This is a genomic window from Streptomyces sp. NPDC033221, from assembly GCF_055577005.1.
In genome coordinates, this window is sequence record NZ_JBVIQN010000049.1 from 1 (window position 1) to 50,601 (window position 50,601).

Sequence of the window (50,601 nt, forward strand, 5' to 3'; positions counted from 1 at the left end):
GCGGCTTCCTGTGGCCCCAAGCCCTCTCCGCCCGCCTCTTCGGCTTCCACGACTGGGCCCTGACCCTGCCGCAGTGCGCCGAGGGCACCGTCACCATCCTCGTGCTCTACCGGGTCGTACGACGCTGGCAAGGCCCCGCCACCGGACTCCTGGCCGCCACCCTGCTCACCCTCACCCCCGTCACCGCCTCCCTGTTCGGCCACGCCATCCCCGACGCCGCCCTGATCATGTGCCTGATCCTCGCCGCCGACCAAGGCCAACGCGCCCTGCACAGCGCACGACCGGCACCCCTCCTGCTCGCCGCCCTCTGGATCGGCCTGGCCTTCCAGGCCAAAATGATGCAGGCCTGGCTCCTGGCCCCCGCCCTCGCCACCGCCTACCTCATCACCGCACCCATCACCCTCCGCCGACGCCTCGGCCACCTGCTCACCGCCGCAGCCCTCATGACCGCCGTGTCCCTGTCCTGGGTCCTCATGATGACCTTGACCCCCAAGGACACCCGCCCCTACGCCGACGGCTCCACCAACAACAGCGCCCTCTCCATGGTCTTCGACCACAACGGCTTCAGCCGGCTCGGGAAGTCGGACGACGCCCCGTCACCGACGAGCGCAGCGGCCGGCCAGGCCCCCGGCACGAAGACCAGTGGTACCGGCACCGTGGGGACCAGCGGCACCCACGGCGCGACGGCCGGCGGCGCCCCCGGGTCCACCTCCGGCTCGGACGCCCGGAACAAGCTGATCAGCGCCCGCCTGGCGCCGCAGATCGGCTGGCTCTACCCGCTCGCGCTCATCGGCCTCACCTTCGGTCTCCGCCGCTGCCGCAAGCGCCCCCGTACGGACCGGACGCGGGCCGGGTACGTGCTGTGGGGCACGTGGCTGCTGACCACGGCGGCGGCGCTGAGCGTCATACCCGTACCGCACACGGCATACGTGGCGGCTCTTGCCCCCGCCCTCGCGGCCCTCTCCGCAGCCGGACTCGTCGCCCTGTGGCGTGCCCGTTGCCGGGACGGCAGCACCCGTCCCGGTCGTGCCGCCCTTCCCGCCACCATCGCCGTCGAAGCCGCCTGGGCCACGTTCCTCGCGCTCCGGCACCCGGACTTCGCGCCGTGGCTCCCGCCCCTCATCGTCGCGGCGGCCCTGCTCGGCATCGCGGGACTCACCTTCCGAGGAAGGACACGCCGCCACCGGCTCCCCGTCATCGGTCTCGCCGCCGGCTGCCTCGCCATGTTCGCCGCCCCGGCCACCTGGTCGCTGTCCGTGCTGGACACGCGGTACGCGGGCACGTCGTTCGACGCCCACGCGGGACCGGAAGGCCCGGACTCCCTGAGCCAGGTGTTCCTGTCCGACGGCTCCCCGCAGCCCTCCCCCGCCGGCAGTCAACAGGGGCTTTCCGCCGTGGAACGCCGCCTTCTCGACTACGTAAGGGAGCACAGCGGCCCGGCGCAGTACGTCCTCTCCTCGGGACCCGGCTGGGCCCGGTCCCGGGGCATCCTCGCGACGGGCCTGCCCGTACTGCCCCTGGGCGGCGCCTCGGGACGCGTCCCATCCGTCACGCTCACCGAGTACCAGCGGCTCGTCGCCTCGGGCGAGCTGCGCTTCGCCCTGCTCGGCACACCGGCCCGGAGCACCGGCGCTTCCGCCTCCGAGAACGAGAAGATCGACGCCTGGGTACGCGCCCACTGCACGGAGGTCGACCCACGCGCGTACGGCGGCGAATCACCGTCCGCCACTCCGTCCGACGGGGGATCGGCTGCCGTCGGAGCCCTCTACGACTGTTCCCCACCGACGAGTTGAAAGCGGGCACACCGCTCCGAGCCGACGCCGCCACCGGCCCCCGATACGGCATCCCCTTGTACCCTGGCCTCCTGTCCGACGCCGGTACGGAGTCCCCCGCGAGGGGTCCAGCCAGGGGGCGATGTGAAGCACCTCGGACCGATCACCGGGCAGGAGCGGCTGCGCGACCGGGCCGCTCACGCCCTGCGTGCCGCGCTGATCGCCGGTGAACTGCGTCCCGGTACGGTGCATTCCGCGCCCGCGCTCGCCGCCGGGTTCGGGATCTCGGCGACCCCGGTGCGGGAGGCGATGCTCGATCTGGCGCGGGAGGGGCTGGTCGAGCCGGTGCGCAACAAGGGGTTCCGGGTCACCGAGGTGAGCGAGCGCGATCTCGACCAGTTCGCGGAAATCCGCGCCCTGATCGAGGTGCCGACCGTGGGGCGGGTGGTGCGGGTGGCTTCCCGCGACCGGCTGGCCGCGTTGCGGCCGCTCGCCGAGGAGATCGTCTCCGCCGCGCGTGCGCACGACCTCATCGGCTATCTGGAGGCGGATCGCCGCTTCCATCTGGGCCTGCTGGCGCTCTCGGGCAATGCGCGTCTCGTGGAGACCGTCGGTGACCTGCGCAAACGGTCCCGCCTGTATGGGCTGACCGGCCTCGACGAGCGCGGCGAGCTGCTGCCTTCGGCGCAGGAGCACCTGGAGCTGCTGGACCTCGCGCTGGCGGGCGACGCCACGGGGGCGGAGGCGTGCATGGCGCGGCATCTGGGGCACGTCAGGTCGCTCTGGGCGCGGTCCGGGGAGGGATCCGCCGCGCGGCGGACCGTACGGGGCGAGCGGGGTGCGGCGGCGGCCCGTACGGTCTCGGGGCGCTGACGGCGGCGGCGATGCGGGTGCGCTGAGCAGCCGTGGGACCGAAAGGCGTAGCCGACGGGTTGTCAGTGCAATGTCACATTACTAGGTTACGGGGCGCGCCGCGGCCCGATGTGGCGTCAACTCACGTACGTACGGGGGTGGTTGACCGGCCGCGCGCTGGTACGTGTCCTGCACGCCTCTACACAGGAGCAGCCGGTGTTTCCATTACGCACTGTGCGCAAGGGCCTGCTCAGCGCCGTCCTGTCGGTGGGCCTCGTACTCCCCGCGGCTCAGGCCGCCCAAGGCGCGGCGCCCGCCCGGCCGTCGGCCGCCCCGGCGGCGGCCCCCACCGACGAGGCGGACCGCACCGACCGGGCCGACAGATTCGCCGACGCCCCCAAGCCGACGGCGCGGGACCTGCCACCCGGCAACGGCCGCGTCCCCCGGGGCCGCACCCCCGGTGACCTGGTGCGGAGCCCGTCCAGCAGCGATCACCGTCCGAGCGCCGCGCCTTCCTGCACCCTCGACGCGCTGACCCACCTCACCCCGGAAGCCCTCGCGGACTTCCTCACCGACCCGGCTGTCACCACCGAGGGCTGCCTGCGCGGCCTGATCTGGACGTGGAACGCGCGGCTCGCGCCCGTGATGTCGCGGGCGCATGTGCAGGCCGTGGCCCGCAGGGCCGGCGCGCTCGCGCCGGGGCACGACGGGACCGACACCACCCACCTGTACGAGCTGTTCACGTACCTGCACGCCGTCGTCTACCACGACTTCTCGCACGACGAGATCGATGTGACGGACGCGCCCACGGTCGAGGCGATGCGGGCGGCGGTCGCCGCGTACGGGACCGCCGCCCGCACCTTCGATCCCACCCGGCACAACGCGGAGACGCTGCGGGAAGCGCTTACGACAGCGAGCGCGCCAGGGCTTCGACAGCATCAACTCCCGCTGGTCAAACGGGTACTGGCCACCATGAACGCCGGTACGCCGACCGCCACCGACCCGATGTGGGGCGGGGCCGCCCTCGCCGCGCTCACCGTCAACTACCTCGGCGTTTACCCCGGCAACAACGACACCGCCTTCCGGGCGGCGGTGACCGCCGACGCCGCGTACCGCGCCGCCTTCCGCGCCTTCGCGGGCCACACCCACCTGAAAGGCACGGCGAACGCCTGGGCGGTGCGCGACGCCCTGGGCGAGTACGGGCGCTTCGGCCAGATCGACGCCCTCAAGCCCGCCGTCGTCACCGACCTCGGGGCGCTGCTGGACGCCACCGAGACCAACTTCGGCCGCCGTAGCGCCCCGTGGGCCGGTGTGGCGGGCTGGCTGAACCACTTCGGAGTCTGCGCGCGCTACAACGTCTGCCTCCAGCAGATCGAGAAGGAGATCTTCCCGCACACGTACACCTACGACCGTGGCGCCATCGAGGTCCGTACCGCGCTCGACCGGACCACCGTCGACCGGCTCTATTACGCCGGCAAGAAGGTCAAGGCGCAGTTCTTCCGGGTGCTCGGCACCGACCGGCCGCTGGCCGATGACACCAACGCCACGCTGCACATCCACCTGTACGCGTCCCGCGCCGAGTACGAGATCATGCATCCGCTGCTGACCGGTATGGGCACCGACAACGGCGGTGTCTACATCGAGAACGGGGCGACCTTCTACACCTACCAGCGACGGGTGCCGCAGGACTCCTCACTCACCCTCGAAGAGCTGTTCCGGCACGAGTACACCCACTATCTCAACGGCCGCTGGGCCGTGCCGGGCAGCTTCGGCGAGGGGCCCTGGTACACCGGCGACCTGACCACCGCCATGGACGAGGGCACCGCCGAGTTCTTCGCGGGCGGTACCCGCGACGACGGGGTCAGGGTGCGCAAGTCGCTGGTCAAGGGTGTCATCGCGGACACGGCCGGCGGCGGCCCGCGGATGAGCGTCGACCGGCTGCTGCACGCCACGTACTCCGGCGACGGCTTCCGCTTCTACAACTACGCCGGTACCTTCTTCGAGTTCCTGTGGCAGCAGCGCCCGTCGCTGCTCCGGGAGATGTACGGTTACCAGCGCGCCGACGACCCGAAGGGATTCGACGCCTGGCGGAGCAGGCTGGGCGCGGACGCCGCGCTGCAGCGGGCGTACGACGCGTTCCTCGACGCCCAGATCGCCGGGGTCGACGACCTGTACGTGCCCAGCACCACCTTCCACCCCGTCGCCTCGCTCCGCTTCGCCGAGGCGTCCGAGGTCCGGACCGCCTTCACCGCCGCCACCTATGTCACCCCCGCCTGCTCGGGCACCGGTGAGACGGGCGGCCGGTCACGCTTCACCTGCACCGGCCGGATCACCGCCAACCTCTCCGATGCCCGCAACCCCGACCGGGTGTTCGCCGACATGTCCGAGACGGTCGATTACTTCCTGCTGGACCGCGCCCGGCCCGCGGCCGACAACCTGGCCGACATGGACTGCTCCTTCGGCACCGTGGACGTCTGGTCCGACGGCCGGGCCGGGAGCGCGTCCTTCACCTGCGAGGGTCCGCTGCGCAGCTGACCGGCGGGGCGGGGTGCGGCGCAGGGGACCGCGCCCCGCCTCCCGGCCGTACCGAGCGGCGTTTTCGAACGGCCGATCACAGATTTCACACAGCCGTAATCTCCTTCCCTCCCGGCAGGCGTGCCACCGAGGTTGCCGCCGGAGGTCCACCACCACGGTCGGGCAATTCGGACACCCGAGGCCCGGCCGCGCGTGGTGACGTGCGCCCTCGCCGCGCCGGAGCGGCAGAATCCGGATGTGCACACCGCGCCCGGGCGGCGTGCGCGTCGGTAGGGACCTCAGGGAGGAAGTTCGGTGTCGGAACGTCAGGTGACGGGTGAGGTCGACGAGGCCGGTGCGCCAGTGGTGGCGCAGGAGCGCCGATTGCGCCGGGACCTGGGGTTCTGGGGGCTCACGGCGATCGGCTTCTCGAACATCGTGGGGTCGGGCTGGCTGTTCGCCGCCCTGTACGCGGCCCAGACCGCGGGCCCCGCGTCACTGCTGTCCTGGATCGGCGCGGGTCTGCTGTGCGGCCTGGTCGCCCTGGTCATGATCGAGCTGGGCGCGTCGCGGCCCGAGGGCGGCGGTACGGTCCGCTGGCCGCTGTTCGCCAGCGGCCGGCTGGTCGGCACCCTGGTGGGCTGGTCGGTACTGCTCTCGGTGGGCGGCACCGCGGCCGAGATCAGCGCGATCATGCAGTACGCCGCGCACTACGTACCCGGTCTCTACAGCGGCCACACCCTGACCCTGGCCGGCGTGGGCGTCGCCGCCGCGCTCAGCGTGGTGCTGACGGCGCTGAACTGGTACGCGGTGCGGCTGTTCGCGCGGCTGAACAACCTGATCTCGGTGTTCAAGATCGCGGTGCCGGTGATCACCGTGATCGCGCTCATCGCCTCCGGCTGGCACGAGGGCCGCCTGACGGACCACGGCGGGTTCGCCCCGTACGGATACGCGGCCTGCCTGACCGCGCTGGCCGGCGGCGGCATCGTCTACTCCGTCAACGGCTTCCAGGCGCCGCTGGACTTCTCCGGTGAGGCCCGCAACCCCCGCAAGACCATCCCCGCCGCCGTCCTCACCGGCATCGCCCTGGCCGTGGCGATGTATCTGGCCCTCCAGGTGGCGTTCCTCTTCACGGTCCCCGAGAACGTGCTCGGCGGCGGCTGGAAGGGCGTGTCCTTCGAGTCCCCGTTCGGGCAGCTGGCGCTGATCCTCAACCTGCACTGGCTGTCCAGCCTGCTGTACGCGGACGCGGTGGTCTCCCCCGGCGGGTCGGCGTACGTGGGTGTGGCGATCAATGCCCGGCACACCTACGCGCTCGCCAAGAACCGCACGATCCCCCGGTTCTTCATGAAGGTCAACGAGCGGTTCGGCGTGCCGCGCCGGGCGCTGGCGATCAACCTCGCGGTGATCGTGATCTTCCTGCTGCCGTTCGGCGGCTGGCAGGACATCGTCAGCGTCATGGGCAACATGTACCTGCTGATCTACGGGGCCTCCGCGGTGGCCGCCGCGGTCTTCCTCGCCGACCCGGGGAGCAGCACGACCGGCTGGGTGCCGGGCCTGCGCTGGATCGCGCCGGTCAGCTTCGTGGTGGCGAGCGAGTTCGTGTACTGGTCGGGCTGGCACACCCTGCGCCTCGCCCTGCCGCTGGTCCTCGCCGGACTGCTCGTCTTCCTGGCCATGCGGCGTTCCGGTGACGGCACCGCGGACGCCGTCGGCGACCGGGACGGCGCAGGCCGGCGTCTGCCGCTGCTCACCGAACTGCGTACCGGTGCCTGGCTGGTGACGTACCTGGCGGTACTGACGCTGCTGTCGTGGCTGGGCACCTTCGGGGGCTCCGACCGGGTGCCGGCCCCGTACGACTCGCTGGTCGTGGCGGCCTTCGCGCTCGCGGTGTTCTTCTGGGCCGTACGGTCCGGCGTCCGGCATCTGACGGAATCCCGCACCGCGGCCCTGTGAGTGGTGACGGACCGGCCGCGCCGGCGGCCGGTCCGCCCGGGCCGTTTCCGCGGATGAGGTGGCCTGGGGTCCGTACCGGGGGAAGTATTGCGTATGGACGTTCCCCTGTACCTCGAACCGCGGTTGGAGTCCCGGCTGGCGTCCCTGCTGCGCGCGAGGACGTTTCTCCATACGCTCACCGGCGGGCTCGGATCGCCGCTGAACGTGGTGTTACCGGACCGCATCACCGAGAATCTGGCCGCCTTCCGGGCCGTCTACCGCCGGCACCACCTCAGCGGCGGCATCTTCTTCGCCCACAAGGCGAACCGCTCCAGCGCCCTGGTACGGCGGCTCGCCGCCACGGAAGCGGCCGTGGACGTCGCCTCCCTCGGGGAACTCCAGCACGCCCTGGCGTCCGGGTTCGTACCGGACCGCGTCATGGCGACCGGCCCGAAGAACCCGGAGTTCCTGTGGCTGGCGGCCCGTACGGGCACCACCGTGAACATCGACAGCCCGGGGGAGCTGGACGAACTCGCCGCGCTGGTACGGGATTACGGCCTCCCCCGCGTCCGCGTCCTGCTGCGCCTCTCCGGCTTCTGCACCCCGGGCGTCAAGCTGCTGACCCGGCAGAGCCGCTTCGGTACGGCGGAGGGGGAGCTGGACGGGCTGCTCAAGTCGGTGGAACGGCACAGCGACACGGTGGAGCTGACGGGGGTCGGCTACCACCTCGACACGACCAGCCCGGCCGAGAAGGCGGTGGCGCTCGAAGGGTGCGTCAAGGCGCTGGACACGTGCCGGGCGCGGGGCTTCGCGCCGCGCGCCGTCGACATCGGCGGCGGGTTCGGCACCGACTACCTCGCCGACGGCGCGCAGTGGCAGCGGTACACCACCGAGCTGACCAACGCCGCGCTGGGCACCCGCCCGCCCATGACCTGGCGCCGGCACACCTACGGCCTGCGCAACGAGAACGGCACCCTGCGCGGCGCACTGGCGCTGTACCCGGCCCACCGCCCGACCGCCGGGGCCCAGTACCTGGACGCGCTGCTGTCGCTCCCCGCCCCTTCCCTGGGCCGTCCGCTGGCCACCCTGCTGCTGGAGAACCTGTACGAGCTGCACACCGAGCCAGGGCGCGCGCTGGTGGACCAGTGCGGGGTCACCCTGGCGCGGGTGCTGGAGGTACGCCGTACGGAAGCCTCGGACCGCACGGGTACTGCCGCTGGTGAGCCCGCGGCGTCCGGCGGCCGTACGGGCTCCGGCCATCTCCTGATGCGCCTGGACGCGAACGCCGACGACATCGGCCTGGAGGAGCACGGCGTCCTCGTCGACCCCGTCCTCGTCCCGCGCGACGCGCCCGGGGACCCTCCGGACGCCGGACCGGTGGCGTGCTACCTCGCGGGCAACCTCTGCCTGGAGGCCGACATGATCACCCGGCGCGCGGTCCACCTGCCGCGCACACCGCGCCCCGGGGACCTGCTGGCGTTCGCCAACACGGCCGGCTACTGCATGGACTTCAGCGCCGACGAGGCCCAGCAGCAGCCCGTCGCCCGCAAGGTCGCCGTATGGCAGGACGGACCGGCGGACGGCACCGCCCCGGAGGACGCCTCCTGGCACTGGTGTCTGGACGAACAGTACTGGCCGCATGTGAACCGCCGGACGAAAGGATCTGCATGAGGTTCGAGCGCATCACCGACGCCATCGGCAACACCCCGCTCGTACGCATCGATCCGTCCGTGCACGGCCTGCGCACCATCGATCTGTACGCCAAGCTGGAGATGCTCAACCCGTTCGGCTCGATCAAGGACCGGGCGGCCTGGAACATGGTGCGGCCGGGGCTGTCCGCCGCAGCCGACGAGGACCGCACCGTCGTCGAGCTGTCCAGCGGCAACACGGCCAAGGCGCTGGCCGTGCTCGCCGGGATGCACGGGGTGCCCTTCAAGAGCGTCACGAACCGGATGCGCATACCGGAGGTCAAGGACCTCCTCCTGCTGCTGGGCGCGGAGGTGGAGGAACTGCCGGGGCAGACCGAGTGTCTCGACCCGACCAACACCGACGACCCGCTGACCCACTTCCACCAGACGCTCACCGAGTCCGGCAGCGCCTACCTGTACACCGACCAGTACTACAACGACCGCAACACCCAGGCCCACGTGGAGGGCACCGGCCCGGAGATCGTCAAGGACCTGGACGGCCGGGCGCCGGACTGGTTCATCGCCTGTGTGGGGACGGCCGGCTCGTCCACCGGGGTGGCCCGGGTGCTGCGGGAGCACGACCCCGGGGTGGACGTGGTCGGGCTGGTCTCGCACAAGGCGGACTTCGTGCCCGGCATCCGCACCATCGACGAGGTGCAGGAGGTCGGCCTGTTCGACCCGGGGACGTACGACACGATCGCCTCCGTCACCGCCGACGAGGCGATCGACGGGATGCTGACGCTGGCCCGGCGGTGCGGCATCCTGGCCGGTCCGACCAGCGGCGCCGCGTACTTCGGTGCCGTGCGGCATCTGCGTGAGCTGGACACCGGCCCGGCGGCGGACCCTGACCCGGACCACCCGGCCGGGCGCCGGACCGCCGTGTTCATCGTGTGCGACCGCATCGAGAGCTATCTCGGTTACGTACGGCAGCGGCGGCCCGAACTGCTCGGCCGGCCACCGCAGCCGAACTCCGTCGCCACGCTCTCCGAAGCCGAGGTGCGCCGGGCGCCGGACATCGACGCCGAGGGCGCCGTACGGTGGATCGAGCGGGACCGGCCGCTGGTCGTGGACCTGCGCAGCCCGTTCGCCTACACCGCGCTGCACATCGCCGGTTCGGTCAACATCGTCGACGAGCTGTTCGGTGAGCTGGTGCGCGGCGGGCTGCCGTTCAGCAAGAGCCGCCCGGTGCTGCTGGCCTGCCCGGTCGGCGAACAATCCGCCAAGTACGCCGCGCTGCTCGCGCGTATGGGCCATCCCGACGTGCGCAGCCTGCGCGGCGGGATCATCGCCTGGCGCGACGCGGGCGCCCCGCTGGTACGGGAGTGACGGCCGATGACCACGACGAACGCTCCCGTCACCGCGGCGCTGGACGAGCTGCGTGCGTGGCACACCGGCGTACGCGCCCAGTTCCCGATCATCGTGGGCGCGCCGCGGCTCGCCTATCTGGACAACGCCGCGACGACGCAGAAGCCGCAGGCCGTCCTGGACGCCGTGCAGCACTACCTCACCACCGGCAACGCCAACGCCGGGCGCGGCACCTACACCTGGGCCAACCGGACCACGGCGCTGGTCGAGGAGACCCGGCAGCGGATCAAGGAGTTCCTGGGCGACCCCGATCCGGAGCGCTCCGGGGTGCACTTCGTGAGCGGGGCGACCGCGGGGCTGCGCGCCGTCGCGCTCGACTGGCTGGCCGGCCGGCTGGCCGACGGCGACGAGATCGTGGTCCCGCTCGCCGACCACCAGGCGAACATCGTCCCCTGGCTGGAGGTACGGGACCTGCTCGCCCGGCAGGGCCTGCGCATACGGGTGCGCCCGATGCCGTACCAGGCGGGGTCCGGTGACTACGACCCGGCGGCGCTGGCCTCCCTGGCCGGGCCGCGGACCCGCTTCGTGGCGGTCACGCACGTCCATCACGTCTACGGCGGCGACATGAATGTGCACCGCATCCGGCAGGCGGTCGGCCCGGACGTACCGATCTGTCTGGACGCGGCGCAGAGCGTGGGCCACATCCCCGTGTCACTGGCGGACCTGGACGTGGACTTCGCCGTCTTCTCCGGGCACAAGGCCCTGGCCCTGCCCGGCTCGGGTGCCGTGTGGGCCCGTAACGCCCGGGGCCCGGCCTTCGTGCCCGGCGGGTGGGACGGCAGCCCCAACACCACGGGCATCCGGAGCCTGCGGGCCGCGTTCGACTGGCTGGACGCCACCGGCACCGGCCGCGTCGAGCGGTGGACCACCGCGCTGGCCGCCCGGCTGACGGAGGGCCTGCGCCACCTGCCCGCGTACGAGGTGCTGGGCTGCCGGCGCAGCCTGGCGGCCGACGCGGACATCCAGCGGCGTCAGGGCATCGTGACCTTCCGGCATCGCGCCATCGACTCCGGCGACCTCGGTTTCGCGCTGTTCGACCACGGTTTCATGGTCCGCTCCGACAGTCTCTGCCAGGGCAGCGGGGGCGAGCGGCAGCACTCGGTCCGGGTGAGCCTGCACGCGTACAACTCCCCTGAGGAGATCGACCGGCTGCTGGACGTGCTGGGAGCGTGTGCCTGACCCCTGGGGAGTGACCCCCTTTGGAGTGACGGAACGCCATTGGAAACCGTTTTCACCTGTAGGTTGAGGACCACCGGCGACAGGCTCTGGAAGACGGCTGAGGTGGCACGACCGGATGGGACTGAGTGTGGCTACGGCCGCCCTGTGGGTGCGGCGGTGGGAACGGCAGCAGCAGCGGTACGCGATCGACCGTGAGGAGCGCTTCACGGTCGTCGCGGACGCCGTCGAGAAGGTGACCGCCCACCAGGATCGGTCGCTGGTCCTGGACCTCGGGTGCGGGCCCGGGTCACTGGCCGCACGGCTGGCCGGGCGGCTGCCCGGCGCGGACGTCGTGGCCGTGGACAAGGACCCCGTCCTGCTGGCGCTGGGCGAGGCCCACCACGGCGGCACCGTGCGGTTCGTCGAGGCGCCGGTCGGCGCGGCCGGCTGGACCGGCGCCCTGGGCCTGGACCGCCCGCTGGACGCCGCGGTCTCGTCGACGGCGCTGCACTGCCTGGCGCCGGACGCGCTGCGCCGGGCGTACGAGGATCTCGCGGGCCTCATCCGCCCCGGCGGCGTGCTCGTCAACAGCGACCGGTTCCGCAGCCCGCGGGGGGACCGGGCGGCGGAGGTGGCCGCGCAGGTCGGGCTGCGGCGGGCCGAACGGCAGCGGCCGCCCGGCCGCGAGGACTGGGCGTCCTGGTGGGCCGCTGCCGCCGCCGACCCGGAACTGGCCGACCCGTTCACCGCCCGCCGCGCCCGGCACACACCGCACAGCGTGCACAACGGCCTGCCCCTGTGCCACCACATACGGCTGCTGCGCCGGGCCGGGTTCCGGCACGCCGCGCCGGTCTGGCAGTTCGGCGAGGACGCGGTGCTGGTGGCGGTGCGGTAGGTCCGGCGGACTCCGGTGTGCAGGGCGGCGGGCGGGCTCAGGGGTTGGCGCCGATGATGTGGAAGAGGGTGCCCTCCGGGTCGCGCAGTTCGGCCACCGGGCCCTGCGAGGTGCGTTCGGCCTTGGACTCCACCTGGCCACCGAGCTTCTTCGCGGTCTCGACGGCCTCCTCGACGCTCGGCACCTGGAAGTGGACGTTCCAGCGCGGCCGCACCTGCGGGTCGGCCGCCGCCTCGATCGCGCCGCCGTACAGGCCCACCGCGTCCCGTTCCTCGACGCTCAGGACCACCCGCTCGCCCTCCCAGCGCACGTCGAAGGGGCTGCCGTCCTCCTCGCTGTACCAGCCGAAGAGGTCGCCGTAGAAGCGCGCGGCGTCGAACGCGTCGCGGGTGCGCAGCTCCACCCAGACCGGCGCACCGGTGCCGACCGGCTGCCGGTTCGTCTGCGGGGTGTTCTCCCGGCACTCCCAGAGGCCGAAGTTCGCCCCGGCCGGGTCGGCGGCCAGCGCCAGCCGGCCCGCGTCGAAGTCCAGCGGGCCGATGGCGACCGTACCGCCGCGTTCCCGGACGCCGTTCGCCGCGTCGTCGGCGTTGCGCGTCCCGAAGTACGTCGTCCAGGCGTTGGGCAGTTCGGTGTGGCGGGCGGCCGCGCTCAGGCCCGCCACCGCCGTGCCCCCGGCCATCGCCCGTACGTACGGGCCCCACCGGTCCGGCCCGGCCTCGAACCGCCAGCCAAGCAGCGGTCCGTAGAAACGTGTCGCGACGTCGAGGTCCCCCGTCAGGAGGGTGGCCCACGACGGCACCCCGGGAACGAACGTCATCTGGCAGTCGCCCATGTAAAGCCGGCCCTTCTCCACCATTGTTGTCCAGAACTGCTACTGCGGTCCTACCAGGAAAGGCAGGACCGCATGTCATTCCATCGGCTCATGCCGCAACCGAACTGGCGGGCGCCTCGGGGCCGGTCCCGTCGGCCTGCTCGCGAATGCGTGCGCAGGTCCGCTTGATGAGACGGCACACATGCATCTGGGACAGCCCCAGTTCCTCGCCGATACGGCTCTGTGTCATATCGCAGAAGAACCGCATGTACAGGATGCGGCGCTCACGCTCCGGAAGGCCGCGCAGTCCGTCCCGCACCGTTTCCCGGGCGAGGACCAGCTCATACTGCGACTCGGTGAAACCGATACTGTCCCGGAGGGCGAAATCGTCGTCCGCGCCCGGCCGCTCGGCGTCCAGCGAAAGCGTTTTGTAGCTTTCGATGGCCTCCAGTCCGAGGATGACGTCGTCGGCGGAGAGCCGGGTGCGTTCGGCGATCTCCGCGACGGTCGGGAAGCGGCTGTCGGAGGCCGCGGCCAGTTCACGTACGGCGAGCCGGACGGTGTTGCGGAGTTCCTGGACACGGCGGGGCACGTGCACGCCCCAGGTGCAGTCCCGGAAATGCCGCTTGACCTCGCCGACAATGGTGGGGATGGCGTAACTCTCGAATGCGCTGCCACGCTCGGGCCGGTACCCGCCGATGGCCTTCACCAAGCCCAGAGCGGCCACCTGTTTCAGATCGTCCATGCTTTCGCCGCGGTCCCGGAAACGCAGTGCGAGACGTACCGCCATCGGCAGCCAGGCGCGTGTCAGTTCATCACGCAGCCGCCTCTTCTCCGGCCCCTCGGGCAGTTCTGCCAGGCGCGTGAATACGGCGTTCGTCTCGGCCGCGTCTGGTGTGTCCGGAAAGGCTCGTCGGCGGCGTGACGGAGCCGTGGCGGCTGTGCTCACGGGATCCACTCTCCCAACGGACGCGGGGTCTGGGCGTCGTCACCGAGACGGCGGTAGCACACCGGGCGGGACAGCCTCCGGCTGCCCGCATACCGGGTCCGACCAGGTACGCGGTATACGCCCAACGTCTGCACCCCGAGCATAGGACGATCAGCACCGGCCCGCCTGCGGAGCGCTCGCGCGTAGCTGCATTCCGTCATCCGACCGGCGCGGCATACATGTTTGGTATTCCGGTGCGCCGGATACCCGGTCCGGCGGAGCGCCGTCGGGACAGCCGCGGGCCACGGTGCGCGCAATCGTCCCGGAGGCGCCCCCACGCGTGTGGACAGGGCAGACAAGGAGCGACATTCCGATGGCCGATCCGAAGCAAGAACAGCGTGACCGCTTCCGCGCCGAAGACCCGGCCTCCGGGCCGATGACGACCGACCAGGGCGTGACGGTCGACCATACCGACGATTCCCTCCAGGCCGGTGAACGCGGGCCCACGCTGATGGAGGACTTCCACTTCCGGGAGAAGATCACCCGCTTCGACCACGAGCGGATCCCGGAGCGGGTGGTGCATGCGCGCGGGGCGGGTGCGTACGGCTATTTCCAGCCGTACCGGTCGTGCGCGGAATTCACCCGGGCGGCCTTTCTCCAGGACCCGTCCGTGAAGACGCCGGTGTTCGTCCGGTTCTCCACCGTGCAGGGCCCGCGCGGCTCCGCCGACACCGTGCGTGACGTACGCGGATTCGCGACGAAGTTCTACACCTCGGAGGGCAATTACGACCTGGTGGGGAACAATTTCCCGGTCTTCTTCATCCAGGACGGCATCAAGTTCCCGGACTTCGTGCACGCGGTGAAACCGGAGCCGCACAACGACATCCCGACGGGTGCCTCCGCGCACGACACGCTGTGGGACTTCGTCTCCCTGCAGCCCGAGACCCTGCACACGATCATGTGGCTGATGTCCGACCGGGCCATCCCGCGCAGCTACCGGATGATGCAGGGCTTCGGCGTGCACACCTTCCGGTTCGTCAACGCGCAGGGTCAAGGCACCTTCGTGAAATTCCACTGGAAGCCGAAGCTGGGGGTGCACTCCCTGGTATGGGACGAGGCCCAGGAGGCCCAGGGCCGGGACCCCGACTTCAACCGCCGGGACCTGTGGGACACCATCGAGGCCGGCGCCTACCCCGAGTGGGAGCTGGGCGTGCAGCTCGTACCGGAATCGGACGAGCACGCGTTCGACTTCGATCTGCTGGACGCCACCAAGATCATCCCGGAGGAGCAGGTCCCGGTACAGCCCATCGGCCGGATGGTGCTCGACCGCAACCCCGACAACTTCTTCGCCGAGACCGAGCAGGTCGCCTTCCACACCGCGAACGTCGTACCGGGCATCGACTTCACCAACGACCCGCTGCTCCAGGCCCGCAACTTCTCCTACCTGGACACCCAGCTGATCCGGCTCGGCGGGCCGAACTTCGCGCAGATCCCGGTCAACCGGCCGGTCACCCCGGTCCGCAACCACCAGCGCGACGGTTACCACCAGAACGAGATCCACCGGGGCGCCAACTACCACCCGAACTCGCTCGGCGGCGGCTGCCCCGCGCTGGCCGACCCCGACGACCCGGCCTTCCGGCACTACACCGAGCGGGTGGACGGCCGCAAGATCCGCCGCCGCAGCCCCAGCTTCGCGGACCACTACACCCAGACCGCGATGTTCTGGCACAGCATGGCCGACTGGGAGCAGCAGCACATCATCGACGCGTTCCGCTTCGAGCTGGGCAAGGTGGGCGCCAAGGAGGTCCGCGCCCGTACGGTCGAACAGCTCTCGTACGTGGACCACGCGCTGGCCGTCGCGGTCGCGGAGGGCATCGGCGTACCCGCGCCGCAGGAGCGCCCGGACACGCCGCGGCCCACCCCCTCCCCCGCGCTGAGCTTCGAGAACAACCGCGGCGACGGCTCGATCAGCACCCGGCAGATCGCCGTGCTGGTCTCCGACGGCGTGGACGCCGCCCAGACGATCGCGGTCCGTGACGCGCTGACCGAACAGGGCGCGATCGTAGAGCTGATCGCCCCGCAGGACGGCACCGTCCAGGACAAGGACGGCAGCACACTCGCCGTGGACCGGGCGCTGCCGACCGTCGCCTCGGTGCTCTACGACGCGGTGCTGCTGCCCCCGGGCGGCCTGGACTCCGGCAACGCGGCGGCCGACGACGCGGCCCTGCGGTTCGTCCGCAGCGCGTACCGCCACGGCAAGCCGATCGGCGCCCTCGGCGCGAGCGTCGACAAGCTGACCGGCCTGCTGCCGGGTGAGCTGCGGACGGCCGCCGACGGGGACTCGACGGTCTCCGAGGTGGGCATCGTCACCGACCGCCTGTCGGGCGGCGCGACGGCGCGGGGCTTCACGGGCGCGTTCGCCGACGCGGTCGCCGCGCACCGGCACTGGAACCGGCCGGCGCTGCCCGGCTGAGCCCGGCCCCCGACCGAAGGGCCCGCGACCCAAGGGATCGCAACAGAAGGCGGACGGCCGCCGACCGGCCGTCCGCCTTCACGCTGTCCTTCTCCCGCCGTCTTCCGCTGCCTGTCTACCGCTGTCTGCCCCGCGGGGTCAGCGGGCCGAGCGTGAGGCACCACCGAACAGCCGGGCCAGCGCCCTGAACGGCAGGGTGACGACTGCCGCGAGCGTGCTGCCCACGGCCCTCAGCACGTCCGCGATCGCTCGGAACATCCCACGCACCTCCTGGTCTCGGTGGCGCGGCGGAACCGGGACCGGCCGGACGCCCGTCCCCGGTCCGCCGCGAACGGCCGCCGCACCGGGTATCCCCCGTACGGCACGGGAAACCCGTACGGCCGAACGGGCCGCCGCCGCTCCGGGCATGATCACCGCACGGCAGGGAACCCGGTGGGGCGTGCGGCGCCCGGGACACGCCGGGTGCCCGGTGACCACACCGCTCCCGCGGGCCCCGGGCAGCGGGACCGGACGACCGGCCCGCCGGCCGTGCGGCCCGCCGAACGACCCGCCCGCCGGGCCGCACGGCCGGCGGGCCCACAGGAAGGACCGCTCCATGGGAAACGACCGCAAGCACACCGACTCCGCCGCCGACGAACTGTTCAAGGAGTTCGAGGACGCGGAGCTGGACGTCACGGACGACGGGGACGAGGACGAGCGGGTCGGCAAGGAGGGCGACACGTTCTCCACCAACCTGGAGGAGCAGCAGAACGCGGCGGGTCACCCGAGAGGCGAACCGGCCGACGAACGCCGCTGAGACGTAGCAGCCGCCTCGGCCCGGGCACGGTGCGCCGCCGTGACCCGGGCCCGCTGCTCGGCGTCGGCGGCAAGGTCCGCGGCCGTCAGGGCCATGGCCAGGGCGGCGTCCAGCACCGCGCGGTCGGCGTGCGCGCCGATGGTCTCCTCGGCGAACTCGGACGTGTGGGGCCGCGCGCGGCAGGACAGGCCGATGGTGGGGTGGATGGCGGGCAGGAACCGGCTGATGTTGCCCATGTCGGTGGAGGCCCCGATGGAGTCGGCGGGCTCGGGGGTGCGGCCCAGCGCCCGTACGTGCCGGGCGTAGGTGTCGCCGAGCCACGCGTCCTGACGCAGGTCGGCGTAGGCGGGAGACGGTTCGGTCAGCGTCAGTTCGCAGCCGGTGGCCAGCGCGCCCGCCTCGAAGCAGGCCCGGACCCGGGGCCACAGGGCTTCTACTTCCTCCAGGGTGTCGGCGCGCAGCTGCCAGCTCATCCGGGACCGCGCCGGGATGATGTTGGTGCGGTCGCCGCCGTGCGTGACGATGCCGTGCATCCGTACGCCGTCGGGAAGCTGCTGGCGCAGCAGGGCCAGCGCGGTCTGCGCGACCACGCACGCGTCGGCGGCGTTCAGGCCGTCGTGCGGGGCGACGGCCGCGTGCGCGGCGCGGCCCCGGTACTCCGCCTCCACACCGCGGGAGGCACGGGAAGTTCCGCCGAAGTCGTCCACCGGACCCGGATGCACCATCATCGAGCACGACACATCGTCGAAGGCACCCGCGTCCAGCATCAAGACCTTGCCCCCGCCCCCCTCCTCGGCGGGCGTGCCCAGCGCCTTCACCCGCAGCCCGAGACCATCGGCGGCCGCCGCCAGCGCGATGGCGGCACCCGCCCCGGCGGCGGCGATCAGGTTGTGCCCGCAGGCGTGGCCGAGGTCCGGCAGCGCGTCGTACTCCAGGCACAGCCCCACGGTCAGTCCGGCGTCGGCCGGTCCCGCGGTGGCCGTGAAGGCGGTCGGCAGCCCGGCCGTACCGCGTTCCACCGCGAAGCCCGCGTCCGCCAGCAGACGCGTCAAGGCGTCGGCCGCGTGGTGCTCGGCGAAGGCCGTCTCCGGATGGGCGTGCAGGTCGCGGGCGAGCAACAGCAGCGGCTCGCGCACGGCGTCGAGCCGGGTGCGGATCGCGGCGTCGGGGGTGGGGGCGGTACGGGCCAAGGTGACCTCCTCGTCGGTATGCGTCCCGCCGAGGCGGGTGCAGCCGGAGCGCGCCTGAAGGTGGTGCGGTTGCGACAGTTCCCGGTCTGGACCGTAACGCGTCCTCCGCCCGTCCCGGGCGCCCGCCGTCGGTCCGCCCGGCGCGGCACCACGCCCGGCCGCTGAGGCGCCGCGCACCTCGTGGGACGGACGCGCCGTACCGCCCGGTGTGCGCCGGAATTCCGCGACCGGGCGCGGAACGTGCGCCCTGTCCGCCCGGTACGCCCTCTCCTAGCCTGCGAGCGTGGGCCACAGGAGGAAGAGCGAAAGGAAGGTCGAGTTGACGTGACGGTCTTCAACAAGGCCGGAAGCAAGCCGGTCAAGGCGCCTTCGGCCGATTCTCACGGCTCCGCCTGACCAGCTCGGCCCTGTCTGCCGGGGCGGCCCTGGACCCGACGGCCGGCCCCGGCGGAAGGAGCGTGCTGTGCAGCCGGGGCTCGTGGCACTCGGAGGCCTACTCATCGTCGGCCGGTTCCGCGCTTTTCGCACAGGCACCTCCTTTTGCACAGACATCGACCGGCCGGACGCGGCTGGTTCGAACCGACTGCCGGTCCCTCCCCCCTCATGAGAATGACCGGCGCCCGGGCAGTTCGACGACTGCCCCGGCACCGGTCCCGGTGTGGCGGTGGCGTTACTCGTGCTGGGTCGGTGTGCTCCAGCGGAGGATGGCGCCGAGGCCGCCGGTCGGGGCTTCGGCGGGGTCGCGGACGACGACGGCCTCGGCTCCGTTGGCGGCGGCCGAGCGGAGCAGGGCGTCGTCCGCGCGGGCGGCGGACGGGTTGGTTTCGCCCAGGTACTGCAACTCGGAGTTGCGTACGGCCAGTTGGTCGGCGCCGGGGCCGACCCAGACCTCACGGGCGGCGTCGGCGCCGCCGGGGGTGATGATCAGGGTGTCGATGCGGTGTTCGCGCGCCGCCTCGACGAGGGCCGGTACGCCGGTCGCGGCGTACGCGGGGTCGGTGCCGCCCACCCCGGCGCCCGCCCGGAAGCGGTCGAGGACGTCGGCCACGTGGTCGCGTTCGTGGGCGGCGCGTACGTGGGCGATGTCGCGGTCCAGGGCGGTGCTGTCGGAGCCGGCCGCCCGGCCGCCGTGGTCGGTCTCGTAGGTCACCGCGCGCAGTTGCTCGGGAAGCTTGTCGTGGACCGAGCGGCGTTCGCGCGCGTCGCCCGCCAGGAGCATGACCTTGGCGCGGCAGCTTTCGAAGACCCGTTGTGCGGCCTCGGCGATCTCGCCGGCGTTCTGTTCCCAGGTGTTCTCGACCGCGGTCTGGAAGTGCCGTTCGGACCAGTCCGCCGTCGAGGTGCGGTGGATCGGCCAGTCCAGGCCGTCGACCTTTCCGGCCTCCTCGCTGCCCCGGTCGTCGTGGAGCGCGAAGTCGGCTCCGGTGCGGTCCACGTACACCACGAGGCACCCGGTGTCGTCCGCCGCGGCCTCGGCCCACGGGGTGATCCTGGGCAGCGGCGACCAGGCCGCGAACGACCTGGCGGGGCGGCCGGCGAGCGGCGCGTCCAGGACGATTTCGCCGTCCGTGGCGAAGACGGCCCGTCCGGACAGGGGCGCGTGGTCCCCGTCGGCGCGGACACTGGTCAGGGCCTCGCGTACGGCGTCGCACGTGGCCCGGTCCGCCCCTTGCTCCACGAGCTGTCGGGCCGCCGCGTCCGCCGACAGTTCGCGCTGCTTGGCCGCGTCCTCGGTGGTGTGCGGCACCTCGGCGTACACGGATGCCCAGGGGCCCGGCCGGTCGATGATCGGTTGAAGGAGCGAAAGGTGCATGGCGCTGCCTCCTCAGGATTGCGCGGCTCACCGACTGACAGTCGTGACAGCCTTGGCGGTGATGTCTTGGATGGCTTGACGGTGTGCCGGGTGCCCGGTTTTTGACGGTTACAACGTGTGCGGACGGTTCGGATGTGGCGCTCGCGGGCGGTGGTGCTCGTGTGCCGTGCACCGTTCCCCGGCCGTGCGCCGCCGTCCGGCGTGTCCGCACGCGTGCCCGTTCACCGCGCCGCCATGCCCTCCGTCACCGGACCGGTTGCCGCTTCACCTTTCCTCGCGGGTCCCCTCTCCACTTTCGGCCCTCGGACCAAAGGACGCACCCGGAGCGCGCCCTCCGGCCTGTGGTTCAGCGGCTCCGCGCGACGCGCTCGCGCTCCCCCACCGCCCGGCCGCCGTCGAGCGCCAGCTCGCGCCCGCGGAACCGGCCGCGGTGGTGACGGTCGTGGGAAACCATGATCACCGCGCCGCGATAGCAGGACAGCGCCTCCTCCAGCTCCTCGGCCAGGGCGAGGGAGACATGGTTGGTCGGCTCGTCCAGGACGAGCAGGTCGGCGGGGCGCGTCACCAGGCGTGCCAGCTCCAGCCGTCGCCGCTGGCCGACGGAGAGGGCCGCCACCGGCACCGCCAGGTCCTCTTCCCGGAACAGGCCGAGGGCCAGCAGCTCCGGCGCGTGCTCCTCGGGCGGGCCGGGGAGGCCGGCGGCGAAGGCGGCGAGCAGGGACCGCCGGAGTGGTGCGGCGGACAGTTCCTGCGCCAGGTATCCGGTACGGGCCGGCCGGCACACGGTGCCCGTGTCGGGGCGCAGGTCACCGGCCAGGACGCGGAGCAGGGTCGTCTTGCCCGCGCCGTTGGGGCCGGTCACCAGGAGGCGGTCGCCCGGCATGACGGTCAGCTTCGCGATGCGCAGCCGGTCGCCGACAGTGATGTCGGTCAGGGTGGCGAGGGGGTGGTGGGGGAAGAGAGGGGCGGGGTGGGTGGTGGGTGTGGCGGCGGCAGCCGTGTCGGGGGCGTACGCCGCTCCGCCCGGGCCGTCCGCGTACGTGCTCAGCTCGGCGGTGAACCGGAGCGGTACGGGAGGCGGCGGCACCGGATGGCGCCGGAGTCGGGACAGGCGCTGTCCGGCCGCTCTGACCTGGCCGGAGAGCTTCGTCTCGTGCGAGCGGCGGTGCTTGCCGAAGCCTTCGTGGGGGTCCTTGCCGGTGCCGGCGAGCCGCCGGCCGGCCGATTCCGCCAGTTCGGCGGTCCGGGCGACCTCCGCCCGCCACTCCTCGTGGTCCTGCGCCCAGCGGCGGCGGGCCGCGGCCTTCGCCGTACGGTAGCCCTGCCAGCCGTCGCCGTAGCGGGTGACGGCCCGCAGATCGCGGTCGACTTCGAGGATCGTGGTGGTGACCGCTTCGAGCAGCATGCGGTCGTGGGTGACGACGACCACCGTGCCGCGGTGTGCCTTGAGGTGCGCCTCCAGCCAGGTGGTGGCCTGGTGGTCGAGGTGGTTGGTCGGCTCGTCCAGCAGGAGCAGTTCGGGCGCGGCGGCCAGTACGCAAGCCAGCGACAGCCGCGACTGCTCGCCGCCGGAGAGCGAGCCGAGCACCCGGTCGCGGGTGAGGTGCCCCAGGCCGAGGCCGTGCAGGGCCGCGTCGACGCGGGCGTCCGCCTGGTAGCCGCCGCGCTCCTCGTACGTGGTCAACAGGTCGCCGTACGCGTCGAGTTCGTCCGGCGTGGCGTCGGCCAGGGCGGCTTCGGCGGCCCGCAGGCGGGCTTCGAGGGCGCGCAGTTCGGCGAGGGCCGCGTCGACGGCGTCCTGGACGGTGCCGCGCGGGTCGAGGCCGGAGGTCTGGCCGAGGTGGCCGGCGCCGCCGGGGAAGGACACGGTGATCTCACCCGTGTCCGGCTTCTCGGCCCCGGCCAGCAGCCGGAGCAGGGTGGATTTACCGGAGCCGTTCTCTCCGATGACGCCGGCTCTCTCGCCGGGGCGGACGGTCAGCGACACCTGCTCCAGCACGGCGCGGTCGCCATAGGTCCGGGAGACGTCTTTCATGGTCAGTTGGGCGCGAGGGCGCATGGGAAGTCCCTGGGTACGTCATGGCCGCGCCGTGCGTCCTGCGCACGGAGGCCGGATTCCGATGGAGGCCGGGAGGCAGCGGCACAGCGAGGGAGTGCGGCTGCGCGAGGAAGGTGACCGCGGAACCGGCGCGGCGGCCCGGTGGCAGGTGGTCCTGCGCGGGCGGCGGCGCTGCCGGTCGTACGGCGGGCCGGCGAAGAGTCAGCCTGCCGCGGTCACGCCCGGTCTCAGATGAAGTAGTACCAGGAAGCCATGTCTTCCACTGTAGCCGAGGGGCGCGGCACGGGAACGGGAATTCCAGGCGCCGCGACCCGCCCGCGCCGGACCGTACGGGCGGATCCTCCGTGCCTGCCGCGCCTTCCGTGAATGCGGCACGTCCCGGCGCCGGTCCCAGCATTTGAGACGCCGGAGCGTTACGTTGCGAGGACGCGGACGCCTGACGGACACTCCGACCGGGAACGCGTACGACCGTTTCCCGTACCCCTGAGAGAGTTCGGAATACCCACCGTGAGTCTGCTGCGCAAAAAGCCTTTGGAGCGAGCCGTCAAGGAGGCTCGCGGAGAGGGCGAACAACAACTTCGCCGGGACCTTTCCGCGTTCGATCTGACCATCCTCGGGGTCGGTGTCATTCTCGGTACCGGAATCTTCGTGCTGACCGGCACGGTGGCCCGCAACATGGCCGGGCCCGCCGTGGCGCTCTCCTTCGTCGTCGCCGCCGCGGTCTGTGCGTGCGCCGCGCTGTGTTACGCCGAATTCGCCTCGTCGGTACCGGTCGCGGGCTCCGCGTACTCGTATTCGTACACCTCGCTGGGCGAACTGCCGGCCTGGATCATCGGCTGGGCGCTGAGCCTGGAACTGACCCTGGCCACCGCGGTGGTGGCGGTCGGCTGGTCCGGCTACCTGCAGTCGATGCTGAACGGTGTGGGGCTGCACCTGCCCGCCGCCCTCAGCGGCGGCGACGACGCCGTGGTGAACCTGCCCGCGGCGCTGCTCGTGCTCGTCCTGGGCGCGGTGCTCGTCGTCGGCGGGAAGCTGTCCAAAAGCGTCACCAATGTGCTGGTCGGCATCAAGCTGGCCATTGTGCTGCTGGTGATCGTCGCCGGGCTGTTCTTCATCGACACCGCGAATTACCAGCCCTTCGTGCCCGAGGCCCAGCACACCGCCAAGGTGTCCGGACTGCAGGCGCCGCTGCTGCAGCTTTTGACCGGCATCACCCCGACGGCATTCGGCGTCGCGGGAATTCTCAGCGCCGCCGCCATGGTCTTCTTCGCCTACATCGGCTTCGACATGGTGGCGACCTCCGCCGAGGAGACCCGCCGGCCGCAGCGCGATCTGCCCATCGGCATCATCGCCTCGCTGATCATTGTCACCGTGCTGTACGTGGCGGTGTGCCTGGTGGTCACCGGAATGCAGCACTATTCGCAGCTGTCGGTCAAGGCTCCGCTGGCCGATGCCTTCACCGCAAAGGGTCATCCTTTCTTCGCGACGGTCATCAGTCTCGGCGCGGTGGTCGGTCTCGCCGCGGTGAGCCTGATCTGTTTCCGGTCGCAGAGCCGCGTGATTTTCGCGATGGCCCGTGACGGGCTGCTGCCGAAGGCGCTGTGCAAGGTGGACCCGCGGCACGGCACCCCGAAGATGAATCTGATGGTGCTCGCCGTGATCATGGCGGCGCTGGCGGCCTTCCTGAAGTTCGATCTGCTCGCCGAGATGGTCAACATCGGCACGCTGTTCGCCTTCGCCGCGGTCTCGGCCAGTGTGCTGATCATGCGCCGTACGGCCCCCGACCTGCCCCGCGCCTTCCGTACCCCGTGGGTGCCGTTCATCCCGCTGGTCTCGCTGCTGTGCTGCCTGTACCTGATGCTCAACCTCCAGCTGATCACCTGGGTCGGCTTCCTGGTCTGGCTGGCGGTCGGCCTCGCGCTGTACTTCGGTTACGGCCGGCGGCACAGCAAGCTGAGCGAGCACGCGCGGGACACGGCGGAACAGGCCGACGTCCCGGCGTAGCGGTCCGGGGCTGACGCCGCCCCGTACACAATCCCGGTGCTCCGGCCCGCCCGGCCGGTTACCGTGTGCCCCATGGGTTTCGTCATCAAGGTGCAGCTCTCGCGCACCCGCTCCACGCGCTGAAGCCGGCGCCGGTCCGCACCGGCGCCGGCTTCGGCGCGTGCGACCCCCTTCCGCCCTCTGATGACGAGGACCGCCCAGCCATGTCCACCACACCCTCCACCGGGCCCACCGTCCCCACCAACCCCTCCGCCCGCCCCACCTTCCTCTTCGTGCACGGCGGTTCCGGCAACGCCCAGGCGTGGGGCCCCCTCCGCAACGAACTGGCCCCGCTCGGCCACCGCTCGTACGCCGTCGACCTGCCCGGGCACTTCGGCGCCCGCCACCCCGCCTCCTACTACAGCGCGCCCCAGGACATCGCCGCGCTGGCCGCCGAGCCGTCGCCGGTGCGTGGTGTCACGTTGGAGGACAGCGTCCGGCACGTCGTCGGGGTCGTACGGCGGCTCGCCGGGCACGGACCGGTGATCCTCGCGGGCAACAGCCTCGGCGGGGTCACGATCAGCGCCGTGGGCAACGCCGTACCGGAACTGCTCGCCCGGATCGTCTACATCTCCGCGACCTGCCTCAGCGACGCCCGGATGCTCACCGAGGCGTGGGACGTACCCGAGGGCGAGGAGAATCTGCTCGACGCCGCCGCGGCGCGGATCGAGCTGCCCGGTACGCAGGCCAACGGCTTCGTCCGGCTCAACTGGCGCGCCGCGCAGAGCGCCCCGGAGCTGTTCGCGCAGCTGAAGGCGGCGATCATGGCGGACGCCTCGGACGACCTGTTCCGGGCCCTGCTGGACACCATGGACCCGGACGAGAGTTACGCGGTGCCGGCGCCCGGCTGCGTGGTGCGCGCCGACCGGTGGGGACGCGTACCGCACAGCTTCCTGCGGCTCACCGAGGACCGCAGCATTCCGCTCGCCGTACAGAACCGCATGATCGCCCAGGCCGACGCGCTGACCCCGGACAACCTGTTCGACGTGCACGACCTGGCGGCGTCGCACGTCGGGTACTTCAGCCGGCCGGCCGAGTTCGCCCAGGTGCTCGCCGGGCTCGCCTGACGCGCGGCGGGCAGTCGGCGGGCCGGTGCGCACCGGCCCGCCGACTGGAGCACGTACGGAACCAGCACTCATAGCCTGTCTTTGAACCCCCGCCTGCGCCCCGACGCCCGGCACGCACTCCCCAAGCTCTTCGAGCAGGGGCCCCCATCGCACGCACCGACCGCCGCTGCGCCCGCCCTTCGGGTGGACGACGGGGGTTCAAAGACAGGCCCTCACTTCACCGCGGGCAGCTCCGCCAGGAACTCCAGCAGCGCGGCGGTGACCTCCTCCGGCCGCTCCTGCTGTGTCCAGTGGCCGCAGCCGGGCAGGGGCGGGGCCTGGCGCAGGTTCGGCATCGCCCGTTCCAGGGCGGGCAGCAGCTGGTCGACGCCCGGGAAGGCACGGACCAGGTCGCGGTCGCCCGCCATGTACAGGGCGGGGACATCGATGCCGCGGCCCTGGAACGGCGCGAGCAGTTCCCAGCTGCGGTCGATATTGCGGTACCAGTTCAGGCCGCCGGTGAAGGCCCGGGCGCCGTGCCGGGCGTACTCGCCGACGAAGGTCTCGATGTCCTCCTCGGTCAGCCAGCCCGGCAGCTCCGCCGGTTCCTCCATCGCGTCCAGCAGCTTGGCGCCCTCCGGGATGATCCACGGGCGCGGCGGGTCGGTGAACGGGCTGTCGCCGGAGCCGTTGGACAGCATGGCGCGGAAGGTGGCGGTCGGGTTCCGGACCAGCTCGGCGTCGGCGACGCCCGGTTTCTGGAAGTAGACCTGGTAGAAGCCGTCTCCAAGGAGTTCCCGCAGGCGGGCCAGCGGCGCCACGGGAGAGCGCGGCGCGGGCGGCACGCTCAGCCCGACGACGCCGCGCACCACGTCCGGACGCAGCTGCGCCGTCGTCCAGGCCACCGGGGCGCCCCAGTCGTGACCGACGACGACCGCCTGCTCCTCCCCCAGCGCGTGGATCAGCCCGATCACGTCGCCGGTCAGGTGCAGCATGGTGTACGAGGCGATGTCGGCCGGCTGGTCGCTGCGCGCGTAACCGCGCTGGTCCGGTGCCACGACCCGGTATCCGGCCGCGGCCAGCGGCGCGAACTGGTGGCGCCAGGAGTACCAGCACTCCGGAAAGCCGTGCAGGAGCAGGACCAGTGGCCCCTGCCCCTGTTCGGCGATGTGCAGCCGGACGCCGTTCACCTCTACGAAGCCGTGCTCGACTGCGCTGGTCACATGTCCTCCCGCGGTCGTATGCCGGGCGCACCGTTCGGTGCAGGGCTCTTGCGTGCCGCACCGAACGGTACGGCCAACGGCCGCGCGGCGGAACGCCCTTGAACGGCGATCCGCCCAGCGATCTGTCCGGGAGATCCCCCGGAGGCGGGTCCGGAGGGACGCGCGGAGGGACACGCGGAGAGTCGCCCGCCGGGTCCGGCTCAGCCGGCGTACTCGACCGTGACCGGTGCTGTGTCGTTCTCCCGATCCGGATCGCTCTCCGGGCCGGAGGTGGCGTGTACCGTCGCCTGGCCGCGCCCTTAAGGGACCTGGGTGTCGACGACCTCACCCACCGTGCGCATCGCCGTGGTGTCGGCCTCCGCCGTGAGCACCTGGGTGGTGTGCCGGACGGTGGGCGCGTCGGCGCTGGTCACGGTGGTGGTCATGCTCCCGGCCGGCCCCGGGGCGGCGCCCGGCCGCGGGGTCAGGGTGAACGGGGTGAAGTGTGCGCCCTGTTCGACATCACCCAGCGCGCAGGTCACGATCCGACCCGTCATGCCGCACTTGTACCCCTTGTTCACCCAGGTGATGTCCGCCCGGCCGGCGAGGGCGGACAGGTCGATGCTCACCTTGACGTCCTTGACGACGTGCGGCTCCCGGGCCTTCAGGGTGATCCGGTACTCCCCCGGGAGGTTGTCCTGGAGCGGGAGGCGGTACCGGGGGATGTAGTACGTGTTCCGCACGCCGGTGAGCGTCAGCTCCGGCCCCGTGGCGGGCGCCCCGCTGCCCGCGACGGCCATCGGGGCCTCGCCGCCGACCGTCACCGTCACGGCCAGCGCCACCAGCACCACGGCCGCCGCGGCCCCCGCCACGCAGTGCGACCGTGTCCCCGTCATCGATCCGTTCATACGAGGCCAGACCGGCACGGATGCGAAATGGTTGCACGCTGGACCACATCCTGCGGGCCCGGCGGCCGCGCCCGGCCCGTCACTGCACTCCGGTTCCGTCCCGGGGCTGGGTGCCCGGCATGAGCTGGACGAGGATCGAGTCGTCGTCCTCGATGACGAAGGCGGGGTCGGTACGGGCGCGCCAGCCGACGGGGAGGACGTAGTAGCGGCGGTCGCGTTCCAGGATCAGGCGCAGCCCGGTGTAGCGGTAGCGGTAGTGCATGCCCGGCAGCGTCTCGGTCACCAGGCCGGGGCCGGTCAGGCTGAGGCGTTCGGTGCTCAGGACGACGACGGCGGGGCGGCGCACCAGATGGGTGGCGACCGAGCGGGCGTCCTGCGTGCCGAGCCAGCCCGCGACCAAGGCGATGACCCATACGAGGAACAGCGCCGCCGCGGCGACCGGAAGGCCCCTGCGCCACGGGCCGCGCGCGGGGCGGGCAGGGTTCGCCGCGTCGCTCTGCCCCAGTACGAGGCCGGTGGCCACCAGCAACGGCGCCGCCCAGCCGTACGGCTGGATGTGCTGCCACAGCAGCATCAGTACGACGCCGGCGGCCACGAACAGCACGTACTGGCGGGCGACGGCCCGGCCGGCGCGGCGCACCGCGAGGGTGATGCGGTGCGGGACGCGGAGCGTGACGAGGAGTTCCGGCAGGCGCGGTGCCACGGCCAGGAGGGCGAGGCCGACGAGGACGGGCAGGGTCACCAGGCGCAGACTCCAGATGATCATCTGCGGGAAGCCGAAGCCGAGGACCGACGCGCGGACGTGGAAGTAGGCGAAGTAAGCGCTGCTGTGCATGACGCCCGCGTAGAACATCAGGCCGCCGACAAGCGATCCCGCGCCCAAGACGCTGTTGGCCCACTCGAACCGCTGGCCGGGCTGCGGCGGCGTGCCGGGGCCGGGGCCGGACGCGCGCGGCGGCGCGGCGGCCCGGCGGAGCTGCGCGCGGCGCCGGGCACGGGCGCGGGCCCGGATTCGGGCGTGTGCACGGGCTTGAGCGCGGGCGCGGGCGCGGGCGCTGACATGTGCGCGGGCGCGGGCCGCGGCGACGGCCGGCTCGTCCGGTACGGCAGGCGGGGCACCCATCGCCGGATCAGGGCACGTCGGTGGCGGCCGGGCTGGGGCCGGGCCGGGTGGCCCCGGTGTCCGACCGAGGGGACTGCTGAGCCTCGCCGGTCGGGCCGCCTCCCCCGTTCCGCTCGGACTGCCCGGTGTCCGTCCGCGAAGGGCCAAGGGAATCGTCCTCCGTCGGCGGGGAGGAACCGTCCTTCCGGCACGAGATCTCCTGGCCCGCGGTGTTGGTGCACGAGGGCACGGGCGACTCATGGCCTTGGCTGGGCGTGTCACCGACGCCGATCGTCTCCGGGTTGCCGGTGTCCTCCGGCGGCTGTGACACCGGTGTGACCGGGTCGCCGCCCTGGCTGTACGCGGCCGAGCCGCCGTCGGCGCCGCGCGAGCGGTCCGGGGCGCCGGGCCCACCCGTGCCGGAGTGCGCGCCCGGTCCGCCGCCGTCCGCGGCACCGCTCCCGGACACCGGCGACGTGGCGCCGCCGGACCCCGCGCCGGGCGGAACGCCGCCGGGTCCGGGCCCGCCGGACCGGCCACAAGCCGTGGTGGTGGCGAGCAGGATCAGCACCACCGTTGCGGTGGCGCGACCGGCTTTCGCTGCTGCGGTCCTCATCCCGGACCCCCGTCCCCCGCGAGCCGCTGTCAGCGAGGCTAGCAGCGGCCGGGCGGCCGGTCACCGGCCCGCGGAGGGCGCATTGAGCGGGGTGCGCGCCCCCCGACGCCCGGCTAATCCAGGTAGTCGCGCAGCAACTGCGACCGCGACGGGTGGCGGAGCTTCGACATGGTCTTGTTCTCGATCTGCCGGATCCGCTCGCGCGTGACGCCGTAGACCTTGCCGATCTCGTCGAGCGTCTTGGGCTGCCCGTCCGTGAGGCCGTAGCGCATGGAGACGACGCCCGCCTCGCGGTCGGCCAGGGTCTCCAGGATGGAGCGCAGCTGCTGCTGGAGGAAGGAGAAGCCGACGGCCTCGGCCGGGACGACGGCTTCGGTGTCCTCGATCAGGTCGCCGAACTCGCTGTCGCCCTCCTCGCCCAGCGGGGTGTGCAGGGATATCGGTTCACGGCCGTATTTCTGTACCTCCATGACCTTTTCCGGGGCCATGTCGAGTTCCTTGGCCAGTTCTTCCGGGGTGGGTTCGCGGCCGGTGTCCTGGAGCAGCTGACGCTGAATCCGCGCCACCTTGTTGATGATCTCGACCATGTGCACGGGAATGCGGATCGTCCGGGCCTGGTCGGCCATCGCGCGGGTGATGGCCTGGCGAATCCACCAGGTCGCGTACGTCGAGAATTTGAATCCCTTGACGTAGTCGAACTTCTCGACCGCGCGGATCAGACCGAGGTTGCCCTCCTGGATCAGGTCCAGGAAGAGCATCCCGCGTCCCGTGTAGCGCTTGGCGAGCGAGACGACGAGCCGGAGGTTGGCCTCGACCAGGTGTTCCTTGGCGCGGGTACCGTCCGCCACCAGGATCTCCAGCTCGCGCCGGAGCGTCCCGGCGGGTTCGCCGGTGTCCAGCTTCTCCTGGGCGAACAGGCCGGCCTCGACCCGCTTGGCCAGCTCCACCTCCTGCTCGGCGTTGAGCAGCGGCACCTTGCCGATCAGCTTCAGATAGTCCTTGACCGGGTCGGCGGAGGCTCCGGCGCCGGCGACCTGCTGCGCCGGCGCGTCCCCCTCGTCACCGTGGGACAGGGTGAATCCGCCGGCCGCCTCGATCGCCGTACCGTCGGACGGTACGCCCTCCGGGGCCGGGGATTCGGCTGTTTCCTGCGGTCGCATGACGGGCGAGGTGAGTGACACGAGGGACCTCTCGATACACATAGGCACGGTGCACGGCGAGCACCTCCTTATTCATCGCGCTCTTACCGGTGGTTTGTTACACCACAATTCCCGTGATCTGAATCACGCCTTTGTGCGGCGGGTGCCGGACCGGGTCCGTCCGGCGGCCTGAGCATGATCATGTGGGTGGTGTGCCGTTCGACGGCGGCGCGGCCGTACAGGAGGGGAAAGGCGCGGTCCGCCGCCCAGTCCGCGAAGAGGTCACGGTAGTGCGGGCTGTTCGGATCGCCGGACTGGCCGGGCGCGTTCATCGCCACCGAGGCGTCCCAGTCGCCGACGTCGATCACCAGCCGGAAGGTCGCCCCGCCGGTCTGCCGGAAGTCCGTGCCGTACGCGGTGGCGTCGACCGTGTCGCCGCTGCCGCCGCGCGGCGCGGGCCCGACCCGGGTCCAGTGCGGGGCCCGCTCCCCCGGCCACGCGGCGAGCGGGTGCCGTGGTTCCGCCTGGTGCAGCGCTCCCCAGGTCCAGCGGTCGCGGTCCGGTCCGAGCAGCCGGCCGAGTTCGGCGAGCGCGGCGGGCAGGGTGCCGAGGACGGCCGTGCGCAGGGCGCCGTCCGGGTCGGGGCCGAGCCGGTCGCCCGGGGTGAGCAGCAGGTCCAGGTCCACCCGGGGGTCGTGGGTGGCGGCCTCGTCCACGGGCAGGACGCGGGCCAGCGCGGCGGCCCGCCGGTCCGGGGGCAGCAGGCGGGCCAGCGCCCGTTCCAGTACGGCCGGACGCAGATGCCGCCGGTACCAGACCTCGAAGAGCGCCGCCGGTACGGAGTCGGGCGCCAGCACGGCGTCCCAGGCGCCGAGCTGCTTCAGCGCCCAGGTCACGTCCGGGTCGTCGCTGGTGAGACCGGCCAGCAGCGGCTGGACGCGGCGGGCGACCGGGCTGGTGTGGTCGGTCTGCAGCCGTACGCAGTCCGCGACGGTCCAGCCGGTGCGCGCGGCCAGTTCCCCGGCGATCCGGTCGTGGCGGGCGGGCGCGGACCAGTCGTAGGTGACCGTCCGGTCGGCGTTCGGGTAGCCGGGCGGGAGGTTCATCTGGTTGGCGGTGGCGAACCAGCCCTGGGCGGGGTTGCGTACGGACGGCAGGGACGCGACGGGGTGGCGGCCCGCCCACTCGTAGCGGCCGTCGCCGGGCACCGGCAGCGTGCCGTCCCAGTTCGGGCGGTCGGGGACCCGGCCGGCGGGCTGCCAGCCGATGGTCCCGTCGGGCGCGGCGTACACCTGGTTCTCGCCGGGCGCGCCCCACCGGTTCATCGCGGTGACGAAGGCGTCCGGGCTGTCCGCCGTCAGGTACTCGGTGCTGCCCAGGTACGGGGCCATGCCCGGGTCCAGCCAGGCCGCCCGTACGGCGAACGCCGTGCCGCGCTCCGGGTCGTCGCGGATCACCGGGCCGTGCCGGGTGAACCAGAGGTCGACGGTCGCCGGCTGTCCGGCGTCGCGCACCGGGACCGTCTCGGTCACGCGGCGCATCGCCTCCCAGCGACCGTCGTACCAGTACTCCCGCGGATCGGCGGGGTTGGTGCGGTAGACGTACAGGTCCTCCTGGTCGACGGGGAAGATCGTCAGTCCGAAGGCGAGCCGGCCGTTGTGGCCGATGGAGATGCCGGGCAGCGCGGGCTCCCCGGCGCCGACGGCGTCGATGCCGGGGGCCGACAGGTGCGCGAGGTAGCGCAGTGCGGGCAGGGTGACGGCGCGGTGCGGGTCGTTGGCGAGCAGCGGCCGGCCGGTGGCGGTACGGGACGGGGCGATCACCCAGTTGTTGCTGCCGTCCGGCCCCTGGGGCGGCCCGCCGCCGTGCCACGGCGGGGTGGTGGCCAGCCGGTAGACCCGCAGCACGTCATCGGGGATGACGGACAGGTCCAGGCCCTCCGGTACGCGCAGGTCGTGCGCGGGCTCCCGTACCCGGCGCAGGTCCTCGACGGCGGGGCCGTGGTCGCGCAGGGTCAGCGCGCGGGCGACCTCCTGCTCCAGGTTGTAGAAGAGACCGTGGCTGCGGATACGGGCGACGTCGGCAGGCTCCCAGTAGGCGGGCTGGTGGCCGAGCAGTTCGAACTCGGGTGGCAGGTGGGCGGGGTCGGCCCGGCAGAGCGCGACGTAGGCGTTGACGCCGCGCACGAAGGCATTGGTGACGCGCTCCGTACCGGGCCCGTAGGCGGACCATTCGGCAGCCATGTCGCCGCGGTACAGGAAGAGCCGGGCCGCCCGGTCGTGTTCGAGGCAGCCCTCCCCGAACACCTCGGAGAGCAGGCCGAGTCCGCGGCGCCGCCACAGGTCGATCTGGAAGAGCCGGTCCCGGGCGGCGTTGAAGCCCTGGGCGAGGAAGAGGTCGTCCTGGGAGGCGGCGTACAGGTGCGGCACGCCCCAGCGGTCGACACGGATCTCCACGGGGGCGGTGAGGCCGGGGACGTCGAAGGCGGTGGTAGTGGGCGGGGGCATGGGGGCTCCGTGGTGGTTCCGTGTTCCCGGTGCGCCGTCAGGGGCCAGTGGGACGGCTGAGACGGTCGGCGGCGGGCGGGCGGATCTGCCGGGCTGCTGAGACGGTCGGCTGGGGTGGGCAGCTGAGACGTCAGATCAGCTGGACGGCTCAGACGGACGGCTCGTACCGGCCGTCGACCGCCGTCCACCCGCCGTCGACCGTCAGCACGCTGCCGGTGACGAACGTGGACGCGTCCGAGACGAGATAGGCGACGGCGCCCGCGATCTCGTCGGCGCGGGCCCACCGCCGCAGCGCGGACGCCTGCGCGTAGGCGTCGTACCACTGCGGGTCGGCGGCGATCTGGTCGGTGAGCGGCGTACGGACCACGCCGGGCGCCACCGCGTTGAACCGGACGCCGCGCGGCCCCCACTCCGCCGCCGCCGTCCGCAGGAACTGCACCAGCCCGGCCTTGGACGCCGCGTACGCGCTCTGCCCCGGCTCGACCTGGAAGGCACGCATCGAGGCCAGGCCGACCACACTGCCCCGGCCGCGTTCCGCCATGGCGGGCGCGGCGGCTTGGACGAGGGTGAAGACCGACCGCAGGTTGAGGCCCAGCACCCGGTCGAACTCGGCGGCGGTGTAATCGGCGATCCGTTTGCGCACGTTGACGCCGACGGTGACGACCAGCCCGTCCAGCTCACCCCACCGGTCCACCGCGGCCCGTACCGCGTCGTCGTCCAGGACGTCGAGGGGAAAGGCGGTCGCGGTGCCGGTCCGGCTGCCGGGGGCCGGGGTTTCGGCCGCGGCGGCCTCCGCGGCGGAGGCGGCGCCGGCCGCGTCCAGGTCGGCGACGATCACCTCGGCGCCGTGGGCCGCCAGGGCCCGTACCGCCTCCCGGCCGATACCGCCGGCTCCGCCGACGACCGCGATCCGCCGCCCGTCCAGGCGGAACAGCCGCGCGTACTCGACCGGCGCACCGGCCGCGGCGTCGTCGTCCATGGCTCGCTCCCTGTCCGTGGTGTGCTCCTCGGTGGTGCGTCGCGGTCCGCGCCGTTCACGGGCGGATCACCGCCATCCGTGTCACCGTCAGTTCCTCGATCGCGAAACGCGGGCCCTCGCGGCCCAGCCCCGAGTCCTTCACGCCGCCGTACGGGGCCACGTCGCTGCGGTGGCCCGGCACCGCGTTGATCACCACACCGCCGACGTCGAGCGCGTCCAGCGCCCGGAACGCGGCGTCCAGGCCGCGGGTGAAGACCGCCGCGTGCAGCCCGTACCGCCCGGCGTTGACCAGGTCGTACGCCGCGTCCAGGTCCGGGGCCGTACGCAGGGCGACGACCGGCCCGAAGATCTCCTCGTCCCAGGCGGGCCGGCCGTCCGGCGCCTCCGCCAGCAGGGCCGGCGCCAGGCAGCGGCCGACGCGCGTGCCGCCCGCCACCAGCCGCGCCCCGGCGGCGCGGGCCCGGCCGATCCAGGACAGCACCCGTTCGGTGGCGGCCTCGTCGATGAGGGCGGCGACCCGGGTGTCCTCCTCGCGCGGGTCACCGACGGCGATCCCGGGCAGCCGTTCGGCGATCCGCCGCTCCGGCTCGCCGACGATCTCCGCGACCGCAATCACGCGTTGTACGGCGATGCGTGCCTGGCCGGAGGCGTAGTAGCCGCCGCGGGCCACCGCGTCCGCTGCGGCGTCCAGGTCGGCGTCGGCGGCGACCACGAGTGCCGCGTTGGAGCCGGGTTCGAGCACCACCTTGCGGGGCGCGGCGTCCCGGGCGATGCGGTGGCCGACGGCGGCGGAGCCGGTGAAGGAGACCGCGGCGGCCTCGGGGTGTGTGGCCAGGGTGCGGCCGACCTCGGTGTCGCCGGTGACCAGTTGGACGGCGCCGGCGGGCGCGCCGGCCGCGGCGAGGCGTTCCCGTGGCAGCAGGTCAAGGGGCACCGTCTCGCCGTGGATGTGCACCACCTCGTCGGCGGCGGCCTGCCAGGTGGCCACGGCGCGCCGTACTTCGGTACGGCAGTCGGTCCGCGGTTTGCCGGTCTCCCGTACGAGCAGGTCCTCCATCGGCGCGGCGACGTCCGCCAGGTCGGCCGCCACGCCGTTCAGCACCTGACGCCGTACACGGGAAGCCAGCTTCGCGACGCGGCGCCGGACGGCCGCGGCGTGTTCGGCGGCGCGGCGGGCGAGGTCCGCGTCGCCCACCGGTGCCGTGGCGAACTCCTCGCCGTCGTACGGGAAGACCACCGGCCCGGTGCGCGGGGCGGGCACCCAGCCGTCGCGGACGGGGAGACCCGGGGGCAGGGCGGCGGTGAGGGGGTTCGGCGTGTCGCGGCCTGCGGGAGGGTTCATACGGCGCCGCCGGATTCGGGACGGGTGGCTTTGGGGCCTTCGGTTTCGGGGCGGGTGGTTTCAGGGACTCCGGATTCGGGGCGGGTGGGGCCTCCGTTGAGGAAGTGGCGAGCCGCCACGGCGTACACCCGCGCGTACTCGGCGATCTCCCGTACCTCCACGTACTCGTCCTTCTGGTGGGCGATCCACTTGCCGCCCGGCCCGTAGACGACGGTCGGCAAGCCTGCGTCGCGGGTGAGGATCGTCCCATCGGTCGTGCCGGGGACCGCGCCGAACGGCGGCTCGGTGCCATGCACCTGCCGGTGGCCGGTCACCAGGCCCTGGACGAGCGGGTGGCCGGCGGCCAGTTCGATGGCCGGGCGGTCGTCGACGACGGTCAGCTCGACCGTGACCCCCACGTCGGCCGCGGCGTCCACGGCCGTCCGCCGCAGGTGCTCGACGATCTCCGCGTGGTCGGTACCGGGGACGGTCCGTACGTCGATGCCGAGCACTCCGTGGCCGGGGATGACGTTGAGCTGGTCGGGGTCACCGGCGCGCAGCACCGTCGGGGTGACGGTCACCGTCCCGGCGTGCGGGTGGGTCCCGTACCGCCGGACCGCCCACTTCTCGGCCTCGGCGAGCGCGGCGACGATGCGCGCACCCGCGACGAGGGGGTTACGGCCCTCCTGCGGCATCGCGCCGTGCGCCATCACCCCCCGGAGGCCCAGCCGGAGGCGGATGCCGCCGCGGGCCGAGACGCACACCTCGTACCCCTCCGGCTCGCAGACGATGACGCCGTCCACCTCGGCGGCCAGGGGCGAGGAGGCGAACGCCTTGGCGCCGAGCATCAGCCCCTCCTCGTCGCACAGCACGCCGACGACGACCCGGCCGGGGAACGGTCCGGCCTCCTGGAGCGCCCGCACCCCATAGATCATGGCCGCCACCCCGGACTTCATGTCGGCGGCGCCACGGCCCCACAGCCGCCCGTCGCGGATCTCCGCGCCGTACGGGTCGACGGTCCACGCGCCCGCGTCGCCCTCCGTCACGACGTCCGTATGCCCTTCGAACATCAGGGTGCGGTCCGGCCCGCCACCGCCCTCGACGACCGCGACGACGTTGGGCCGTCCGGGGGCGACCTCGATCACTTCGTGCGGCCAGCCGAACGTGGTGAAGAGCCGGGAGAGGAGTTCGGCGGCGGGCTGCTCGACGGCGGCGGCGCCCGTGGCGTTGACGGTCCGCAGCCGGACCAGGTCCCGCGTGAGGGCCACGGCGGCCGCCTCGTCCACGGGTGGCACGGCGGCCGCTTCGTCGACCGGTGGCACGGCGGCCGACGGCTCGCCCGCCGCCGGTGCGCCGCTGTCCGGGCCCGACGGCACGATGCCCGGGCTGCTGTGCACGGCACCCTCCAACTCCCCTGACGCGGGGTCAGGAGACCGGTCGGACCAGACGGTCCCCCGTACTGTGCTGGCCCGCTCGCTCACGGGTCAAGAGGGGCACGATGGGCCAGAAGGGTCATGAAAGGGACGTAGCGGGGGGCGTGGGCGCGGCATGGGGGTCGCCGCCCGCCGGGCGCGCGGGACCTCAGCCGCGCGCGGCCGCGGCTGAACAGCGGTAGAGGCTCTGCCCGGCACCAGCACCGGCCCCGGCACCTGTCCCAGCTCCCCCTGTGCCGCCTCCGGCCCTGGCCTTGCCCCCGGCCGCGCCACCGCCCCCGGCCCGTGTCTCACCGCCGTACGCCGACGGATCGACCTTCTCGCACGCCGACCGCACCCATCGGCTGACCCGGGCCTTCTCCGACGTGCCCGCGTCGTCCCCCTGGCCGACCAGGGCGAAGCGCAGCTTCCCGGTCGCCACCAGCCGCTGGTACGCGTCGAGGGTGACCGGCTCGGTCCCCGCGGCGAAGCCGCCGAGCGGCAGGACGGCGGCTCCGCCGAGGCGGATGTACGGTTCCGCGGTGAACAGCCCGGCCGAGAAGGCGTAATCGGCTGCGCCGCGGCGGCGCTCGGTGTAGTCGAGGATCTTGCGCTGGGTGTCCGTCAGCCGGGTGGGGGTGCCGAGCGTGGAGTCCTGCGGGCCCGCGGAGGCCGAGTGCGCGGAGCCGGTGTACCGCGGGTCGAGTACGGACAGCGACCAGGTGGCGGGCGCGGCCGTCATCGTGACGCAGCCGGCGATCACACCGGCGGTGGCGATACGCCGGGTGCGCGCGAGCCGCCGGGCGCGGGCGTGCGCGCCGGCTTCCGGCCCGTCATCGGCGCCCGCACCGTCCTCGGCACGCCGGGCGCGAAGAGCGCCGTACGCGAGCAGGATTACGGCGGCGAGCGCGGCCGCGATGATGACGGGAATCAGCCACGGCACCCAGTCGGAGTGACCGGAGACGAGGTACCCGGCCCAGGCCGCCTGTACCGCGACGACGGCTGGCAGCGCCCACGTCCGTAGCCCCTTGGCGCCCTTTCCGGCGCAGTCCCCCGCGCCCCGGCGATAGGCGCGCCACAGCGTGCCGACTCCGGCCGCGGACAGCGCGGCGAGACCGGGTGCCAGGGCGGCCATGTACGTGGCGTGCGGAACGTTGATGGCGCTCATGACCGCCACCGCCGTCAGCAGCCAGCCGCCCCACAGGAGGTAGCCGCCGCGTACCGGGTCCGTACGGGGCTGCCGCCGGCGGGTGACGAAGCCGAGGACGAGGGCGGCCGACGCGAGCGGGAAGAGCCAGCCGATCTGCTGCGCCAAGGGTGCGCGGAAGAGCTTGGACCAGCCACTGATCGGGGCGCCCACCGCCATCTGGCCCCCGCCGCCGCCCGGTGCCTGCCGGGCGCCTTGCGACAGGCCGGTGCCGGGCGCGGTTTTCGCGCCGGACCCGGCCTTCTCGGGCGCGTGCCGCCCGGACCCGGTCGCCGGCGGACGCGCGGCCGTCGCCGCGCCGCCCTGGCTTCCGGTGTGCGCACCATTCTTGGCGTCGTGCCCGGCTCCGCCGCCCGCTCCCTGCGCCCCCTTGGCCGCGTCCGGCGTCGTGCTGTCGGCGGCATCGATGTTCCAGCCGGACTTCAGCCGGTCGAAGCCGTTGTAGCCGAAGACCATCGACAGGGCGCTGTTGTCGCGTGACCCGTCCACGTACGGCCGCGAGTCCTGCGGCACCACGGTCATCAGCAGCACCCAGGAGAACGAGACGGCGAGCAGCACCGCGCCCGCGGTCAGCAGGTGGCCGAGCCGTTTGCGCAGTGCGGCCGGTGACACCACGGAGTACGCGACGGCCAGGGCGGGCACGATGATCCACGCCTGCATCATCGCCGCCTGGAAGGCCAGTCCCACCCAGAAGGCCGCCAGCAGCAGGGGCCGCAGCCGTCCGCCGGTCATCGCCTTGGCGCACTGGTCGGCGGCCAGCACGAGGCACATGGTGAGCGGCGCTTCCAGCAGCGCGTGCCCGAACATCGACGCCGCCACCGGCGTGAGCGTCAGCGCCCCGGCCGCGAGGAGGCCGGCCGCCGGGCCGCGCCAGCGCCGTACCGTTCGGTGAATCACCAGGACGCAGACGACGCCCTCGACGCACTGCGGGAGCGTCAGGGCCCAGTTGCTGAATCCGAAGAGCCGCGCGGACAGCGCCTGCGGCCACAGGAAACCGCCGATCTTGTCCAGGGTGACGGTGGATGCCGGGTCGAAGGCCGTGAAGAGGAAGGCTTTCCAGCTTTCCGACATGCTGCGTACGGCGGCGGCGTAGTAACCGGCGTAGTCGCTGCCGGTGATGTTCCAGGCGTACAGCACCGCGGCGAGCGCGGCGATGGCCAGCAGCGCGGGCCGGTCCCAGCGCGGCCGGCCGGCGGGCGTGTGCCAGAACTGCCAGCGGGCGCGCGGTTGTTCGGCGGCGAGGGGCCGGTCCACGAAGGTGGTGGCGGACATGGTGGCTGCTCCCGGAAGCGGAGGGGTCGGGGCACCGCAGGGCGACGGTGGGTTCCCGGCGCGGGCACGACCGTGTGGGGCGCCGCCGCGGACGGCACCTTCAGGGGTCGACGGCCTCGCGCCGAGGCCGGCATTTCGGGGGGGTGCATTACCGGCGGCGACGGCAACGGAATAGCGGGAGGTCCCGCCACAGGAAATGGGTACGTACGTACGTGGGTTCCGGTGCCGCCTCGAACACGCAACCTCACCGTGCCACGCGAACATGAGAGAAACATGAGCCCGGGAAGCGGAATGACGAATCCTGTTGCGTCCAGCGGCTTTCCGGTCAATCCTTTCGGAAAGATACCGGGATGCGACCCCACCAGGAATTCCCCCCTCGCAGGAACGCTTCCTCCCAGGCCCTGGCGGCGTCATCCATCCGCCTCGACCTGCACTTCCTTCCGGGCGTCACCTCCGCGACGAAAAATACCCACTTGGACGACCCGACCGCCACCTGCCGTTTTCCCTCTCCCCCAGACACACCCCGGCGCGCATGGCAGTACAAAGCATGGCCGGTATCAGTCCCTCACAGAAAGGGGATAGTTCCCGCACAGGAGTTACACAGCCGAGTTATTACGCGTGAGCCGGCACCCCAGCAGGGGGGGCAGCCGGAACACGTCTCCGAACCCGGAGCGGAATCCGCTGTGGGCCTGGGCAATGAACGGCGCACAAATGACCTTTGACAGGCGCGAGAGCAGGCGGCCCGCCTCGCAGCGAGGCACGCCCGCACCTCACGGCCCATCCGGAAGGCAGGAGTCCGCTTTTTCCGGGCCCATCCGCCTTGTTGGCTCAATTTCGCCTGGGTAACCTTGCCGATGATCAACTCGGCTACCTGCAAGAAGAGGGCTCTCCCCATGCGCAACCACACTCGGGCCGGCGTCGTACTCACCGCCTCGCTCCTCGCCGCCGCGGGCCTGGCGGCTCCGGCCTCGGCCGCCGGAGCCCGCAACGCGGGTCCCTCCTGCACCTCGCTCTCCAACGGAACCCTCTGCATCGGCATCATCGACGGCGGCCACACCGTGAACGTCGTGTACGGCAAGACCGGCGGCTCCCCGGTGACCGTGAAGTTCGGTTACCGCAAGGGCCACACGAAGCACCTCAGCAACGGGTACACGGTCAAGAAGGGCGACACGAAGACGTACAAGTTCAAGAACCAGAACCTGGGCTGCAGCACCATCTACGGTCTCCTGGCAGTCGCGGACCAGGGCAACTTCGAGACCCCGGGTCTGCACAACACCGGCTGCTGACCCTCCTCGCCGCGGGGCGCGGCCGGGGAAGAACACACGCCCGGGCGCTGTTGTTCCCGGGGAAGTCCGTCCGCGATCGCGGTCCCGTAACGAGGAGCCTGAACGTGAGCCTGTACGACATCCCCCTGCGCACCCTGAACGGTGAGCCGGCCTCGCTGGCCGATTACCGGGGCCGCGCCCTGCTGGTGGTCAATGTGGCGTCCAAGTGCGGCCTGACGCCGCAGTACGAAGGCCTGGAGCGGCTCCAGCGACAGTACGGCGACCGCGGTCTCAGCGTCCTCGGCTTCCCCAGCAACCAGTTCGCGGGCCAGGAGCCGGGCAGCGCCGAGGAGATCGCCACGTTCTGCTCGACCACCTACGGCGTCAGCTTCCCGCTGTTCGAGAAGACCGACGTCAACGGCCCGGACCGGCACCCGCTGTACACGGAACTCACCCGCACCGAGGACGGTACGGGTGAGGCCGGTGATGTGCAGTGGAACTTCGAAAAGTTCCTGATCGACGCCGATGGGAAGGTCGTGGGGCGGTTCCGGCCCCGGACCGAGCCCGAGGCCGCGGAGCTGACGCAGGCGATCGAGGCAGCACTGCCCGCCTGACACGGACTCTCAGGCGACGGCGGTGTCCGAGGGGGCATCCGGTGCGGCCGGACGCCCCTCCCCCTCGGCCTGCGTACAGGAACAGCCGTCGTCCGGCCGGGCCTCGGCGCGGGGCTCACAGGTGAGCCCGCATATGGCCTCGGGGCTCGGGTCGAGGCAGAGGTCGAAGGCGAGCAGCAGGCCGGTCAGCCGCAGCAGCCGCAGCACGCTCGGGCTTTCGGCGACGCCGGCCAGCCGCAGCCGGCCCGCTTTGGCCTCGACCCGGCGCCGGGTGCGGCACAGCATCGACAGGCCGCAGCAGTCGATGAAGGTCACGCCCCGTACGTCCAGGACGAGATCGGGGCAGCGCGCACCGGTGATCTCGTCGAGGCGCGCCGTCAACGCGGTCGTCGCCAGGATGTCCACTTCTCCACTCAGCTCCACCACCGTGGTCGCGCCCACCACGTGTTCCCGGCTCGCGAAGCTCCGCCTCTGGTCCACCATGCCCGTCCCCACCTCCGTGCCTGTGCGTGAGATGCCGCCGCACGCTGGCGGTGGAGACGTACGGAAGTTTGGGGACTCGCCCGTTGCGGCCCGGGCGGGGATGACCACCGTCGGCGTTCGGCATCCGCGCGGTGCCAGCCTCCGGCGGGGTCCGGGTCGTCGGCTGTGCCCTTACGTGTCTACGGCTTACCCGCTGGCCTCAGTGTCAGTCCGGACGGCACATACGTAATGAAGTTGTCTCAAACTCATGCCACGGGCCCGCGCGGTGGACATCTGCTCCCCGACGGCCGCGAGTGTGACGGCGGTCACGGCGGGCGGTGACGGTCCGACGACCGGTCACCGGGCGGGGCGAGGCGGGAAGAAGCGGCGACTGGGGCAGGAAGGGGGCGATCCGGCCTCCTTCCGGTCCCGAACCTCGGCCGAAGGACCGAGCTGTTTCAGGTCAGCACTTATCCCGGTCCCACATTTGGCGTACACGGCGTCTGCGCGCTCTTCTCGCCAATCGGGTGCAAGTTCACTCGTTCGGACGAACTGGAAGCAAGCTCGCCAATTTCGTCAATGCCGCCGGTGTCACCGATGTCGCCAACCCGTCGGCAGGGCGGGGCGGAACGCGTGCGGTACGCCACCGCCGGCATCCTCGGCGAAGGCGGCGCCGCGCCGTCCGTCACGCGCCGATGACCTGCAAGGCCCCCCACAGCGCCAGCGTCGACAGGACCAGACCCGCCGGGACGGTCAGCAGACCGAGCCGGGTGAAAGTGCCCAGGTCCGGGCCGTCGCCCCGGTCCTGGAGGATGCGCCGCCACAGGAGCGTCGCCAGTGACCCCACATACGTCAGGTTCGGTCCGAGGTTGACGCCGATCAGCACCGCGAGGACGGGCCCCGCGCCACTGTGCGCCGCCACGGGCAGCAGCGCCAGCACAGCGGGCAGGTTGTTGATGACGTTGGCGAGGACGGCGGCGAACACGGCCACGCCGAGGAGCGCGGGCAGCGAAGCGCCTTCGGGCAGCAGCCGGTCGACGGCCCCGCCGAGACCGTTGGCGACGACCGCCTCCACCACGACGCCGAGGGCCAGCACGAAGAGGCAGAAGAACGGGTTGGCCGCCCGCACGATGCCGGTCACGGTGGTCTCCCGGCGCGCCAGCGCGCGTATCCCCAGGACCAGCACGCCGGCCAGTGCCGCCCAGACCGGATTCAGCCCGGCGAAGGACGTCACGACGAACCCGGCGAGCGTCAGCGAGAGGACCACGAGCGCGAAGACGGGGAGCGGCGGAGCGGTCCGCCGCTCGCCCTCCTCCCCCGCGCGCACCTCCGCCACACGTACCTCCCCTGCGACCTCCCCTGCGGCCTCTCCATGCCCTGCGCCGTCCGTCAGCTCCCGCCGGAAGAACCGCCGGAACACCAGGTACTCGAAGGCCACCGCGACGGCCCACGGCAGCGCCATCAGGGCCGCGAACCGCGTGAAGGACAGCCCGGCCGCCCCGAGGGCCAGCAGGTTGGTGAGGTTGGAGACGGGCAGCAGCAGCGAAGCGGAGTTCGACAGGTGGGCGCAGGCGTACAGGTGGGGCCGGGCGCGGGCACCGGCGTGCGCGGCGGTGGCCACGATCACCGGCGTCAGCAGCACCACCGTGGCGTCCAGACTGAGCACCGCCGTGACCGCGGCGGCGAGCACGAAGACCCCGGCCAGCAGGAGCCGCGGCCGTCCCGCGCAGCGCCGCGCCAGCGCGGCGCCCGCCGCCTCGAACAGTCCCTCCCGCGCACACAGGTACGCCAGGACCAGCACCGCGGCCAGGAAACCGACGACCGGCAGCAGCTTGTGCACCTGCTCCCACGCGGCGCCCTGCGACACCGCTCCGACCAGTACGAGCAGGCCCGCCGCCGGTACGGCCGCCACCGCCTCGGGGGCGCCGCCCGGCCTCCGTACAGCGAAGACCAGGACGCAGACCAGCAGGAGGAGGGAGAGGATCTCGGCGACGGCGGTGCTCACCCCCGCAAACTACAGGGGTGATTCCGCGGCCCGGGATCGCCCCATTTAGGGTTGATTCGTACCCGTACCCGTACTCGTCTGCCTCGCCTGGAGCGCCCGCCATGCCGACACCGGCCGCGCACGACACCGAGATCGCCCTGCAGCCGCTGCGGCCCGAACACCTCCCGGCCGTCCTGGAGCTGGGCGAACGCGTCTACGACACCGACTCCATGCCGTACACCGGCTGGTCGCTGACCGCCGTCGCCACCCACCTCGACGCCTCCGTGCCCGCCTGCCGGGTCGCCGTGGCCGGTGACCGGCTGGCCGGGTTCGTGCTCGGCTCGATGACCTTCGAGCAGCGCGAGGACTGGGGCTACCTGGAGTGGATCGCGGTGGACCCGGACTTCCAGGGGCGCGGCGTGGCCGGACTGCTGGTGCGGGACTGCTGCGCCGTGCTGACGGAGGCCGGCGCCTCGTCCGTGGTGACCGACGTCGAGGTGAACAACACGGCGTCGGCGGCGCTGATGCGCCGCAACGGCTTCACCGAAGGCGTCACCGTCACCCTGTTCGTCCGGCCCGGCACCGGCGAGACGGGACACCGCGGCGGCATCTCCCTGCCGCACTTCGCCCGCACCGGCCGCCCCCGGCCCACCCGCCGCGACGGCCGCTGAGCCGAGGGGCGAGCCGTGACGGCCGCTGAGCCGGAGGGCGTGCCGTGACGGCCGGGACGCATGTTTCTCACCCGGTCGCAGGAGGTACCCGGTGGGCGCGGTGGCGAGGCCCGCCGCCCCGTGCCAGCGTGGCCGGGAGCCGACACAGCTGCCGACAGAGGCGAGGACGCGTCATGGAACGACCCAGAGTCCTGATCGTGGGCGGCGGCTTCGCCGGGGTGGAGTGCGCGCGGGGCCTCGAACACGGGCTGTCCGCCGAGACGGCCGAGATCACGCTGGTCACGCCCAACAATTACGAGCTGTACCTGCCGCTGCTGCCGCACGTCGCCGCCGGAGTGGTCACCCCGCAGTCGATCGCGCCCTCCCTGCGGCGGATCCTGCGCCGGACCCGCCTGGTGCCCGGCGGGGTGATCGGCATCGACACCGCGGCGAAGGTCTGCGTCGTACGGCTGATCACGGGCGAGATCACCGACATCCGCTACGACCGCCTGGTGCTGACACCCGGCAGCATCACCCGTACATTCGACATTCCCGGGCTGACGGACCACGCGCGCGGCATGAAGACGCTCGCCGAGGCCGCGTACATCCGGGACCACGTCATCTCCCAGCTCGACATCGCCGCGGCCTCGACGGACCCGGAAGAGCGCGCGGCGCGGCTCCAGTTCGTCGTCGTCGGCGGCGGATACGCCGGCACGGAGACCGTCGCCTACCTCCAGCGGCTCACCAACGCGGCCGTCCGGCGCTACCCGCGCCTGGACCCCAACCAGATCAAGTGGCACCTCATCGACATCGCGCCGAAGCTGATGCCCGAACTCGGCGACCGGCTCGGGCGGAAGGCGCTGGAGCTGATGCGGCAGCGCGGTACGGAGGTGTCGCTCGGTGTCTCGGTCGCCGAAGTGACCGAGGACTGCGTGCAGTTCACGGACGGGCGGGTACTGCCGTGCCGGACGCTGATCTGGACGGCGGGCGTGGCGGCCAGCCCGCTCATCGGCACGCTCGGGGCGGAGACCGTACGGGGCCGCCTCGTCGTCGACGCCGATCTGACCGTGCCGGGCATGGCGGACGTGCTGGCCTGCGGCGACGCGGCGGCCGTCCCGGACCTCACGAAGGGCGCCGGAGCGGTCTGCCCGCCCACCGCGCAGCACGCCCAGCGGCAGGGCAAGCACGCCGCGCGCAACATCATCGCCGAGCTGCGCGGTGGGCCGCGCGCGCCGTACCGGCACAAGGACCTCGGCCTGGTCGTGGACCTCGGCGGCATCGACGCGGTGTCCAAACCGCTGGGGTACGAACTGACGGGGCTGCCCGCCCAGGTGGCGGCGCGCGGCTACCACCTGATGGCGCTGCGCACCGGCGTCGCCAGGTTCCGTACCGTGGCGAACTGGCTGATCAACGCCACCGCCGGTGACGACTTCGTCCGCACCGGCTTCCAGGCCGAGAAGCCCGCGACGCTGCGGGACTTCGAGCGGACCGATGTGTATCTCTCGGCGGAGGATGTACGGGAGCGGCTGGCGGCGCACGGGGCGGGGTGAGTGCTGGGGTGCGTGCCGGGCTGCACGCCGGGCGGGTCAGTGGCTGATGTGCTCCTCGCCGGTTCCGGCTTCAGCTCCGGTATCGGCTCCGGCTCCGGAGCTGTCGGCCTCCTCGGCCGCTGCCGTGTGTGGCAGATCGCGCACCCCGAGCCGCAGGTGCTCGATGTGGTAGACGGCCTCGTCGAGGAGCTGGGCGACATGTGTGTCGTACAGGCTGTAGACGATCCGGCGGCCCTGCCGGGAGCCGGTGACCAGGCCGAGCGCCCGGAGCAGCCGTAGCTGGTGGGAGACCGCGGACTGCTCCATGCCGACCGCCTCGGCCAGCTCGCCCACCGGGCAGGGCCCCTGGCGCAGGCGGGTGAGGATCATCAGCCGCGACGGGGTGGCCAGCGCCTGGAGGGTGGCGGCGATGGTCGCGGCGGCGTCCGCGTCCAAATGTGCTGCCGGTGTGGTCCTGCCGTCGACTCCGTGTCCCATACGCCTCATCGTATATTCGGCAACACTTGAAGACGTCTTCATGTATTCGGTTATGGTGTGCGGGTCCCGTCCCCCGCTCCCCCGCGCCGAGGTACCGATGACGTCCACGTCCAGTCATGGCCGTACGCCCCTGCCCCCTACCGAGACCGCACCACCGGCCCCCGCCGCACCACCGACCGGCCCACGCCACACCCCCACCCTGCCGACGACGGCCGCTCCCCCGCCCCGCGCGCGCCGCACCCGGCTGTCCGCCCTCCCCGAGGTGCGCTGGGCAGCCCTCTCCGCCCTCGCGTTCCTGCTCGCCTTCCCCCTCGACCTGGCGGGCGCCCCGACCTGGGCGTGGGGTCCGCTGTACGCCGTGTGTTACACGGCCGGCGGCTGGGAGCCGGGGCTCGCGGGCCTGCGGGCGCTGCGCGAACGCACCCTCGACGTCGACCTGCTGATGGTCGTCGCGGCGGTCGGCGCGGCGGCGATCGGGCAGTTCCTCGACGGCGGCCTGCTGATCGTGATCTTCGCGGTCTCCGGCGCCCTGGAAGCGCTGGCCACCCGGCGCACCGAGGACTCGGTGCGCGGCCTGCTCGATCTCGCGCCCTCCACCGCCGTACGGCTGACGGCCGGCGGCCGGGAGGAGACCGTCGAGGCGGCCGCGCTGCGGGTGGGCGACACGGTGCTGGTACGCCCCGGGGAGCGGCTGCCCGCCGACGGCACGGTGCTGGACGGCGCGAGCGAGGTGGACCAGGCCACCATCACCGGCGAGCCGCTGCCGGTGGACAAGGGCCCGGCGGACGAGGTGTTCGCGGGAACGCTGAACGGCACCGGCGCGCTGCGGGTACGGGTCGGCAAGGACGCCTCCGAGTCGGCCATCGCCCGCATCGTGGCCATGGTCGAGGAAGCCGGCCGCACCAAGGCACCCACCCAGGTCTTCATCGAGAAGGTGGAGCAGCGGTACTCCGCCACCGTCGTGGCGGTGACCCTCGCGCTGTTCGCGCTGCCCCTGCTCCTCGGCGCGGACTTCACCCCGACCCTGCTGCGGGCCATGACCTTCATGATCGTGGCGTCGCCGTGCGCGGTCGTGCTGGCCACCATGCCACCGCTGCTGTCCGCGATCGCCACCGCCGGGCGGCATGGCGTCCTGGTCAAGTCGGCCGTGGCGATGGAGGGCCTGGGGGCGGTGACCCGGGTCGCGATGGACAAGACCGGCACGCTCACCGAGGGCACGCCACGGGTCGCCGGAGTACGCCCGCTGGGCGGCGTGAGCGAGGGCGGCGAGGGCGAGAGCTGCTCGGAAGGGGACGCCGCCAACGAGGGTGGCAGGGGCGAGAGTGGCGCCGACGAGGGCGGCACGGGCGCAAGCGGCACGCACGAGACGCAGGCACTCGCGTTCGCCGCGGCGGCGGAGCAGCCCAGTGAGCACCCGATCGCACGGGCCGTGGTCACCGCCGCACGGGAGCGTGGACTGCGGGTGCCCGGCGCGAGCGGCTTCTCGTCCGCGCCGGGGCGGGGCGTGCGCGCCGTGGTCGACGGGCGCACGGTGCAGGTCGGCAGCCCGGCCGCGCTGCTGAGCGCGGGGGCACCAATAAGCGGCGAGGGGCTCGCGGATGGCCGGGGGCACGAGGCACACGCCGTCGCGTCGGCGGATGACCGGCTGCGCGAGGCGCGCGCCGTCGCGTCGGAGGTCGAGGCCTCCGGGCAGACAGCGGTGGCCGTCCTGGTGGACAGCGCACCCATCGCCATACTGGCCGTTACCGACCGGCTGCGCCCCGGCGCCCCCGAAGCCGTGGCCCGGCTGCACCGACTGACGCGGACCGGAACCGGAACCGAGACCGGGACCGGGCGCGTACCCACATCCGAAGCCCGCGTCACCCTGCTGACCGGCGACAACGCCCGCGCCGCCCGCCGTACGGCCGAGGAGTGCGGCATCACGGACGTACGGGCCGGTCTGCTGCCGGAGGACAAGGTGGCCGCGGTACGCGCCTGGCAGGACGACGGGGCGAAGGTGCTCATGGTCGGCGACGGGGTGAACGACGCCCCCGCGCTGGCGGCCGCGCACAACGGCGTCGCCATGGGCCGGGTGGGTTCCGATCTGGCGCTGGAGACGGCCGACGCGGTGGTGGTCCGTGACGAGGCCGGTGCGGTGCCGACGGTCGTCGCGCTCTCCCGCCGGGCGCGCCGGCTGATGGTGCAGAACCTGGTCGTCGCGGCCGTGTGCATCGGCGCGCTGGTCACCTGGGACCTGGCCGGGCATCTGCCGCTGCCGCTGGGCGTGCTCGGGCACGAGGGTTCGACCGTCCTGGTCGGCCTCAACGGGCTGCGGCTGCTGCGCGCCTCGGCTTGGCGGCGCGCCGCGGATGACTGAGGGGCGTGCACGCCCGGCGTACGCATCAGCTCGTACGCCGGGCGTCACGCCACCTCACCCGGAGCCCGGCGCGCCGACAAGGGAATCCCTTGACCTCAACATTGGTTGAGGTCATAGCTTCTGGCATGTCGCCGGTCACCACGGCCCGCGATCGACCCGTGCCGACCACGCCGCTCCGGAGGACCGCGATGGACATGGAAGTCACCGCCTGGCATTCGCTGCACAGTGCCCTGAACGCGCAGCAGGACAGCCGCCCGTTCTCCCGCTCCACCCTGCGGCGCATCGTCGCCTTCGCCCGGCCGCACCGGCGCTCGCTGGCCTGGTTCCTGGTACTCAGCACGGTCACCGCCGTGCTGGCGGTCGCCACCCCGCTGCTCGCCGGCCGGGTGGTCGACGCCATCGACGGCGGCGAGGCGGCCGGGACCGTCCTCGGCCTCGCCGGACTGATCGCCGCCATCGCCCTGGCGGAGGCGGGCCTCGGCCTGCTGACCCGCCGGCTGTCGGCGAGCCTGGGCGAGGGGCTGATCCTCGACCTGCGCACCACGGTTTACGACCATGTGCAGCGGATGCCGGTCGCCTTCTTCACCCGTACGCGGACGGGCGCCCTGGTCAGCCGGTTGAACAACGATGTGATCGGCGCGCAGCGGGCCTTCAGCGACACGCTGTCCAGCGTGGTCGGCAACGTCGTGACGCTGCTGCTGACACTCGTCGTGATGCTGAGCCTGTCCTGGCAGATCACGCTGATCGCGCTGGTGCTGCTGCCGGTGTTCGTGCTCCCCGCGCGCCGTGTCGGCCGACGGCTGGCCGGGCTGCGCCGGGAGGCCTCCGACCACAACGCCGCGATGGGCACACAGATGACCGAGCGGTTCTCCGCGCCGGGCGCCACCCTCGTCAAGCTCTTCGGCCGCCCGGCCCGGGAGTCCGCCGAATTCGCCGCCCGGGCCCGGCGGGTGCGGGACATCGGGGTCCGTACCGCGATGGTCCAGACGTACTTCGTCACCGCACTGACCCTGGTCTCCGCCCTCGCGCTGGCCGTCGTCTACGGACTCGGCGGCTTCCTGGCCCTGCGCGGCCACCTCGAAACGGGCGCGATCGTCTCGCTGGCCCTGCTGCTGACCCGCCTGTACGCGCCGCTGACGGCGCTGTCCGGCGCGCACACCGAGGTGATGAGCGCGCTGGTCAGCTTCGAGCGGGTCTTCGAGGTACTCGACCTGAAGCCGCTCATCGAGCAGAAGCCGGACGCCCGCGCGGTGCCGGACGGGCCGGTCACGGTGGAGTTCGACTCCGTGCGCTTCGGCTACCCGTCCGCCGACAAGGTCTCCCTCGCCTCCCTCGAAGAGGTGGCGACCCTGGACACCCGGGGCGGCGCCGAAGTGCTGCACGACGTCTCCTTCCGCGCGGAGCCCGGCCAGATGATCGCCCTGGTCGGCTCCTCCGGCGCCGGCAAGTCGACGATCGCCCAGCTGCTGCCGCGGCTGTACGACGCGGACACCGGCGCGGTACGGATCGGTGGCGTCGACGTACGCGATCTGACGGCCGACTCGCTCCGCGACACCCTCGGCATGGTGACCCAGGACGGGCACCTCTTCCACGACACGATCCGCGAGAACCTGCTGCTGGCCAGGCCGGAGGCAGGCGAGGAGGAGCTGTGGGACGCGCTGCGCCGCGCCCGTCTGGACGGCCTGATCGCCTCGCTGCCCGACGGCCTGGACACGGTGGTCGGCGAGCGCGGCTACCGGCTCTCCGGCGGTGAACGGCAGCGGCTGACCATCGCCCGCCTGCTGCTCGCCCGGCCGCGCGTGGTCATCCTGGACGAGGCCACCGCCCATCTGGACAACACCTCCGAGGCGGCGGTGCAGGAAGCGCTGGCCGAGGCCCTGGAAGGCCGTACGTCCCTGGTCATCGCGCACCGCCTGTCGACCGTACGGGCCGCCGACCAGATCCTGGTGGTCGAGGACGGGCGGATCGTGGAACGCGGCACCCACGACGCGCTGCTCGCGGCGGGCGGGCGTTACGAGGAGCTGTACCGCACCCAGTTCGAGCAGGCGCAGACCTCCGCCGAACGCGCGGCGCGCGAAGCGGCCGAGCCCGCCTCGGCGCACTGACCGGCGCGCCGCTCGCGCGCCGTGGGGGGCCACCCCCCCACAGGGGGCCCCAAAAACACCACCCCCCCCCCCCCCCCCCCCCCCCCCCCCCGCCCCCCGAAACCCGAAAAAAAAAAAGCCTACCCCCCCGCC

General features: G+C 72.7%; 36 protein-coding genes and 1 pseudogene. 18 read left to right on the top strand and 19 right to left on the bottom strand.

Annotation, left to right across the window (positions count from 1 at the left end; all coding sequences use genetic code 11):
- The 8 genes from ACZ53K_RS38540 to ACZ53K_RS38575 all read left to right on the top strand — a co-directional run.
- Positions 1-1,793: ArnT family glycosyltransferase (locus ACZ53K_RS38540; protein WP_468846548.1), on the top strand; the 1,793-nt coding region annotated here is incomplete at its 5' end.
- A 123-nt stretch (positions 1,794-1,916) separates the two neighbouring features.
- On the top strand, positions 1,917-2,645 hold the full coding sequence (locus tag ACZ53K_RS38545; RefSeq protein ID WP_468846551.1) for a GntR family transcriptional regulator: 729 nt from the start codon (positions 1,917-1,919) through the stop codon (positions 2,643-2,645).
- A 195-nt stretch (positions 2,646-2,840) separates the two neighbouring features.
- A complete protein-coding gene (locus tag ACZ53K_RS38550; protein ID WP_468846554.1) occupies positions 2,841-5,159 on the top strand; it encodes a collagenase in 2,319 nt (772 codons plus the stop codon).
- A gap of 294 nt (positions 5,160-5,453) precedes the next feature.
- Positions 5,454-7,094 carry an APC family permease gene (locus ACZ53K_RS38555; protein WP_468846556.1) on the top strand — a complete coding sequence of 547 codons (1,641 nt, stop codon included), beginning with the start codon at positions 5,454-5,456 and terminating at the stop codon, positions 7,092-7,094.
- 93 nt (positions 7,095-7,187) lie between these two features.
- Positions 7,188-8,744: a Y4yA family PLP-dependent enzyme gene (locus tag ACZ53K_RS38560; RefSeq protein ID WP_468846559.1), complete on the top strand. Its 1,557-nt coding sequence runs from the start codon at positions 7,188-7,190 to the stop codon at positions 8,742-8,744.
- A complete protein-coding gene (locus ACZ53K_RS38565; RefSeq protein ID WP_468846562.1) occupies positions 8,741-10,087 on the top strand; it encodes a pyridoxal-phosphate dependent enzyme in 1,347 nt (448 codons plus the stop codon). Before ACZ53K_RS38560 ends, ACZ53K_RS38565 begins: the two co-directional genes overlap by 4 nt.
- A gap of 6 nt (positions 10,088-10,093) precedes the next feature.
- Positions 10,094-11,305, top strand: a complete 1,212-nt coding sequence (locus tag ACZ53K_RS38570) for an aminotransferase class V-fold PLP-dependent enzyme (protein WP_468846564.1) — start codon at positions 10,094-10,096, stop codon at positions 11,303-11,305.
- A gap of 115 nt (positions 11,306-11,420) precedes the next feature.
- A complete protein-coding gene (locus ACZ53K_RS38575) occupies positions 11,421-12,179 on the top strand; it encodes a class I SAM-dependent methyltransferase (RefSeq protein WP_468846566.1) in 759 nt (252 codons plus the stop codon).
- Positions 12,180-12,216: 37 nt separating this feature from the next.
- On the opposite strand, the gene ACZ53K_RS38580 is transcribed toward ACZ53K_RS38575, so the two are convergent.
- Positions 12,217-13,014: a VOC family protein gene (locus ACZ53K_RS38580; protein ID WP_468846569.1), complete on the bottom strand. Its 798-nt coding sequence runs from the start codon at positions 13,012-13,014 to the stop codon at positions 12,217-12,219.
- 88 nt (positions 13,015-13,102) lie between these two features.
- The gene (locus ACZ53K_RS38585) at positions 13,103-13,951 is read right to left on the bottom strand and encodes a SigB/SigF/SigG family RNA polymerase sigma factor (RefSeq protein WP_468846571.1); all 849 of its coding nucleotides are present in this window, start codon (positions 13,949-13,951) and stop codon (positions 13,103-13,105) included.
- Positions 13,952-14,294: 343 nt separating this feature from the next.
- On the opposite strand from ACZ53K_RS38585, the gene ACZ53K_RS38590 reads away from it, so the two are divergent.
- Positions 14,295-16,394, top strand: a complete 2,100-nt coding sequence (locus ACZ53K_RS38590; RefSeq protein WP_468846574.1) for a catalase — start codon at positions 14,295-14,297, stop codon at positions 16,392-16,394.
- Between the two features lie 138 nt (positions 16,395-16,532).
- On the opposite strand, the gene ACZ53K_RS38595 is transcribed toward ACZ53K_RS38590, so the two are convergent.
- A complete protein-coding gene (locus tag ACZ53K_RS38595; RefSeq protein WP_280526800.1) occupies positions 16,533-16,652 on the bottom strand; it encodes an LPFR motif small protein in 120 nt (39 codons plus the stop codon).
- A gap of 337 nt (positions 16,653-16,989) precedes the next feature.
- Between ACZ53K_RS38595 and ACZ53K_RS38600 the strand changes: the two genes are divergently transcribed.
- A complete protein-coding gene (locus ACZ53K_RS38600) occupies positions 16,990-17,190 on the top strand; it encodes a hypothetical protein (RefSeq protein WP_468846576.1) in 201 nt (66 codons plus the stop codon).
- Here the strand turns inward: ACZ53K_RS38600 and ACZ53K_RS38605 are convergent.
- The 3 genes from ACZ53K_RS38605 to ACZ53K_RS38615 all read right to left on the bottom strand — a co-directional run bounded on the left by ACZ53K_RS38605 (position 17,154) and on the right by ACZ53K_RS38615 (position 22,252).
- Positions 17,154-18,380 (bottom strand): amidohydrolase, encoded by a 1,227-nt coding sequence (locus tag ACZ53K_RS38605; RefSeq protein WP_468846578.1) that lies wholly within the window; start codon positions 18,378-18,380, stop codon positions 17,154-17,156. The two genes, ACZ53K_RS38600 and ACZ53K_RS38605, sit on opposite strands and share 37 nt — an antisense overlap.
- 670 nt (positions 18,381-19,050) lie before the next feature.
- Positions 19,051-20,193 carry a baeRF2 domain-containing protein gene (locus ACZ53K_RS38610; protein ID WP_468846581.1) on the bottom strand — a complete coding sequence of 381 codons (1,143 nt, stop codon included), beginning with the start codon at positions 20,191-20,193 and terminating at the stop codon, positions 19,051-19,053.
- A gap of 346 nt (positions 20,194-20,539) precedes the next feature.
- Positions 20,540-22,252: an ABC-F family ATP-binding cassette domain-containing protein gene (locus tag ACZ53K_RS38615; protein ID WP_468846584.1), complete on the bottom strand. Its 1,713-nt coding sequence runs from the start codon at positions 22,250-22,252 to the stop codon at positions 20,540-20,542.
- Positions 22,253-22,759: 507 nt separating this feature from the next.
- On the opposite strand from ACZ53K_RS38615, the gene ACZ53K_RS38620 reads away from it, so the two are divergent.
- Both ACZ53K_RS38620 and ACZ53K_RS38625 read left to right on the top strand, forming a co-directional pair.
- On the top strand, positions 22,760-24,256 hold the full coding sequence (locus ACZ53K_RS38620) for an amino acid permease (protein ID WP_468846587.1): 1,497 nt from the start codon (positions 22,760-22,762) through the stop codon (positions 24,254-24,256).
- Between the two features lie 203 nt (positions 24,257-24,459).
- On the top strand, positions 24,460-25,362 hold the full coding sequence (locus ACZ53K_RS38625; RefSeq protein WP_468846590.1) for an alpha/beta fold hydrolase: 903 nt from the start codon (positions 24,460-24,462) through the stop codon (positions 25,360-25,362).
- A gap of 212 nt (positions 25,363-25,574) precedes the next feature.
- On the opposite strand, the gene ACZ53K_RS38630 is transcribed toward ACZ53K_RS38625, so the two are convergent.
- The 10 genes and pseudogenes from ACZ53K_RS38630 to ACZ53K_RS38675 all read right to left on the bottom strand — a co-directional run bounded on the left by ACZ53K_RS38630 (position 25,575) and on the right by ACZ53K_RS38675 (position 39,006).
- The gene (locus ACZ53K_RS38630; protein WP_468846593.1) at positions 25,575-26,564 is read right to left on the bottom strand and encodes an alpha/beta fold hydrolase; all 990 of its coding nucleotides are present in this window, start codon (positions 26,562-26,564) and stop codon (positions 25,575-25,577) included.
- 299 nt (positions 26,565-26,863) lie between these two features.
- Positions 26,864-27,439 (bottom strand): hypothetical protein, encoded by a 576-nt coding sequence (locus tag ACZ53K_RS38635; RefSeq protein WP_468846595.1) that lies wholly within the window; start codon positions 27,437-27,439, stop codon positions 26,864-26,866.
- A 91-nt stretch (positions 27,440-27,530) separates the two neighbouring features.
- Positions 27,531-28,574 carry a hypothetical protein gene (locus ACZ53K_RS38640; protein ID WP_468846598.1) on the bottom strand — a complete coding sequence of 348 codons (1,044 nt, stop codon included), beginning with the start codon at positions 28,572-28,574 and terminating at the stop codon, positions 27,531-27,533.
- Between the two features lie 7 nt (positions 28,575-28,581).
- Positions 28,582-29,169, bottom strand: a complete 588-nt coding sequence (locus ACZ53K_RS38645; RefSeq protein ID WP_468846601.1) for a hypothetical protein — start codon at positions 29,167-29,169, stop codon at positions 28,582-28,584.
- A 113-nt stretch (positions 29,170-29,282) separates the two neighbouring features.
- A pseudogene (locus ACZ53K_RS38650) lies at positions 29,283-30,263 on the bottom strand (RNA polymerase sigma factor); the annotation flags it as partial.
- A 149-nt stretch (positions 30,264-30,412) separates the two neighbouring features.
- On the bottom strand, positions 30,413-32,815 hold the full coding sequence (locus ACZ53K_RS38655; RefSeq protein ID WP_468846603.1) for a penicillin acylase family protein: 2,403 nt from the start codon (positions 32,813-32,815) through the stop codon (positions 30,413-30,415).
- A 148-nt stretch (positions 32,816-32,963) separates the two neighbouring features.
- The gene (locus ACZ53K_RS38660) at positions 32,964-33,794 is read right to left on the bottom strand and encodes an SDR family NAD(P)-dependent oxidoreductase (RefSeq protein WP_468846605.1); all 831 of its coding nucleotides are present in this window, start codon (positions 33,792-33,794) and stop codon (positions 32,964-32,966) included.
- A gap of 55 nt (positions 33,795-33,849) precedes the next feature.
- Positions 33,850-35,136: an aldehyde dehydrogenase family protein gene (locus ACZ53K_RS38665; RefSeq protein ID WP_468846607.1), complete on the bottom strand. Its 1,287-nt coding sequence runs from the start codon at positions 35,134-35,136 to the stop codon at positions 33,850-33,852.
- Positions 35,133-36,512: a M20 family metallopeptidase gene (locus tag ACZ53K_RS38670; RefSeq protein WP_468846610.1), complete on the bottom strand. Its 1,380-nt coding sequence runs from the start codon at positions 36,510-36,512 to the stop codon at positions 35,133-35,135. The genes ACZ53K_RS38665 and ACZ53K_RS38670 overlap by 4 nt, the downstream gene beginning before the upstream one ends.
- A 184-nt stretch (positions 36,513-36,696) precedes the next feature.
- Entirely contained in the window at positions 36,697-39,006 is a 2,310-nt protein-coding gene (locus ACZ53K_RS38675; protein ID WP_468846611.1) for an ArnT family glycosyltransferase, read from the bottom strand.
- Between the two features lie 893 nt (positions 39,007-39,899).
- Between ACZ53K_RS38675 and ACZ53K_RS38680 the strand changes: the two genes are divergently transcribed.
- A complete protein-coding gene (locus tag ACZ53K_RS38680; RefSeq protein WP_468846614.1) occupies positions 39,900-40,292 on the top strand; it encodes a hypothetical protein in 393 nt (130 codons plus the stop codon).
- A 104-nt stretch (positions 40,293-40,396) separates the two neighbouring features.
- Positions 40,397-40,885 (top strand): glutathione peroxidase, encoded by a 489-nt coding sequence (locus tag ACZ53K_RS38685; RefSeq protein ID WP_468846616.1) that lies wholly within the window; start codon positions 40,397-40,399, stop codon positions 40,883-40,885.
- A 9-nt stretch (positions 40,886-40,894) separates the two neighbouring features.
- Here ACZ53K_RS38685 and ACZ53K_RS38690 read toward each other — a convergent pair whose 3' ends face one another.
- Positions 40,895-41,368: an STAS domain-containing protein gene (locus ACZ53K_RS38690; RefSeq protein ID WP_468846618.1), complete on the bottom strand. Its 474-nt coding sequence runs from the start codon at positions 41,366-41,368 to the stop codon at positions 40,895-40,897.
- A 664-nt stretch (positions 41,369-42,032) separates the two neighbouring features.
- Positions 42,033-43,352, bottom strand: a complete 1,320-nt coding sequence (locus ACZ53K_RS38695) for an SLC13 family permease (protein WP_468846621.1) — start codon at positions 43,350-43,352, stop codon at positions 42,033-42,035.
- Between the two features lie 101 nt (positions 43,353-43,453).
- Between ACZ53K_RS38695 and ACZ53K_RS38700 the strand changes: the two genes are divergently transcribed.
- Positions 43,454-44,002 carry a GNAT family N-acetyltransferase gene (locus ACZ53K_RS38700; protein ID WP_468846624.1) on the top strand — a complete coding sequence of 183 codons (549 nt, stop codon included), beginning with the start codon at positions 43,454-43,456 and terminating at the stop codon, positions 44,000-44,002.
- Between the two features lie 173 nt (positions 44,003-44,175).
- Positions 44,176-45,531, top strand: coding sequence for an NAD(P)/FAD-dependent oxidoreductase (locus ACZ53K_RS38705; RefSeq protein ID WP_468846626.1), 1,356 nt, complete (start codon positions 44,176-44,178; stop codon positions 45,529-45,531).
- A 36-nt stretch (positions 45,532-45,567) separates the two neighbouring features.
- On the opposite strand, the gene ACZ53K_RS38710 is transcribed toward ACZ53K_RS38705, so the two are convergent.
- A complete protein-coding gene (locus tag ACZ53K_RS38710) occupies positions 45,568-46,008 on the bottom strand; it encodes an ArsR/SmtB family transcription factor (protein ID WP_468846629.1) in 441 nt (146 codons plus the stop codon).
- 97 nt (positions 46,009-46,105) lie between these two features.
- Here ACZ53K_RS38710 and ACZ53K_RS38715 point away from each other — a divergent pair, with 97 nt between their 5' ends.
- Together ACZ53K_RS38715 and ACZ53K_RS38720 are read left to right on the top strand one after the other, a co-directional pair.
- The gene (locus ACZ53K_RS38715) at positions 46,106-48,364 is read left to right on the top strand and encodes an HAD-IC family P-type ATPase (protein ID WP_468846632.1); all 2,259 of its coding nucleotides are present in this window, start codon (positions 46,106-46,108) and stop codon (positions 48,362-48,364) included.
- 188 nt (positions 48,365-48,552) lie between these two features.
- Positions 48,553-50,469, top strand: coding sequence for an ABC transporter ATP-binding protein (locus tag ACZ53K_RS38720; protein ID WP_468846635.1), 1,917 nt, complete (start codon positions 48,553-48,555; stop codon positions 50,467-50,469).
- Positions 50,470-50,601: the final 132 nt, after the last annotated feature.

Coding starts and splice junctions, on each gene's coding strand:
- ACZ53K_RS38560 (WP_468846559.1), top strand. CDS start 7,188: ATGGACGTTCCCCTGTACCTCGAACCGCGGTTGGAGTCCCGGCTGGCG.
- ACZ53K_RS38565 (WP_468846562.1), top strand. CDS start 8,741: ATGAGGTTCGAGCGCATCACCGACGCCATCGGCAACACCCCGCTCGTA.
- ACZ53K_RS38570 (WP_468846564.1), top strand. CDS start 10,094: ATGACCACGACGAACGCTCCCGTCACCGCGGCGCTGGACGAGCTGCGT.
- ACZ53K_RS38575 (WP_468846566.1), top strand. CDS start 11,421: ATGGGACTGAGTGTGGCTACGGCCGCCCTGTGGGTGCGGCGGTGGGAA.
- ACZ53K_RS38580 (WP_468846569.1), bottom strand. CDS start 13,014: ATGGGCGACTGCCAGATGACGTTCGTTCCCGGGGTGCCGTCGTGGGCC.
- ACZ53K_RS38590 (WP_468846574.1), top strand. CDS start 14,295: ATGGCCGATCCGAAGCAAGAACAGCGTGACCGCTTCCGCGCCGAAGAC.
- ACZ53K_RS38595 (WP_280526800.1), bottom strand. CDS start 16,652: ATGTTCCGAGCGATCGCGGACGTGCTGAGGGCCGTGGGCAGCACGCTC.
- ACZ53K_RS38600 (WP_468846576.1), top strand. CDS start 16,990: ATGGGAAACGACCGCAAGCACACCGACTCCGCCGCCGACGAACTGTTC.
- ACZ53K_RS38610 (WP_468846581.1), bottom strand. CDS start 20,193: ATGCACCTTTCGCTCCTTCAACCGATCATCGACCGGCCGGGCCCCTGG.
- ACZ53K_RS38615 (WP_468846584.1), bottom strand. CDS start 22,252: ATGCGCCCTCGCGCCCAACTGACCATGAAAGACGTCTCCCGGACCTAT.
- ACZ53K_RS38625 (WP_468846590.1), top strand. CDS start 24,460: ATGTCCACCACACCCTCCACCGGGCCCACCGTCCCCACCAACCCCTCC.
- ACZ53K_RS38635 (WP_468846595.1), bottom strand. CDS start 27,439: ATGACGGGGACACGGTCGCACTGCGTGGCGGGGGCCGCGGCGGCCGTG.
- ACZ53K_RS38640 (WP_468846598.1), bottom strand. CDS start 28,574: ATGGGTGCCCCGCCTGCCGTACCGGACGAGCCGGCCGTCGCCGCGGCC.
- ACZ53K_RS38645 (WP_468846601.1), bottom strand. CDS start 29,169: ATGAGGACCGCAGCAGCGAAAGCCGGTCGCGCCACCGCAACGGTGGTG.
- ACZ53K_RS38655 (WP_468846603.1), bottom strand. CDS start 32,815: ATGCCCCCGCCCACTACCACCGCCTTCGACGTCCCCGGCCTCACCGCC.
- ACZ53K_RS38660 (WP_468846605.1), bottom strand. CDS start 33,794: ATGGACGACGACGCCGCGGCCGGTGCGCCGGTCGAGTACGCGCGGCTG.
- ACZ53K_RS38665 (WP_468846607.1), bottom strand. CDS start 35,136: ATGAACCCTCCCGCAGGCCGCGACACGCCGAACCCCCTCACCGCCGCC.
- ACZ53K_RS38675 (WP_468846611.1), bottom strand. CDS start 39,006: ATGTCCGCCACCACCTTCGTGGACCGGCCCCTCGCCGCCGAACAACCG.
- ACZ53K_RS38680 (WP_468846614.1), top strand. CDS start 39,900: ATGCGCAACCACACTCGGGCCGGCGTCGTACTCACCGCCTCGCTCCTC.
- ACZ53K_RS38690 (WP_468846618.1), bottom strand. CDS start 41,368: ATGGTGGACCAGAGGCGGAGCTTCGCGAGCCGGGAACACGTGGTGGGC.
- ACZ53K_RS38700 (WP_468846624.1), top strand. CDS start 43,454: ATGCCGACACCGGCCGCGCACGACACCGAGATCGCCCTGCAGCCGCTG.
- ACZ53K_RS38705 (WP_468846626.1), top strand. CDS start 44,176: ATGGAACGACCCAGAGTCCTGATCGTGGGCGGCGGCTTCGCCGGGGTG.
- ACZ53K_RS38710 (WP_468846629.1), bottom strand. CDS start 46,008: ATGGGACACGGAGTCGACGGCAGGACCACACCGGCAGCACATTTGGAC.
- ACZ53K_RS38715 (WP_468846632.1), top strand. CDS start 46,106: ATGACGTCCACGTCCAGTCATGGCCGTACGCCCCTGCCCCCTACCGAG.
- ACZ53K_RS38720 (WP_468846635.1), top strand. CDS start 48,553: ATGGACATGGAAGTCACCGCCTGGCATTCGCTGCACAGTGCCCTGAAC.